We start from the raw sequence: 57105 nt of genomic DNA on the forward strand, positions 1-57105 counted from the left end.
CCCGACTTCCCGGTGGAAAGTCGCCCCTCGACCCCGGTCGCACCACCCACCCAGGCCACTGACCCGAGCGGTTCGTCCGCTGGTGGACTTCTGCGACTGTGCTGCACCGATCCGTAGGTGTCAAGCCACGCTCTGACCTGCGTAAACAGCACATCTGCCCAGGTCCGAGCGGTGCGCTTTCGGTGAAGTCGATCGAGAAAGTGTCCGGCCGACCGGCGTGTCAGCCTTCCCACACCGTTCGGCCACGCACGACTGTACGCCGACAGTGTGGTGGATCAGTCCCGGCGGCGACGTCAGGCAGACCGTCGACGAGGTCGCCGGGAACATCCCACACGGCGAACGACGCCAGCATGCCAGGAGCGAGGACGCCAGCGTCGTCGACTCTCGCAGCTCGCCATCCACCCCGCGTGGCCGCGGCCAGCGCTTCGCGCGTGTTGAGCCGGTGCTCGGGCGCGTGATGGCCGGTCGCCGCGCGCACCGCCTGCCAGCCGCTCATGGGCGTGACCGGCGAGTCGGAACCGAACGCCAGCAAGATGCCGGCGTCGGCCATCGGCCCGAACGGGTTGAGCCCGCCGGCGCGTTCCGGCGTGAGCCGCTGCGCGTACATGCCGTCAGGCCCACCCCAGAGCTCGTCGAAGCTCGGCTGCACGCTCGCCGCGATCCCCAGCCGGGCCAGCTCGGGCACCAAGTCGGGGGCGAGCATCTCCACATGCTCGAGCCGGTGCCGGCATGCCCTGACCTCAGCCAGGCCGCAGTGCCGAGCGGCGGCAGCGACAGCGGCCACGGCCATGGCGACCGCCTCGTCGCCGATGCAGTGGAACCCGGCCTGCAGGCCTGCCCTGGTGCACGCCACGACGTGCGCCGTGGCGTCGTCCAGACCGACGTAGAGCATGCCCCGCTCGCCCGGCGCATCGGCGTAGCCGTCGGACAGCCGAGCGCTGCGTGAGCCGAGCGAGCCGTCCAGGTTGAGGTCTCCGCCCGCGCCGACAGCGCCCAGCTGGCGGGCACGCTCCACCTGGTGCAACTCGCCCCAGTAGCCGATGACGTCCGGGAGATCGGGCTCGGCGCCGAGCGCCAGGACGGCGGCGAAGTCGTCGGCGTCGCTGATGTGGGGGGCGCCCATCTCATGAACAGCCCCGATGCCCAGCTTCGCCGCGCTCAGCAGCGCCTCGCGCCGCAAGGTCCGCACGCGTTCGGGGTCCAGTGCGGCCCGGGCCGCCCCTCGTGCCCGGTGGTGTGCGTCGCGGCGGACGAGGCCGTCGTCGTAGCCGTCGGCTACCGCGATCCCGGGGTCGGCGTCCAGCAGGGCTGACGACACCGCCGCGGTGTGCACGTCGACCCGCGCGAGATAGACCGGCGCCCCGCCGCCGGCGCGGTCGAGTTCGGCCCGGGCGGGTGGGCGTGGTTCCGGCCAGGCGCCCTCGTCCCAGCCGAAACCCATGATCACTTCGCCTGGGCGCTGCCGGGCCCGGCGGGCCACGGCATCGAGCACGTCGCTCCGGCTGGTCGCCGACGTCAGATCGACACCGTCCATCGCCAGGCCCGTCTCGGTCAGGTGAACGTGCGCATCGACGAAGGCCGGAGTGACCAGCGCACCGCCGAGGTCGACGATGTCGGCGCCGGCCGCGGCACTCGGGTGGTCGGCCCCGACCCAGGCGATCCGGTCGCCCACCACGAGCATCGCCGTGGCCGCGGGCTCGGTCGGGCTGTGGACGCGAGCGTTGCGGTAGAGCGTTGCCATGCCCGGGATTGTGCCTGACGACCGTCCGCGGAACGGCCGGGGCGAGCCCTACGATCGATGGTGATGCCGAACTCGCCGCGAACGTCCGGGCCTGCTCGCGCGACCTTGTCGGCGCGCGAGCTGGGCCGCGCCACGCTGGAGCGCCAGTTCCTGCTGCGCCGCCGCGACGTGAACGCCCTGACAGCGATCGAGCATCTCGTGGGCCTGGAGGCGCAGGCGCCGTCGTCTGCCTACTATCAGCTGTGGTCGCGCCTGGCCGGATTCACCCCCGACGAGCTCGCCGGCCTCTTGCTCGACCGCAAGGTCGTCCGCATCGTCGTGATGCGCGGGACCATCCACCTGGTGTCGGCGGCGGACTGTGCCACGCTTCGCCCGCTGACGCAGGTCATCATGGATCGCGACCTGCGTACCAACATGCTGCATGCCAAGCCGTTGGCCGACGTCGACCTCGACCGGCTCGTCGAGGTCGCCCGGCCGCTTCTGGAGCAGGAGCCGCGAACCAACGCCGAGCTCGGCACGTTGCTGGCCGAACACTGGCCCACTTGCGGCCCCGGTCACCTGGCGCACGCCGCTCGTGATCTCCTCCCCCTGGTCCAGGTACCACCGAGAGGCGTGTGGGGACAGCGCGGGCAGCCCCGCCTCACCACGGCCGAGTCGTGGCTGGGTCGCGGCCTCGACCCACAGCCAGCACCGGCCACGATGGTGCTGCGCTACCTCGGCGCCTTCGGCCCGGCCAGCGTGGCCGACATGCAGACCTGGTCGGGCCTGACGCGCCTGCGTGAGGTCGTCGAACCGCTGCGGGCGAGCCTTCGCTCGTTTGACGACGACAACGGCACGCAGCTGTTCGACCTGCCCGACGCCGAGCTCCCGGCCCCGGACGTCCCGGCGCCACCGCGTTTCCTCCCGGATTTCGACAACGTGCTGCGCTCCCACGCCGACCGCACCCGGATCATCTCCGACGTCGACCGCAAACGCATGAACACCCGCAACGGTGTGACCCCGAATGCACTGCTGGTCGACGGCACGGTGGCCGGCATGTGGCGGATCATCCGCGCCCGCGGCACCGCCACCGTGGCGATCACGCCGTTTCGCCGGCTCGACTCCGCCGCACGCGATGCGGTGGCCGACGAAGCAGAGCGGCTGCTGGCCTTCGCCGCCGCCGATGCGTCCAGCCACGACGTCCAGTTCGGCGTCTCCGTCGACGGCTGAGGCCGCCGCGCCGTCAACCGGTGAACCTGGCGAACGAGAACGCCGACAGGTTCAGCCGCGGCACACCGCCGATGGCCAGCGCCGCTGTGGCCTCACCGACAGCAGCGGAGTGCTTGAACCCGTGCCCCGAGCATGCTGCTGCGACGACGACGTGCTCGCGCCCGGGATGCCGGTCGACGACGAAGCCGAAGTCCGGGGTCACGGTGTACAGGCAGGTGATACCGCGCAGCACGGTGTCGGTCACGCCCAGGACGCGGCCGCGGACGAACCTCTCGTAGGCCGCGGCGTGCTCGGCCGGGTCGACGGTACGGCGGACGGTGCCCGGCGCGGTGGGTGTGTCGTAGCGCTCGGTACCGATCTTCACGCCGCCGGCCGGACCGTGGATGGCGGGAAAGCCGTAGAACACGTCGTCGACGCCGGGCCCGGTCTGCCGGATGAAGATCGGGCACCGGTCCGGCTCGAACGCGGTGCCTGGACGTTGCGGTTCGAACCAGGACTGCACCTGGCGATACACGGTGAACAGTCGTGCCAGCTCGGGCTCGATCAGTTCCGGCAGCCAGGCGCCGGGCGCCAGGATCACCACGTCCGCGCCGTAGCGCTCGCGCTCGGTACGGACCTCGGCGCCGGCGGGTGTGTCGACGACGGACAGCACGCGTTCGTCCCGCCGCAGCGTCGCACCGCGGCGCTCGGCGAGTTCCAGCTGGGCACGAACGGCGTCGTCGGCCAGGACATAGCCGGCGCCCGGCTCGAAGAAGCCGACGTCGTCGACGCCGACCCGGAACTGGGGGAACTCCCGGCGCAGCTCGTCGGCGTCGAGGAGCCGATGGTCGATGCCGTGTGCGACGGCCACGTCGATGGTGGACCGCAGGAAGTCGTCGGCACCGTGCATGGAGGCCGTGACCGAGGCGGGGCGCACCAGCAACCCACCCGTGCGGTGCAGCACCGCGGTGGACGTCTCGTGCTCCAGCTCGTGCCACAGCTCGTGGCTGCGCCGGACGAACGGCACGTAGACCTCGCCCTCGCCGACCGCCTCGCGCGTGATGCGGGTGTCGCCATGGGTCGAGCCGTACGGGTGCGGGGGCGCGTACCGGTCGATGCCGAGCACGCTCGTCCCCATCGCGGTCAGGTGATGGACAGCGGCGCTACCCACCGCCCCGAGGCCGACGACGAGCACGTCGTAGTGCTTCATCCGGGCGATGGTACGCGCGGCGGACGCCGGAGCGATCAGGACGTGACGATCAACGTCCACATCCGGCCCAGTGCCTGACGATCACCGGGATCACTTGCCTGATACCGTAAGATTTACGTAGTAGGCCGCGCCCACAGGAAGAACTTCCCGCCACGCCTTCACCAGACGTCCAGCGCCCAGGCCAAGGAGCTCATCACCATGGCTGAACAGCTCAGCATCCCGGCAGACGAAGTCCACGCCGTCCTCGCCAAGCACCTGCTCACCGACGGCTTCAAGCTCGTCCTCGACCCCATCGCCAGCCGGGGAAGCTGGCTGGTCGACGCTCGCGACGGCACGCGCTACCTCGACATGTACACGTTCTTCGCCTCCTCTCCCCTGGGCTGCAACCCACCGGGGATCGTCGACGATCCCGCCTTCATGGAGTTGCTCGCCCAGGTCGCGGCGAACAAGCCGGCCAACTCCGACGTCTACACCGCGCACCTGGCCGAGTTCAGCGAGACCTTCTCCCGCGTGCTCGGTGACCCCGAGCTGCCGCACCTGTTCTTCGTCGAAGGTGGCGCGCTCGCGGTCGAGAACGCGCTGAAGGCCGCCTTCGACTGGAAGAGCCGGCACAACGAGGCGAACGGGCGTGACGCTGGGCTCGGCACCCGGGTTCTCCATCTCACCAGGGCATTCCACGGCCGCAGCGGCTACACGATGTCGCTGACCAACACCGATCCGGGCAAGACCGCCCGGTATCCGAAGTTCGACTGGCCGCGGGTCGACGTACCGGCGATCCGGTTCCCGCTCGCCGATCACCTGGACGAGGTGGCGGTTGCCGAAGAGCGCGCGCTGGCCCAAGCCCGGCAGGCCTTCGCCGACCACCCGCACGACATCGCCGCGTTCATCGCCGAGCCGATCCAGGGCGAAGGCGGCGACAACCACATGCGCGCGGAGTTCCTCCAGGCGATGCAGCGCCTGGCGCACGAACACGACGCGTTGTTCATCGTCGACGAAGTGCAGACCGGCGCCGGGACCACCGGGTCGGCCTGGGCGTATCAACAGCTCGGCCTGTCGCCGGACATCGTCGCGTTCTCGAAGAAGGTCCAGGTGGGCGGCATCATGGCCGGCCGGCGCCTCGACGAGGTGCCGGACAACGTCTTCGCGGTCTCCGGGCGTATCAACTCCACCTGGGGCGGTGGTCTCGTCGACATGGTCCGCTCCCGCCGTATTCTCGAGATCATCGAGGCCGAGGGCCTCATCGACGCGGCGAAGGCGAAGGGCGAGCGGTTCGTGGCGGGCCTGCACGCCGTGGCGGCCGAGGCCGCGGCCGTCACCAATGTCCGCGGCCGGGGCCTGATGGTCGCCGCCGACCTGCCCGACCAGGCCACCCGCAACGCCGTACTGGCCGACCTGCGCGACACCGAGCACGTCATCGCCTTGCCCAGCGGCGAGCACGCGATCCGCTTCCGTCCCGCCCTCTCGGTGTCAGATGATGAGATCGACCAGGCCGTCGCGGCGTTCGGCCGCGCCGTAGCTCGCCAGACGTCATGAGAACCGAGGAGTAGTCACCGTGTCCCGTCTCGTCACCTCCGTAGTCGACGGCAAGCCCCTGGACTCCGGTACGTCGCCTCGGCTGCCGTCGCTGAACCCGGCCAACCTCGACGATGTGGTCGCCGAGATCGATCTTGCGCCGGCGCGCGTGTTCGTCAGCGCCGCCGTGGTCGCCTCCAACGCCCAACAGGCCTGGGCCGACGTGCCCGCCCCGGTCCGTGGCCGGGCCATCGCCCACATCGGGCGCGTGGTCGAGCAGAACGCCGAAGCTCTGGCGCGACTCGTCGTGCGCGAGATCGGCAAGCCCTACACCGAGGCGCTCGGTGAAGTCCGCGAGATCGTGGACACCTGCGACTTCTTCCTCGGCGAGGGCCGGCGCCTGTACGGGCAGACCGTGCCGAGCGAGATGCCCGACAAGCAGCTGTTCACCTTCCGCAACCCCGTCGGCACCGTCGCGGTCATCACCGCCGGCAACTTCCCCGTCGCGGTTCCGTCGTGGTACATCGTCCCGGCCCTGCTGGCCGGCAACACCGTCGTCTGGAAGCCGGCGGAGTACTCCGCGGCCATCTCGCAGGCCTTCCACGAGCTGTTCGTGCGCGGGGGCGGGCTGCCCGACGGCGTGTTCAACATCGTTCATGCCGACGGCGCCACCACGTACGCCGGCCTCGAGCAGGCGCTCGAGCAGGGTTACGTCGACAAGGTCGGATTCACCGGTTCGCCGGAGGTCGGCCGCGAGATCGGCGCGCTGACCGGACGCCATCTGCAGACCGCCTGTCTGGAGCTGGGCGGCAAGAACCCGCTGGTCGTCATGCCCAGCGCCGACCTCGACCTCGCCGTCGAAGGTGCGCTGTTCTCCGGATTCGGCACGGCCGGGCAGCGGTGTACGTCGCTGGGGACGGCCATCGTGCACGAGTCGATCCACGACGAGTTCCTGCGCCGCTTCACCGCAGCCGTCGACGCCGCCGTGGTCGGCGACCCGAGCGGTGACGTGCTCATGGGGCCGCTGCTGGATGCGAAGTTCGCCGAGCGGTACGAGAAGTACCTCGGTTGGATCCAGCCGCAGCACACGGTCCACGGCCCCACCGGGCGGATCACCGCAGCCAACCCACGCCCCGGCTTCGCCGGCGACCCGTCGAACGGCCTGTACTACCACCCCGTGATCGTCGACGGCGTCCGCCCCGGCGACGAGCTGTTCGACAACGAGACGTTCGGCCCCATCGTCGGCGTCACGACGTGCACCAGCCTCGACGACGCCATCGAACTGGCCAATGCGCCCGGATACGGGTTGTCGTGCTCCATCTACACCAACGACCCCGCCGAGGTGTTCGCCTACCGGCGCGGCATCGGCGCCGGCATGGTCAGCGTCAACAACTCCACCTCCGGCGCCGAGGCGCACCTGCCGTTCGGCGGCAACGGCAAGTCCGGCAACGGCTCGCGGCAGTCCGGCATCTGGGTGCTCGACCAGTTCACCCGGTGGCAGTCGATGAACTGGGACTACTCCGGCAAGTTGCAGAAAGCCCAGATGGACGTCGCCGAGCTGGTCCCCGACACCGAGTTCCGCCTCGACGGCTGAGGACGCTTGACACCGTGACCCCCTCGACCAACCCGGTGGCAGCTCTGCAGGACGCTCTCCTCGGCGCGGTGGCCGAGCTCGACACCGGGCCGGCCGAGGCGGGGCCGGCGGTGGCAGCGACCGGTCCTGCAACGCTGTGGCGGATCTTCGACGCGCAGGTGACCAGCCGGCACCTCGATGTCGTCGCCCGGGAGCTGCAGGCCGAGGGCCGCGGCTTCTACACCATCGGGTCGGCCGGCCACGAGAGCAACGCCGTGGTCGCCGAGGCGCTGCGCGCCACCGACCCGGCGTTGCTGCACTATCGCTCCGGCGGGTTCTACGTGGCTCGCGCGGGCCAGGTGGACGGGTCGACCCCGATCCGCGACATCGTCCAGAGCCTGATCGGCTCCGCCAACGAGCCGATCGCCGGAGGTCGGCACAAGGTGTTCGGCCACGCGGCCCTGTCGATCATCCCGCAGACGTCCACGATCGCCTCGCACCTGCCGCGGGCCGTGGGCCTGGCGCTCGCCTTGCACCGCGCGCGCCGCCTGGGCGTCGAGCCGCCGTGGCCGGACGACTCCGTCGTGGTCTGCTCGTTCGGCGACGCCTCGGCGAACCACTCGACGGCCACGGGTGCCATCAACACCGCGCTCAACACGGCCTATCGCGGGCTGCCGATGCCGCTACTGCTGGTCTGCGAAGACAACGGCACCGGGATCTCCGTGCCCACGCCGACCGGCTGGATCCGGGCGGCCTACGGCTCGCGACCGGGGCTGACCTACATCGCCGTGGACGGCTCCGACACCGTCGCAGCGCTCGAGGCCGCCACCGAAGCGGCCCGGCTGGTGCGCGAACGTCGCCGCCCGGTCTTTCTGCACCTGCGCACCGTGCGCTACCTCGGCCATGCCGGCAGCGACGCCGAGATCACCTATCGCAGCCACACCGAGATCGTCGCGGACTACCAGCGCGATCCGGTCCTGGGGACCGCCCGAGCATTGGTCGGCGCCGGCGCGGCCACGGGTGCTGACCTCACCGCCCGCTACCACCAGATTCGGGCCAGGGTCGATGCCGTCGTGGCCGAGGTCGCCGAGTCGCCTCAGCTGGGTTCGGCGGCCGAGATCGTCGCGCCGTTGTCGCCACGCACGCCGGAGCTGGTCGCCGACGCCGCGAAGCGGCTACGCAAGCCCGACGGTGAAGCAGCGCCGGCCACCTTGGCGGAGTCGATCAACACCACGCTCGCCGCGGCGCTGGACAACGACCACCGGGTCGTGGTCTTCGGCGAGGACGTCGGGCGCAAGGGCGGCGTGTACGGCGTCACCCGCGGCCTGTCACGACGGTTCGGCCAGGCCAGAGTGTTCGACACGCTGCTCGACGAGCAGTCGATCCTGGGCTTCGGCCTCGGCGCCGGCCTGGCCGGCCTGCTCCCGGTCCCGGAGATCCAGTACCTGGCCTACCTGCACAACGCTGAAGACCAGCTGCGCGGTGAGGCCGCCTCGCTGTCGTTCTTCTCCCGGGGGCAGTACCGCAACCCGTTGGTCGTGCGTATCGCCGGCCTGGCCTATCAGCGTGGCTTCGGCGGGCACTTCCACAACGACAACGCCGTCGCGGTCCTGCGTGACATCCCCGGTCTGGTGGTCGCCTGCCCGGCCCGGGGCGACGACGCCGCGGCCATGCTGCGCACCTGTCTGGCCGCGGCGTCGGTCGACGGGACCGTCTGCGTCTTTCTCGAACCGATCGCGCTGTACCACACGCGAGACCTGTTCGCCGACGGCGACGGCGGCTGGCTTGCCGCCGACGCCGGCGAGCACGTGCCCATCGGTCGCGCTCGGGTCCACGGCGAAGGCCGCGATCTCACCATCGTCACCTTCGCCAACGGCGTGCGGATGAGCCTGCGGGTCGCTCGCCGGCTGGCCCAGCGTGGCATCGCCGTCCGCGTGCTCGATCTGCGCTGGCTGGCGCCACTGCCGGTCGACGACATCGTCCGTGCGGCCGAGGCCACCGGGCGGGTGCTGGTCGTGGACGAGACACGCCATGCCGCTGGGGTCGGCGAAGGCGTCCTGAGCGCGCTCGTGGAGTCCGGCTACGCCGGGTCCGCCGCTCGCGTCAGCGCGCACGACAGCTTCGTGCCGCTGGGTACGGCTGCCAACCACGTCCTGCTGAGTGAGCACGACATCGAGACGGCCGCCGTCGAACTGGCCGAAAAGGAGTGACATGACCGGCACCGCGCCGCTTGATCTGTTGAGCACCGAGCACCTCCTCGACGACGAGGAACGAGCCATCCGCGACACCGTGCGCAAGTTCGTCGACGATCGCGTGCGCCCGAACGTCGCCGAGTGGTACGAGCAGGGCATCGACGACGACACCGTGCGCGAGACCGCGCGCGAGGCCGGCAAGCTCGGCCTGCTCGGCATGCACCTCGAGGGTTACGGGTGCGCAGGCACGAACGCCACCTCCTACGGCCTGGCCTGTATGGAGCTGGAAGCCGGCGACTCCGGGGTGCGCAGCCTGGTTTCCGTGCAAGGTTCACTGGCGATGTTCGCCATCCACGCCTTCGGCTCGGAAGAGCAGAAGCAGCGCTGGCTGCCCGGCATGGCAGCCGGCGAGCTGATCGGCTGTTTCGGCCTCACCGAGGCCGACTTCGGCTCCAACCCCGCCGGCATGCGGACCCGCGCCCGCCGCGACGGCGACGACTGGGTGCTCGACGGCACCAAGATGTGGATCACCAACGGCTCGGTCGCCGATGTCGCCGTGGTGTGGGCCAAGACCGACGACGGCGTACGCGGCTTCCTGGTTCCGGCGGGTACGCCCGGGTTCAGCGCGCCGAAGATCACCCGGAAGCTGTCGCTGCGCGCCTCGATCACCAGCGAGCTGGTCCTGGAGAACGTCCGTCTGCCCGCCGATGCCGTCCTGCCCGAGGTGTCGAGCCTGCGCGGGCCGTTGTCCTGCCTGAACGAGGCGCGTTTCGGCATCGTCTTCGGTGCGCTCGGCGCGGCGCGCGACTGCCTGCAGACCGCGCTGGACTACGCCGCCAGCCGTGAGGTCTTCGATCGCTCGCTGTCGTCGTATCAGATCACCCAGACCAAGCTCGCGGACATGACGCTCGAGCTGCAGAAGGGGTATCTGCTCGCGTTGCATCTGGGGCGGCTGAAGGACGCCGGCGAGCTTCAACCGCGACAGATCAGCTTCGGCAAGCTGAACAACGTCCGCGAGGCCCTGGCCATCGCCCGTGAATGCCGCACGATTCTCGGCGCCAGCGGGATCACCTTGGAGTACTCGCCGCTGCGCCACGCCAACAATCTGGAGTCCGTCCTGACGTACGAGGGGACCTCCGAGGTACATCAGCTCGTCATCGGTCAGGCCCTGACCGGCGAGTCGGCCTTCACCTGAGGACGAGTCCACCGCCGGTCAGTGGGTAGTGAACCCGGTAGGCGTCGTCGTACCGGTGGAGCGTGGTGACATGAGCGACGAGCATCGTCCGTCCGCAGGCGAGCAGCCTGGTGAGCACCGAGCCGGCCGAACCGATCACCATGACCCGACCGCCGGCATCGGGGGCGCCTCGCCGGCTCGAAGTGCCCTGACGCTGCGTCTCCTGCTCGCGCTCTTCGGCTTGCTCGTGTGCGGTATCGCGGCCGTGTGGCTGGCCGCGGCCGACGCCCCGGTCGTCCTGGTCGTCGTGCTCGCCCTGTTGGCCGTGATCGCCCTGATCGACATCGTCGTGGTGGTGCGGCGCAAGGCCCGGGGCGAGCCGAGCTGACACCGTCGAGCAGCTGGCCGCCCCGGGCTTGCCTGGCCTCAGCCCGATACGCCCAGCGCGCGCCCCTCGGCGGCGTGCACCAGGGCACGGTGGGCGTCGAAGACCTCGTCGTTCGACGCGAGGCTGGCCCCCGGCACGGTCGGGGACACGAACGTCGGCAACTCCACGCCTCGGTCGGCGAGGACGCTGGCCGTGCGGGTGATGATCTCGTGGCTCACGGTCGCTGCCACCACGGTCGAAGCGCCGCCCACCGGCCTGCTCCAGCCCTCGATGTCGACGATGGCGTCTTGGACCGGCACGCCGGTGTCGACGACGAGATCGCACACCTCGCCCAGCCGCCGGCCGCTGGAGTGCTCAGCGGGTCGGGACAGGTTCTCCGCTGAGGTCACGGCCACCGTGGTCAGGCCGCGCTCGCGCGCATACATGGCCGCCTCGATTCCGGCGGAGTTGCGACCGCCATGCGAGTACACGACCAGTAGGTCACCGGGGTTCAGCGGCTCGTGGTCGAGGAACTTGTCGATGTAACCCTCCGTGCGTTCCAGCCACAGCAGCTCTCGGACGCCTCCGGAGCCGAGCACGTCATGCCACATCAGCCTCGGGTCGGTGAGCGGGTGGATACCGGCGAAGCTCCCGTAGCGAGGAAACGCCTCGATGGTCGGGATCACCGAGTGTCCACTGCCGAACAAGTGGATCAACCCGCCGGACTGCAACGCGTCCGCGGCTCGATGGGCCACGTCGTCGAGGACCTGGTTCTGGCTCTCGGCGAGCTTGTCGAGCAGTTCGATCAGCGCGCGGGTGTAGCGGGCCGTCGTGTTCATGAACGTTTCCCTTTCGTTTTCACTGATTCCGCAGGCCGAGCCGAAGCCGGTAGCGGTCGCCACGCATGACGCTGTGGCAGTACTCGAAGACACCCCTGGCGTCGGAGGTGACCCGGCTGACGTAGAAGGCATGGGTGCCGACCTTCACCTCGAGGAGCTCGGCGTCCTCGGCAAGCACACCGCCGACGGTGAAGGTCTCGACCGCCTCGACCGGGGTCACGCCGTACCGCGTTCGCAGCAGTTCGTACAGCGAACCCGTGCCGAGATCGATCTCGTCCAGGCCGGGGAATCTGGCCAGCGACAACACGCTGGTCTGTACGCCCACCGGGCGGCCACCGCCGGTGCGCAATCGCCTGATCTCGACGACGGGATCGTCTGGGCCCAGTCCCATCTCCGGTGGCACCCCCGCCCGCGCGGCCGTGGTCGGCGCCATGCTGACCACCAGGCTGCCGGCTTCGAGGCCGATGGCGGCCATCTCGACGGTGAACGACGTCACGCCGCGCGCTCCCGCGGTGAGGCTCTGGTCGCGGACGAACGTGCCGCGGCCACGCTCTCGGACCAGGACACCGCGGTCGACCATCCGGGCCAGGGCCTGGCGGATCGTCACCCGGCTGACCCCGTAGGCCTCGCACAGCTCGCCTTCCGTGGGCACCCTCTCACCGGCCTGCCACTCGCCGGCGTCGACACGTTCTTGCAGGCTCTGTTCGACCTGCATGTACAGGGGCACACCGGATGCTGGGTCGAGTGCCGTCGAGTACGGAATCGCGGTCATGCCCACACCTCCTGGCCGCGGCGGGCAGCTTCGAGCGCTCCGGCGACCCCCGCCGAAGCGCCGAGCTCGGCCGGAACCACCCGGATGCCACGTCCATCAGGGGAGCTCCAGCGGCGGCGTTCGTCGTTCATCACCGGTCCGATCACGTCGAACGCAGCGACCACGCCTCCGGCCATGACGACTACTTCGGGGTCCAGGGCGCTGCACAGCCCGGCGAGGCCGCGGCCGAGCCGGCGGGCGTAGGTCTCGACGATCTGCTGCGCTCCGCGCTCACCGCGCCGTGCCCGTTCGACCACGTCCTCCCCGCCGATGTCGCCGGCGAGTGCATCAAGAGCGGAACCCGAAGCGACCTGTTCGAACGGACCGTGCACCGCGTCGGGCTCGGCCTCCGCAGCGTCGAGCCATCCCCACGAGCCGGCACTGCCGTGGGCACCGCGCCACAACCGGCCACCGAGCATCATCGCTCCACCGATGCCCGTGCCGACCGTGACCATGATCGCCGAGTCGGCATCGCGCGCCGCGCCGGTCCGGGCTTCTGCCAGCAGGCTCAATTGAGCGTCGTTCGCAACCGTCACCTCCGCGGCCAGCCGGGCGCTCAGATCGGCACCGACATCACGGCCGTCCAACCACGGCAACGCGGGAACGAACCCGGCCCGCGAACCATGACAGGTGCCGGGAATGCCCAGGCCGACGGCGTCGACGGCAACTGGCGCGGCTCGTGCCTGCAGCGCGATCGTCTCGATCAGCTCGGCGTACGACCCCGGCGCGGCGGTCGTGACCAACGGCTCGCGGTCACCGTCGGGACGCTCGACGAGCAGCCGGAGCCGGGTCCCGCCCAGGTCCACCCCGAGCAGGCATCGTCCTGCGGCGACCTCGCTCTCGCCACTCATCCCTTCACCCCCGTCCGGGCGATCCCGGCGACGAACACCCGCTGGGTGAGCAGGAACAACACGATGGTCGGGATGCTGGCGACGGCTGCCCCGGCCATGACGACGTTCTGGTACTGCACGCTCGTGCTGTACGACAGCAACTGGCTGAGCATGAGCACGACCGGGAACTTCTCGGTGGTCTGCAGAATGGACAGCGGCCACAAGAAGTTGTTCCAGTAGAAGACGAAGGCGAAGATCGACAACGTCACCACGGCAGGCATGACCAACGGCGCGACGACGGTGCGCACGATGCGTGCCTCGCCCGCCCCGTCGAGGCGGGCGGCGTCGATCAGCTCGTCGGGCACGTCCGCGATGAACTGACGCATCAAGAAGATGCCGAACCCGTTGGCCAGCCACGGAAGCATCACGCCCAGATAGCTGTCGGACAGGCCCAACTGTGACACCAGCCAGTACAGCGGCACGAGCATGACGACCGGCGGCAGGAACATCGTGCCGACGAGGACCCAGAACAGGGTGTCGCGGCCCTTGAAGCGATATTTCGCGAAGGCGTAACCGGCCAGCACACTGGTGACGACCACGGACAGGGTGGCGACACCGGCCACCAGGAAGCTGTTGCCGAACGCCCGTCCGAACGGAAGGATCTCGAACACCGTGCGGTAGGCGTCCAGGCTCGGCTGCTCCGGCCACCAGCTCGGCGGTGTCTGCATCAATTCCTGCGGGCTCTTGACGCTGGACAGCAGCATCCACGCCAGCGGGAAGACCGGGACCAGGAGGACGAGCGCCAGGAGCAGTCGCAGCCCGGACCGGGCGATCATCTTTCGCCATGCGTTGGTCATCGCCGCCTCCGCATCGCGGCCATGATCGCCGCCACTACGGCGATCATCACGATGAACAGCGAGAACGCCATCGCGCTGGCCTGCCCGGCCAGGCCGTACTGGAATGCGGCGCGTTGGATCGAGAAGGACACGATGTCCGTGCTGCCCGCCGGTCCGCCCTGGGTCAGGATGTAGATCGGGTCGAACACCTGCACGGCGTTGACCACCGCCACCAGCACGATGAACGTCATCGTGCGTCCCAGCATCGGCAACGTGATCGACACCGTCTGGCGCCAGAACCCCGCGCCGTCGACGCGCGCCACCTCGTAGAGGTCACCGGGGATCTGGGTCAGGCCCGCGACGACGAGCACGGTGTAGTACCCGACCATCTGCCAGACGTGAAAGATCACCAGGCTGATCAGTGCGGTGCTGGGCGAGCTCAGCCAGCCGACGCCGGAGATCCCGAACCAGCCGAGAATCTGGTCGAACGGGCCGTAGGTCGGGGCGTACAGCGCGCCCCAGACCATTGCGATCGCCACCGTCGGGATCACGTAGGTGGCGAACAACGCGGTACGGACCGCACCCTTGCCGCCCACCCGGGGGAAGTACAGCAACAGGCCGAGCAACACCGCCAGCGGTACCGTCAACGCGACGACGAGCAGGACGTAGACGATGGTGTTGCGCATCGAGCCGCGGAAGGCCGGATCGCCGATGAGGTCGGCGTAGTTTCCCAGCCCCCGCCACGTCATGTCGCCGATCGGAGTGAGCATCGACCACTCGTGCAGGCTGATCCACAAGGTCAGCAGGATCGGCACGAGCATGAACGCCGTCATGATCAGCACCGCGGGCGACACGAAGATCGCCGCCCACTTGCGGTCGCTGGGGCCACCGAGCTTCGCGGTGGCCACGGGCGCTGCCGGTGCGGCCTGTCGGGTGATCGTCATCGTCGGGCGACTCACTCACCGGACTTGTCGAGGATGGCCTGGGCCTCCGACTGGGCCTGTCCCATGGCCGTCTCCGGGTCGCTGGAGCCGAAGATCACGTTCTCGAGTTGCTGCTGGACCGACACCGTCAGCTCTTCACCGCCCAGGACGATCGGGAACGGCGTGGCGGCCGGCAACTGGTCGACGTAGGCGGACAGGAACGGGTCGGAGAGATCGTCGGCGTGCGCGTCGAGGTCACCGGTACGGCTGGGCAGGATGCCCATGGACATCAGGATGTCGCCCATCGCCGACGATCCGTCTTCACCGCTGGACTCCCCGTTCAGCCAGCTCAGGAACTTCCAGGCTGCTTCCTGCTGGGCAGGCTGTGCCTGCTCGTTGACGACGGTGAGCCAGGAGTACGACACGCCGGTCGGCTCGCTGCCCGATGGCCCGACCGGGATCGGTGCGACCCCCACGTCGTCGAAGCGGTCCCCCATCGCCTCGCTCAAGGAGCCCTTCCACCAGTTCGCCATGATGATCATGGCAGTCTTGCCGTTGACGAAGTTGTCGAGGTACGGCCCGGTCGTGTTCGCGTTGGCCGTACTCATCTCCGGCACCGTCGAACCGTCGGCCACCAGGTCGGCGTACAACTGCGTGGTCTCCAGAACCGGACCGGCCTCCAGCTGCGCGGTGTTTCCGTCGAGCAACTGCCCGCCATTGGATGCAACGAGCGACAGCCACGGGTGGACGCTGCCCGCCGGCCAGCTGGTGATCACACCGAAGCCCTGCTGTCCCTTCTCGGGGTCGGTCAGCTGCTCGGCCGTGTCGCGAAGCTCGTCCCAGGTGGTGGGCGGCGCGTCGATACCGGCCTCGTCGAACAACGCCTTGTTGTAGTTGAGGGCGTAGAGGTTGACCTCGTTCGGGAAGCCGCGGACGGCGTCGTCGACGGTGATGACGTCGACGAGATTCTCCGGCCAGCCTGAGGTCACCTCGTCGGCGACCGCGTCCGGCGCCGGGGCGGCCAGACCGTCGCGGACGAGCTCGGGCAGCCACAGGTCGTACACGCTGGCCATGGTCGGCCCGTTCGGCGAGGAGCCCTGAGTACGCAAGGTGCTGAGCAGATTCGCGAACGGCACCGCCCGGACCTCGACGCTGATGTCCGGGTTCTCCTCTTCAAACGCCTCGACCGCCTCGTTCAGCATGGTGACCTGGTCCGGCCCCCAGTGCGTCAGGAACGAGATCTGGACGTTCCCGTCTTCCCCGGATTCCGCGCCGTCGGATCCACAGGCGGCCAACATCGTCAACGCAGCCAGGGCGGAGACCATCCATCGCCCTCGGTTCAGTCCGACCATGGTCGTTCTCCCAGCGTGCGGTCGCGGATTAGGTATGACGTTGGAATGTTATAACAACTTCGAAGCGACGCCTCTCCTGGCTTGGTGACAAGTCGATAACGAATGTCCCGCGAAGGGATTGGACTCGGCGGAGTGGAGGCCGTCTAGGTCATCGGCCGATTCTCGTACGGCGTGGACAACACGATGGTGGTCCGGGTGGACACGTTGGCCGACGACCGGATCCGGGCCAGCAACTGTTCGAGATCGACCGGCTTGGCGACGCGGACCTTGAGGATGTAGTTCTCATCCCCTGCCACCGAGTAGCACGCTTCGATCTCCGGGATGCCGGCCAGCCGGTCCGGCGTGTCATCGGGTTCGCTCGGGTCGATCGGCTTGATGGAGATGAACGCCGTCAGCGACAAGCCCAGCGCTTCGTGGTCGACGACGGCGGCATATCCCTGGATGACGCCGCGCTCCTCGAGCCGGCGCACACGCTGGTGCACAGCGGACGTGGACAGGCCGGTCGCCTTGCCGAGATCGGTGTAGCTCATCCGGCCGTCCTGCTCCAGCAGCGCCACGATCTTCCTGTCGATCTCTTCCACGCAGCTCACTCTATGGTGCGCCGGGCCCGTCGTAGTACAACCAGCGCCGTCCGCCCCGCCCGCGCCGTTTTTCGTGCCCTCGGCTCACTGACCGGCGATCCCGGTCAGCAAGGTGTCCACCAGCGTCGTCGCCGTCTCGACGCGATCAGCGCCGTCGTCCTCGGCGAACGCCGCCAGCAAAGCCCGTTGCAGGCACGCGCCGAACAACAACGCCGCGACCGCTTCGGGGACGACGTGCGCGCCGATGCGCCCGGCCGCTTGCTCCGCCCGCAGATACTGCGCCAACACCTGGTTCGGCACGCCGGGCCCGCCCCCACCACGCCGCAGCCCGGCCACGTGCTCGTCGAGTCGGTGGCGTTCGGCGAACAGCCCGGCCGTCATCGGCAAGGAGTCCTCGTAGAACGCCAGGGCGGCCGTCGTCACGTCGACCAGGTTGTCGCGCACGCTCCCCTGCCCGATTCGGCTGTGGAGCTGTTCCAGCGTGGCCACGAGGCTGGGCATGCGTTCGCGCAGCACACCCTTGAACAGGTCGGCCTTGTCGCTGAAGTGCTTGTACAGCGTCGCCTCGGAATACCCGGCCTCGCGCGCGATCTGTCTGGTCGTCGCCCGGGCCACACCTTCGGTGCGCATGATCCGCGCGGCTGCGTCGAGGATCCGGTCTCGCGTCGTCAACGTCGCCCCTTCTTGACAGGTGAGTGAACGTTTACCAGACTAGCGGTTAGTAAACACTTACTCACCCTGACCACCAAAGGAACTTCCATGCGCATCGTCGTACTCGGCGCCACCGGTCGTACCGGCCGACACGTCGTCGAACAGGCCATCGACCGGGGTCACACCGTCACTGCCGTGGTGCGCGACCCCACGAAACTCCGTGTCGCCGGTTCCGAGCCGCTCGACGTCGTCACCGCCGACGTCATGGACCCCGCCCACCTCGCACCCGTCCTCGAGAGCCACGACGCCGTCGTGTCGGCGCTGGGACCCAACGGCAACGGACCCACCACGACCTGCACCGACAGCGCTCGGTCGATCACCGCCGCGATGTCGAAGAGCGGACTCACGCGCCTGGTCGTGACCAGTGCCGCCGGCATCTCCACCGACGGCGACCCGCTGTTCGTCCGCTGGGTGGTCAAGCCGATCCTCAACCGGATCCTGCGCCACCCGTTCAACGACATGCGCGAACTCGAACGCATCGTCGTCAACAGCGGCCTCGACTGGACCATCGTGCGCCCGCCCCAGCTGACCGACCGCCCGTACACCGGGCGCTTCCGCGTCAACGAAAGCGGCTCGGTCCGGGGCGGCTACCGGATGCCGCGCGCCGATCTGGCGCATGCGCTCTTGGACGCCGCCGCCGACCCGAACACGGTCACCGCGACCTTGTCGGTGGCGACCTAGACACTGTCGTCATCGACTGGACGCAGCCGACGCACCTGCACCGACAACCCGGGGAGCTTCATCGCCATGAACGACGTTCAACACCTGCGCTCGGCTCTGGCCGGCCGCGCATTCGGCCCGCACGACGACGGCTACGAGTCACTGCGCCGCCCGTGGAACCTGTCCATCGACCAACAGCCGGCCCTCGTGGTGATGGCTGAGTCCACCGCCGACGTCCAGGCTGCCGTCCGCGTCGCCGCAGGCGCTGGCCTGCCCCTGGCTGTGCAGTCCTCCGGGCACGGTGCGGTACATCCGTGCGACGGCGGCATCGTCGTCAACGTCTCCAGGATGACCGACCTCCAGGTCGACCCCGGCGCCCAGCTCGCCCGGCTGGGCGCCGGGCAGCGGTGGCGCTCGGTTCTGGAGGCCACCGATCCGTACGGTTTGATCGGTCTGTCGGGTACCGCACACGGCGTGGGCGTCGTGGGGTACACCCTCGGCGGCGGGCTCGGTATCACCATGCGAACCTTCGGCTTCGCCGCCGACAGCCTGCTGGGAGCCGACCTCGTGACCGCCGACGGTGAGTTGGTGCGAGCCGACGACGCCCAGAATCCGGATCTGTTCTGGGCACTCAAGGGCGGCGGCGGCAACTTCGGCGTGGTCACCTCAGTCGACCTCCGGTTGTATCCGGTGCCCCAGGTCGTCAACGGCATGATGGCCTACCCCGGTGCACGTGCAGCTGAGGTAGTCAGCGCCTGGGCCCAGTGGACGCAGCACGTCCCTGACGACGTCACGTCGATCGTCATGCTGGTCACCATTCCCTCCGTGCCCGAGGTGCCCGAGCCGATGCGCGGGCAACATCTGGTCATGGTGCTGGCCACGGTCGTGGGCGCCGACACCGCCGCGCTCGACCAACTTCGTTCCCAGCTCGGTGCGCCACTCATCGACACGTTCGCCCCGTCGGGCTACCTTCGCGCGGCGATGTCCGGCATGGAGCCCGAAGACCCGTCCACATCCGCCGGGCGCAGCGCGCTGCTCACCAGCCTGTCCGAGCCCACGATCGCGCAGCTCACCGCTGCCGGCGGTCCGAACTCCCCCATCTCGGCGCTCGAGATCCGCCACCTCGGTGGCGCTGCAGCCCGCGCGCCGCGAGACTCCAGCGCGATCCCGCATCGCGATGCGCCCTACCTCGTGGCGATGCACGCCGCTCCGGCGGATGAAGCGCAGGCCGCCACGACCGTTGATCTGATGGACGAGGCGCTGGCCGGCATCGCCGACGACACTCGTGTCGGCATGTTCCTGAACTTCCTGCATCACGGCTCGACCACGGACGAGGTACGCGCCGCCTACGACCCCGCCACCTACACCCGGCTCACCGAGGTCAAGCGCGATTACGATCCCGGCAACCTGTTCAGGTACAACCACAACATTCCGCCGGCGACCTGACCGATCAGCGACTAGCGGACAGGAAGGACCTGCAACTCCCTCGGCCTGTGGTTGAGAAGTTCCACACCGGCCTCGGTGACGACGACGATGTCCTCGATCCGGGCCCCGTGCCGTCCCGGCACGTAGAACCCGGGCTCGATCGAGAACGCCATGCCGGGTTCGACCGGTTCGGCGCTGCCGGGCATGATGTACGGCTCTTCATGGGTCTCGACGCCGATGCCGTGGCCGGTGCGGTGGATGAAGTACTCGCCGAGCCCGGCGTCGGTCAAGGCGTCTCGGGCCGCTGCGTCGATCGCCCCCGACGTCACCCCCGGCGCGACTCGGCGCACCGCGGCTTGCTGTGCACGCTGCAGGACGGCGTAGGCGTCCTGGAACTCAGCCGAGGGTTCGCCGACGGCGTAGGTGCGGGTCTCGTCGGAGCAGTACCCGGCCTCGATCGTGCCGCCGATGTCGACCACCACCGCGTCGCCGGCCTCGATGACCCGCTCACCGCTGTCGTGATGGGGACTGGCCGAGTTCGGGCCCGACGCGACGATCACGAAGTCGACCTGCCGATGACCCTCGGCAACGATGGCGGCGGCGATGTCACGGGCCACCTCGGCCTCCGTGCGACCGGCGCGCAGCCACTCGCCCATCCGGGCATGCACCCGGTCGATGGCCGCTCCCGCGGCTCGCAGTGCGTCGATCTCCGCGCCGGACTTGCGCACCCGCAGCCGGGACAGCACCGGGCCGGCCAGTGTCTGCTCGGCGGCCGGCATCGCCGCGCGAAGCCGCAGGACCTTCTCCGCCCACATCTCGTCGTCCAGGCCGACCCGGCGGACACCCCGTAGTTGTGCGGCCACCACGTCGACCGGATCGTCGGTCTCCGGCCACGCTGTGACAGTCAACCCCTCCGGTACCGACGCGCGCGCGGCAGGCTCCTCCAACGCAGGCACCACCAGGCTGACCGGGCCGTGGGACGGGACGATCAAGCACGTCAGCCGCTCGAGTGGAAGGGCGTCGTATCCGGTCAGATACCGCAGCGCAGCGCCCGGGGTGATGAGCAAGGCGTCGATGCCGGCCTCGCCGGCCGCTGTTCGGGCGCGGTCCAGGCGGTCATGGTGGTCCTGGGTCATGGGTGTATTTCTACCGTCAACTGCCCCCGGCCGATCCTGCCGCCGCCGACGCGGCCACCGCGGCGATGACGACGGTGTTGACCTCCTGCACGGCCTTGCGTACCGCCTCGGCCGCCCAGTCGCTCTCCGAGATCTCTTTGGCCCGGCGTTTCGTCGCCTTCTTGTGGTCGGTGGGTACCACCTTGGTGACACCGTCGATGGCCACCAGCAGCGCGATCAATGCAGCCGTGCGGTCGTCCGGGCGAGTGCCGGAAACCAAGGCCGACCGCAGGCTCTCGCGCACCTGGTTCTTGTGAACCGCGTTGGCCGAAGGCCACCGGGTGCTGGGGAACAGGCCGAGAATCTTGCGCTTGTCGCGCCGCAGGTGCCCGGAATCGGCCAGTCTCTCGAGCAGTCGTTCACGCAGGTCTTTCCGCAGCGACCCGAGTACGCCCTTCGGCTTTTGCCCCGTCCGGTGAGCGAGTCGCTTCAGCCCGGTGTCGAGCACGTCGTCACCGGTCGGCGTCTCGTCGCGGACCATGATCCGCCCAGCTCGGACCGCCTCGCCGCGTTCGGCTATGCCGACCTTGCCGAGCATCGACAGCTCGACCAGAACGGCGCCGGCCAGCGCATAGCCGACCTTGGTGCCGTCGAAAGACGCTCGCCCGGATTCGTCGTCATAGAACAACAGCAACAGATCCTCGGCTATCAGCATGACCCTGACGCTACCCGCGCACGAACATGGTCGCGCATGTGTTCCGCCATCGTGAGCGCCGCATTAAAGTCGTGTCCATGCCACGTGACGGGGTGCGTGCAAGTCGGCAACCACCTCGGCGTAGTGCCTGGGCCGTGGCCGTCGGTGTCGTCGGCGAACTCCTCCTCACCGCTGGCGCCGTGGTTCTGCTGTTCGTGGTCTACATGCTCTGGGGAACCGGGCTGCAGACGGCACAGGCCCAGGACGACCTCGGCCGCGAGCTGGAACAGCGCTGGGCCGGACTCGACGACCCCTCCGACCCATCAGGCCCGGACGAGATCGCCGAAGGCGAGGCCTATGGCATCCTGCGCATTCCACGTTTCGGTGACGACTACGAGAAGATCATCGTCCAGGGTGTCGAGCCGGAACATCTCGCGGACGGCCCTGGCCACTACCCGGACACCGCCGACCCGGGCGAACTCGGTAACGTCGGCTTGGCCGCGCACCGGGCCGGACACGGCGAGCCGTTCGCGCAGTTCCCTGAGCTGCATGTCGGCGATCGGATCGAGGTCGAGATGGCTGATGGCGTCTACGTCTACGAGCTCGATGACGCCCCCGACGGCGACGACGACGGCAACAAGATCAACATCAACGACACCTGGGTGGTCGACCCCGTTCCTGGGCAGCCGCCCGGAACCCGACCCACCGAGCGGCGCATCACCTTGACCACGTGCTGGCCCCGGTGGGGCGCCTCGCATCGGATGTACGCGACCGGCGTGCTGATCAGTGCTCCGGATTCTTGAATGCGCCGCTGTCACCGCTCGCGTCTAAGCTGCGTGCATGGCTAGGGACCACAAGCTTCTCCTGCTGGACACGGCGTCGCTGTACTTCCGGGCTTTCTACGGAGTTCCGGAGTCGATCACCGCGCCGGACGGCACCCCGGTGAACGCCGTACGCGGCTTGCTCGACTTCATCGCCCGGCTGGTGACCGACCGCTCCCCCGACCGGTTGGTCGCGTGCCTCGATGCCGACTGGCGCCCTGCCTTCCGGGTGGAGCTGCTGCCGACCTACAAACAACACCGGGTCGCTGATCCCGCGACCAATGCCGAACAGATCCCGCCCGCGCTCGAAGCGCAGGTGCCGGTCATCCTCGAGGTCCTGGACGCGTTGGGCCTCGCGCACGTCGGGGTTCCGGGTTTCGAGGCCGACGACGTCATCGGCACGTTGGCGACCCGTGACACCGGCCCGGTCGACATCGTCACCGGTGACCGCGATCTGTTCCAACTGGTTGACGACGCGCGCGGAGTACGGATCCTCTACACCGCCCGAGGGGTCGGCAAGCACGAGATCGTCGACGAGTCCGTCGTGGCGAGCAAGTACGCCATCCCCGGCCGGGCGTACGCCGATTTCGCCACGCTGCGCGGCGACCCGAGCGACGGCCTGCCCGGCGTCTCCGGTGTCGGTGACAAGACGGCCGCCACGCTCATCACGCGCTTCGGCGACGTGCCGGGCCTGCTCGCCGCGCTCGACGATCCCGCGGCCGACCTGTCGCCGACGCTGCGGCGCAAGCTGGCCGACGCCCGCGACTACCTCGCCGTCGCGCCGGCGGTCGTCGCGGTGCGCACCGACGTGCCGCTGCCTGACTACGACGACGCGTTGCCCAGCGAGCCCGCCGACCCGGAAGCGCTGGTCGCCCTGGGCGAACGGTGGGGCATCGACTCCTCGCTCAACCGCGTGCTCCATGCCCTGCGGGGCCGTTCGGTATCAGCGTGATGACAGAGAGGAGCCCGCGATGCAGTGGAGTCTCGAGGTCGTGATCGTTCCGGTCAGCGACGTGAACCGCGCCAAGGCCTTCTACGCCGACCAGTTGGGGTTCGTCGTCGACCACGACACCCCGATCGCCGAGGGCACCCGGATCGTCCAACTGACACCACCGGGATCGGGCTGCTCCATCGTCATCGGCGAAGGTGATGCCGTCCCCGCGATGGAACCCGGTTCGCTCAAGGGCCTGCAGCTCGTCGTGCCGGACATCAACGCCGCGCGTGCCACGCTGCTCGAGCGCGGCGTGAACGTCAGCGACGTCCAGGTCCTCGGCGCCAACCCGCAGCCCATGCCCGATCCTCTCGACAACGTCGGCTTCGTGTTCTTCAACGACCCCGACGGCAATGCCTGGGCCGTCCAGCAGATCTCGTCACGTGGGCACGACGGCCGGCCCTGAGCTGGACGTCAGCGGCGTCGGCTGCGCGCCGGTCGGGAACCGGCAGTGCCTGTCCTGTCATCAACGCCGGCCCGATCGCTCGCAGCAGCTCACCGGCCGTGATCGCGGGCGTGTTGGACGCGATCGCCACAGCTCGCTCGCCGTCGGGAACCCACGCGATGACGACCTCGTGCCCGATATCGCCGCCCCCACCTGTACTGGTCAGAAACGGCTGACCGTAGTCCGATGCCGGGTGGGCGACCCAGCCGGGAGTCTCGGACGCGTCGTTGATCAAGGTAGTGCCGTTGATCAGGTCTACGGCGTCCGGCGCGATGATCTGTCCGGTGAACAACGCGTGTGTCCATGCCGCGAGATCCGGCATCGTCATCAGCGAGGTCGCCGTTGCCCTGCAGAGCCCAGTGCGGTCCTGCGAAGTCGCCCATGGCGCTGGTCGCTCCCGCCCGGTGGTAGCCGATCGCGCGCGGCCCGGCCGCGGCCGGTCGGCCATCCCAGAAGCCACCGGCGACATCACCGTCGGGCAATCGGAGGATCCGCGCCGTGAGGTACTCACGGAAGCTGGTCTGGGCCGCTTCCTCGACCACGGCCGCCAGCAGGGTGTAGCCGGAGTTCGAGTACAGGTGATCGGTGCCCGGCGTGAAGGCCGGCCGCATGGTGTTGATCGCGGCGATCGCCTGGCTACGGCTCAGCGGCTCGTGGTCCGCACCATGTGAACCGCTCAGCCCGCTGGTGTGCAACAGAAGCTGCTTGATCGTGGCGTCCGCTGCCGCACCACGTAACCCGGGCACGACATCTCCCGCGCGGTCGGTCAAGGCCACGCGCCCGTCGTCGACCAGGCCGGCGACCGCTGCGGCGGTGAATGCCTTGGACACCGACCCGATGCTGTACACGGTGTCTGGTGTGTTGGGCATGCCGTCGGATCGATCCGCCTCGCCGAAGCCGGCACGACAGTCGAACTCGCCGGCGGTCGAGACGGCGATGGATCCGCTGAACCCCGCGTCCTCCCACGCGCTGAGCGCTTCGATGAGCTCGGTTGGACACTCGGGCGCGCGCTCGCCATCACTCAGGTCGCCGTCGCCCGCACATGCCGCGAGGAACACCAAGGTCGCAGCGGCAACACCAACACGTCGTCTCATGAGCAACGAACGTAGGCACGGGCGTGTTAACCGGTTGTGAACGGTGACGCCGACGCCAGGATGGCCGCTTCGGTCTCGGCGCTCAAGCCGACCGGTGAGCGGTCGTCACGCTGCGGCGCCGCGCCGTCGACCTCGCGCAGCCATGCCCACGTGTCGGCCACGGTCTCCTCGATGGGGCGCGGCTGTAGCCCGGTCTGGTACGCCTTGGTGACGTCGCCGGTGTGCAGGCCGAGTTCGGAGTACGGATGGCCCGGCGGGATCCACACCGGGAGGTCGTTCCACGGCTCCACGCCATGGGCGAGGACCTGCTCCGGCCGCACCCAGACCAGCTCGGCGACGTGACCCGTCACGTCGACACAGCTCGACAACAGCTGCTGCATCGTCGCGTGTCCCTGAGCGCTCACGACGTTGAACGCGCCGCCGATACGTCGTTGAGCGCAATCGAGCAGCCAGCTGGCCAGGTCACGGGCGTCGATGTACTGCAGCGGCAATTCCGGCGGCCCGGGCGCCAGCATGGGGCCACCGCGACTGGCACGCAACAGCCACCAGGGCAACCGGCCGACGTCTTCGTACGGTCCGATCACCAGGCCGGCCCGCGCGCACAAGGCCTGGTCGCCGAACGCGGCCTGCGCCGCCAGTTCTCCCCCCGCCTTCATCTCGGCGTAGGAGCCGTCCTCGGCGTCAGGTGACGAGGCCACGACCGGGGCGGTCTCGTCCGCGCCGACGGCCAGCGGCGGGCGGTACACCGAGCGGCTGGACACGTAGCCGTAGTGGCCGACTCGACCGGACAACGCTGCCGCGCTGTCGCGGACCGCTCGTGGGATCCCGGACCAGGTGTCGACCACCGCGTCCCATTCCCGTGTGCGCAGGGGCGTCAGGCTGTCCGGGTCGAGCCGGTCGCCACGGAGGCACTCGACCCGCGGGTGAGCGTTGCGGGACTGGCCGCGATTGAACGTCGTCACCTCCCAGCCGCGCTCGACTGCGGCATCGACGACCGCGCGGCCGAGGAAGGCGGACCCACCGAGCACCAGAAGACGCATCGTCACATCTTCTCATCACTGGGGCTGGTGAGTTCCCCAGGCACTCGCCGCAAACCGCGATGAACAGGGTAGTTTTACAAGACTAGTTTTACGTGACTACATTACGCCCATGGCGAAGCGACGCACAGACGCATCCCGCCGGCCGGTCAGCAACCTGCTTGGTCTGGCGGTCCTGTCGTACCTCACCCAGCGCCCGATGCACGCCTACGAGCTGCAACGCCAACTGAAGGAGAATGACGCCGCCGGCACATTCAGGTTGAGCTATGGGGCGCTCTACAGCGTCGTGCGCCAACTGCTCCGCGAAGGCTTCATCGCCGTGGCCGGCTCCGGTCGTACCGGGAACCAGCCCGAGCACACGATTTACGAGCTGACCTCGGCCGGAGAGGCTGAGATGCGCTCCTGGCTGCGTGAGCTGCTCGCCACGCCCCGGCACGAATATCCCGCCTTTGCCGCTGCGTTGTCACTGGTGATCGTCCTTCCCCCGGCCGAGGTCACCGAGCTGCTGCGTACGCGGCTCGACCGCATCGAGCACAACGCCGACGACATCGAGCGCCGCAAGGACGACGTCGTCGGCGCCGGCGTGCATCCGGTCTTCCTCGTCGAGGACGACTACCGGGTCGCGCTGCTTCGCGCTGAAGCCCGATTCATCCGCGAGCTGATCGAGCGCATCAACAATCCCGACGCCGGCTGGTTCAGGACCTGGGACCACTACCACTCCGGTACCGCGTCCCCACCCGAAGGAGAGCAGTCATGAGCGCACCACGCAGTGCGGTGGTCGTGGGCGGCGGCATCGCCGGATCAGCTACGGCGATCGCCCTGACCAAGGCCGGTATCGCGACGACCGTACTGGAAGCTCGCTCGACCGCGGCCGATCTCGACGGCGTCATGCTCACTGTGGCCACCAACGGCATCAACGCCCTACGCGCCATCGACGCCGACCATTGCGTCACCGGGCTCGGATTCCCCACGCCCACGATCACGTTGCGCACCCACACCGGCAAGCGCCTGGGCGACACCTTCACCGGCGGCCTCCTACCGGACGGCACGCAGAGTCAAACGGTGCGCCGGGCCGATCTCAGTGCCGCGCTGCGCGACGAGGCACGCCGACGTGGCGTCACCATCCGTGAGGACAGCCGGGTGGAACGCGTCGCTGAGCACCCCCACGGCGTGCGAGCCGTCCTGGCCGACGGCGCCGTCGTCGAGTCCGACATCCTGATCGGCGCCGACGGCGTCCACTCGACCGTGCGCTCGTACATCGACCCGGAGGCCCCGCGGCCGGCCTACGCCGGCCTGCTGACCACCGGCGGCTACGCCTCGGCCGTCGAGGTCGATGCCAACCCGGGTGGCTACGAGATGATCTTCGGCCGGCGCGCCTTCTTCGGCTACGCCGTCGCCCCCGACGGTGAGATCTGGTGGTTCGTCAACCTGCCCGAACCGAAGGAGCCACCGCGCACGCAGCTGCGCGCCGTACCCGCCCAACGCTGGCGCGAGACGTTCCAGAGGGTGTATGCCGACGACGCCGGGCCTGCTCTGGACCTCGTCGCGGCGACCCCGGACTTTGCCCCGATGACGTCGATCCACACGATGGCGCACCTGCCACGGTGGCACACCGACCGGATGATCGTCGTCGGCGACGCTGCGCATGCTCCGTCACCGACCTCGGGCCAGGGAGCATCGCTGTCGATCGAGGACGCCGTCGTCCTGGCCACCGCCCTGCGCGACGCGCGCACGCCCGCAGAGGCGTTCGCCGGCTTCGAGTCCGTCCGCAGGCCCCGGGTCGAGAAGATCATCAAGGCGGCTGCACGCATCAACAACACCAAAGCCCCAGGGCCGGTCGGCAGGCTGCTGCGTGACCTCATGTTGCCGACGATCCTGCGCCTGACCGCCGACACCAAGAGCGCCCGCGAGACGTACGAATACCGCGTGGAGTGGGCCGGCCCAGGCGCCTCAGCATTGGGGAGCCGGACCGAGCTCAGCTGAGCGTCGCGTAGGCCACGACCCCGCGCCGCAGCGATCCCGACGCGAGCCGCGCCGTCTCGCGCAGCGGAGTGCCCGCCGCGGCGACGGCGATCTGGTCGAGCAGGTCGAGCAACTGGCGCACCGCACGTACGAAGTCGCCGGCGGCCAGATCGGCTTCGTCCAGGACCACCTCGAGCCGGTGCCCGCTCGCCCACCGCCAGGCGGCTTGCGAGAAGCCCACATCGGGCTCACGCAGGAAGTCCAGCCCGTGCTGGGACTCCAAATGATCGAGGTCGTTCCACAGCCTCGTCATGCTCGCGAGGACGTCGCGTACCCGGCCGTTCTGCACGTGCGCGACGACGCCCTCGTCGGGCTGGCGGGACTCGAACGTCAAGGCCGCGACGCAGGCGGCCAGCTCGGCGGGGTCGAGATCGTTCCACATGCCGGTGCGCAGGCATTCGGCGGCCACCAGGTCGAGCTCCCCGTAGAGCCGGGCCAGGCGCCGCCCAGGCCCGGTGACCTCGTCGCCGTCGAGGTAGCCCAGGTCGTCCAGGACCGCGCAGACTCGGTCGAACTGCCGCGCCACGGTATTGGTCCGCGACTCCACCCGCCGCGAGAGCTGGTGGTTCTCGCGCTGAAGCCGGAACCAGCGCTCCGCCCAGCGAGCGTGCTCCTCACGGTCCGGGCAGCCGTGACACGGGTGGGCCCGCAGCTCCCGCCGCAGCCGGTGCAGCTCGGGATCGTCGGCAGCGGCCGATCGCGGCCGTCGCGGCCGGTGACCACGACCGGAGTGGTCGGCCGGGATCTTGGACCGCAACGCCGCGGCGAGATCGCGCCGCGAGGCCGGCACCTTCGGATTGAACGAACGCGGGATCCGCATCGAGGTCAGCGGCTCCACCGCGGACGGGAAGTCGATCAGGGAGAGTTTGCGGACCTGACGACCCTCGGTGAGCACGGTGGGCCGCGGACCGTCGCCTTCGCTGCCGCCGCCCGACATGCCTGGATCGAGCACCACGGCGTAGCCGGCGAACTTCCCCCGCGGAACCCGGATGACGTCGCCCGCGCGGAGCTTTTCCAGTGCCGCAACAGCCGCGGCCCGCCGTTGTGCGGTGCCTTCGCGGGCCAGCGCGGTCTCGCGGTCCTTGATCGCGTGCCGAAGCCGCCAGTATTCCTCGAAGTCGCCCAGGTGACAGGTCATGGCCTCGCGGTAGCCGTCGAGGCCTTCCTGGTTGCGGCGCAACTGCCGCGCCAGGCCCACCACGGCGCGGTCGGCCTGGAACTGCGCGAACGACGACTCCAGGATCTCGCGCGCGGCGTTGCGCCCCACGCGGTCCACGAGATTGACCGCCATGTTGTACGACGGGCGGAACGACGAGCGCAGCGGAAACGTCCGGGTGGAGGCGAGCCCGGCCACGGCCGTCGGGTCGAACCCCGGCTGCCACAGGACCACCGCGTGGCCTTCGACGTCGATGCCACGACGTCCCGCCCGCCCGGTCAGCTGCGTGTACTCACCGGGCGTGATGTCGGCGTGGGTTTCGCCGTTCCATTTCACCAGCCGCTCGATGACCACCGAACGCGCCGGCATGTTGATGCCCAGCGCCAACGTCTCGGTAGCGAACACCACGCGGATCAGGCCACGAACGAACAACTCCTCGACGACCTCTTTGAACGTGGGCAGCATGCCCGCGTGGTGGGCAGCCACCCCGCGCTCCAGGCCGTCGGCCCATTCGTAGTAGCCCAGCACGCGCAGGTCGTCGTCCGGGATGTCCGCGCAGCGGCGCTCGATCACCGCGCGGATCTCGTCACGCTCGTCGGCCGAGGTCAGCCGGATACCGGCACTCAGGCACTGCTGTACGGCCATCTCGCATCCCGCCCGGCTGAACACGAAGACGATGGCCGGGAGCAGATCAGCAGCCTCGAGCCGGTTGACCACCTCGACCCGGCCAGGCGTGTAGACCCCTCGCGGGCGCCGGTTCCCGTAGCCGCGACCCTGGCGGCCACCGTTGCGTCCCACCCGGTGGTCATCTCTGGCCAGCCGGGTCAGCTGTGGGTTCACCACCCGCTTGGCGTCGGCGCCGGAGCCGGACTGGGCAAACAGGTCGAGCAGCCGCGGCCCGACCATGACGTGCTGCCACAACGGCACCGGGCGCTGCTCCTCGACCACGACGTCGGTGTCGCCGCGCACCGTGGTCAGCCACTCGCCGAACTCTTCGGCGTTGGACACCGTCGCCGACAGGGAGATCACGCTCACCGAGTCGGGCAGGTTGATGATGACTTCTTCCCACACCGCTCCGCGGAACCGGTCGGCCAGGTAGTGGACCTCGTCCATCACCACGTAGGACAGCCCGTCCAGCGTGTGCGAACCGGCATAGATCATGTTCCGCAGCACCTCGGTCGTCATCACGACTACCGGTGCCTCGCCGTTGACGGTGTTGTCGCCGGTGAGCAGGCCCACCGACTCCTCACCGTGGCGCGCGACCAGATCGTGGTACTTCTGGTTCGACAGCGCCTTGATCGGCGTGGTGTAGAAGCATTTGCGGCCCTCCTCGAGGGCCAAGTACACGGCGAACTCGCCGACCAGAGTCTTGCCGGCGCCGGTAGGGGCAGCCACCAAGACGCCACGGCCTGCTTCGACGCTGCGGCACGCTCGAACTTGGAAGTCGTCGAACTTGAAGCCGTACTGAGACCGGAACCGGTGCAAATGCGGTTCACGCTGGCGCTGCCTCGCGGCCGCGTAACGCTCCGCGGGCGAACTCATGCCCCTACGTTAACCCGATGCGGGGACGTACACCCGCTGGGCGCGACCGACGAGATCGAATGTGCGGGGCAGCGGCCCGAGACGTTCGCCGTCGACATAGGCCGTGACGTCGGCCGCATCGAGTTTGACTCGCCGGGCCCGGTGCACCGAGACGAACGGGTACGTCAGGTGTTTACCTTGGCGCACCCGCGGAAACGCCCGGAGCAACGTCGCCTTGCTGACCGGCGATACGACCAGCACGTCGAACACCCCGTTGTCGGGTTCCGCACCCGGTGTGATCCGCATGCCCCCGCCGTAGGACGGCAGGTTGCCGACTGCCACCAGCATCGCCTCGGTGTCGAGAACCTGGTCGTCCAGCTCGATGTGGTACGAGATGGGTTTGAAGACGCCCAGCTCGGCGATCGTGGCGACGTCGTAGCGCCGCGGACCTTTCGGCCAGCGCATTCGGTTGACGCGATCGTTGACACGGGCGTCGAACCCGGCGGCGACGACGCCGGCGAACCACTGGCCGTCGGTCCGGCCCAGATCGATCTCGCGCTCGGCACCGGCGACGATGACATCGGCGGCGGCGACCGGATCTTTCAGCGGCAACCCCAGCGATCGAGCGAGGTCATTACCGGTCCCGGCCGGAATGACGCCGAGGACGGTCTCGGCGCCACCCACGGCTTGCAGCCCCAGGTGCACCATGCCGTCGCCGCCGACCACGACCAGCGAGCGGGCGCCGGACTCCACGCTCTCCAGCGCCAGGTCACCGGCCTCACGGACGTCGCGACCGGTCAGGACCCGCACCGGCAGGCCCGCCTCGGCCAGACGCGCCGCGGCCCGGCGCCCGGCCCGTGCTCCCCGCCCTCGACCGGACGTCGGGTTCACCAGCAGCGCGATCTCGTCGGTCATGACCTCAGCCGTCGTCGTCGATTCGGCCCAGGCGGTCGAGCTCGTCGTCCGGGGTCGCCTCGTCGTCGGCCAGCTCGGATCCGAGCACGCGGCGGCGCCGGCGATCGAGCACCCGGCACACCAAGACCGCGACTTCGAACAGCAGCCACATCGGCGTCGCCAACACCATCAGCGAGAGCGGATCACCCGTCGGTGTCGCGATGGCGCCGAAGCAGAAGATGCCGACGATCACCCACCGGCGCGCCGAGGACAGCGTCTCGTGCCGGAGGACGCCGACCACGTTGAGCAGCACCACGAAGATGGGCAGCAGGAAGCCGATGCCGAAGACGAGAACGATGCGGATGACGAAGCTGAGGTAACTGCTGAAGTCGACGATGTTGCTGACGTCGTCGGTGGGCGTGAAGTTCAAGAGGAACTGCATGGCCCGCGGCATGATCCACATCGCGAGCAGAACGCCGAGGGCGAACATCGGCACCGCCGCGCCCACGACGGCCGCCGCCCACCGCTTCTCGTTGCGGTACAGCGCCGGAGTGACGAAACCCCAGATCTGGTAGATCCAGACCGGTGCGCCGAACACGAGGCCGGTCAACATGGCGATCTGCAGCGGAACGACCAGCGGATCGGTCATGTTGCGGAAGTTCATCTCCGCCTGCGCGTCGGTGGCCGCCGCGGCATCCTGGAACGGATCGGTCAGGAAGCTGATGATCTGGTCGCGAAAGACGAACCCGACAATGCCGAAGGCGACGACCGCTAGCGCGGATTTGAGCACGCGCGAGCGCAACTCGCGCAGGTGCTCACTCAGAGTCATCCGGCCTTCGGGATCGCGCTCCGGCTTCGAGCCCTTGCCCCGACGGCCTATCACTGTGGCCACGTCAGTGCGACGTCAAGCAGCTCAGGCGTCGTGCTTGGACTGCTCGTTCACCGGCGCGCTCTGTTCCGGCTGTGCCGTGGCCGGCGGCTCGACGGCTCGCTGGGTTTGCGCCGGACCCGAGTCGTTGCGCTCGCCGGCGGAGTCCGCCGACTTGTCATCGTCGCCGCTCACCAGGCCCTGTGTCTCAGCCTTGAAGATCTTCAACGACCGTCCGAGGCCCCGGGCGGCCTCCGGCAACCTCTTCGCCCCGAACAGCACCAGCACGATCGCGAGGACGATGATCAGCTGCCAAGGTCCGATGTTACCCATGGTCGACCTCTTCCTGACGGGTGACGTCCCGTCGATGCTATCCAGACTACGTCGTGGGCCGGTCTGTGCCGTCCGCCCGGCGCGCAGGCACGCCCGGTGGATCCGACGATACAGATCCTACGGCGGTGTCAAGCTCGCGGAGAAGATCGTTCATCTCCCCCGCCAGCACCGTGGTCTTGCGCACGACGGCGACCCCGGCCGCGACGACGACCACGATGGCCACCGCGAACAGGAACCCGAGCGCTACGAAGAGCCAGATCGCCAAGCTGGACATTGCCGCAGACTCTACTGCAGTCCGTAAGCGGCCAGGGCCTCGCGCGCCGAAGCGGTGACCTCCGCAGACAGGTCCGGTGGGTCGACGATGCGCCCGGAGTCGCCGAGGCGCAGCGCAAGGCGGCGTACCCACTGTCGATCGCGCGCTCGTAGGCGCAGCCGGAGCCCGCCGTCGGCCAGCTCCTCGGCGCTCTCGTGGGGGTAATAATCGGCCACCCAACGTCCGGCGGTCGTGAGCTCGATTGTCACCAATTCGTCATCTGGCGACGGCTGGAACAGTCCGGCGTCGAGGTCGCGCGGGCGCACGTCGGTGGGAATCTGCGCCGGTGTGTCGAGTAGGTGGATGCCGAGAACGCGGTCGAGGCGGAACAGTCGCACGGCCCCGGCGCGGTGGCACCATCCTTCCAGGTAGAGCCGCCCGTCGACGACGACCAGGCGCATCGGGTCGACGTCGCGTTCGGTGGCCTCGTCGCGCGCCGGGACCCAGTACGACAGGTGCAGCCGGCGCTGGTCGTCCAGGGCGGCGCGCACGGTGGCCGCGACCTCGGCCACAGCATCGCCGTCAACCTTGACCTGCACCGATGCCGCCTGCTCGGCCATCTCGCCGGCAGCGTCCTCGAGCTTGGCCACGGCCCGCTCGATGGCGCCGCGGTCGAACGAGCCGGGCACCGAGGCGAGCGTACGCAGCGCGACGATCAGCGCCACCGCCTCGTCGGTGCGCAGCCGCAGCGGCCGCGCCAGGTAGTCGGCGTTGGCGACATTGATGACGCCTTCGCCTTCCACGGCCTCCATGTCGACCTCGATGTAGTCACCCATCTGCAGGCCCGGCAGGCCGGAGAACCACAGAACCTGCAAGTCGCGGATGACTTGACGTTCGCTGACCCCGAACAGCCGGGCGACCTCGGACACCGGGGTGCTGGGGTGGGAACGCAGGTACGGCAGCATCGACAGCAGCCGTGCGACCTGCGCGGGCGCGCTGTCGGAGCGCCGCGGACGGCGTCGCTGCGGTGTCGTCATGCCGACGCCTTCACGATGGCCTGCAGGCGCTGCACCACCGCGTCGCGCAACTCCGGCGGATCGAGCACGACCACGTCGGCCGCATGCACGACGAGTTCCTCGGCCAGGTCCTCGGGGCTGGAATAAGTCACGGTGACCTCGTCCCAGCCGGGCTCGTCGCCGGCTTCGACCAACGCCGCCCGCCGCCGCAGCGCGTGCCCAGTGCCGGTCCGGACGCGTAGGCGCGCGCGGGAACGCTGGGCCTGTTCCGGCGGCGCCAGGTTGGCGGCCGCCTCGCGCACGACCTCCAACGGAGGTACCTCGAAGCCGCCGGCGGGGCCGTCGGGTTGAACGTTGTCGACGATGCGCGACAGGCGGAACATGCGCGGCGCCTGGCGATCGACGTCGTACCCCACGACGTACCAGCGCCCGTGCCACGACAACACGCTCCACGGCTGGAGGTGGCGCAACAGCGGCTGGGTGCCGGCGCTCTTGCGGTGCCGGAACCGCACGGCGCGCCGATCGCGCACGGCCTCCCACAGCGGCCAGAACGCCGGTTCCTCGCCGCCCACCCGAGGCTCGACGGCGCTGATCGAGCGAGTGTCGGCCTCGATGCCGGCAGCCTGCAGCTTCAGCACCGCCGCGCTCGATGCCGCCGACAGGAAGGTGTGTTGCCACATCCGCGCCGCCAGGCCCACGACAGCGGCCTCGTCCGGCTCGAGCCGGATCTCCGGCAGCTCGAACTCCTGGCGATGGATGCGATAGCCCGGCTCTTCGTCGCCGAAGGGATCGAACGAGCCGGTCTCGATGGGAATGCCGACCTCGCGCAGCTCTTCCTTGTCGCGCTCGAACATGCGCTCGAACGCCTCGTCGCTCTGCCCGCCGTATCCCCCGACCACCTGGCGGATGCGGCTTTTCGGCACATACCCGCGCGCAACGAGCAGGCAGATGACCAGATTCATCAGCCGCTCGCTCTTCGCCGCCTGCGACATGCTCACAACCCCAATCCCCTGACACCGCGAGATTAGCGGGTCGCTAGTCTCAGCGCGTGATTCGGTGGCGCAACGGCGTGGTGACCAATGTGAAGACCTCCTGGCCCGGTGCGGCGGAGCTGGCCGTGGACGTGGCCGGAGTGGAGATACGGGCGCTGGCCTACGTCGATCTGGTCGGGCTGCCTCAGCCTGGTGACCGCGTGGTACTCAACACGACGGCGCTGGACATGGGGCTGGGCACCGGTGGCTACGCCCATGTCGTGGCGATCCCCGACCGGCTGCCCGCGGACCCGCCGCCAGCGCCGGGGCACCTGGTCAAGGCGCGCTACACGCCCCTGCAGACCACCGTTCTCGGCGTCGACGAGCAGGACTCCCAGTGGCATGCGACGCTGCGCGATGCTGACGACCTGGACGGTATGCCCGTCGTCGTCGCCGACCTGCACTCCGCGCTGCCGGCCATCCTCGCCGGAGTATGGAGCACCGAGGACGCGCAGGCTCCGCTGCGTTCCGACGACCGCCCGGCCGGTCCGGTGCGGGTGGTCTACGTCATGACCGACGGCGGCGCGCTGCCACTACGGTTCAGCCGCACCGTGGCCGAGCTGAGCAGTGCCGGGCTCCTGACGGCGACCGTGACGGTCGGACAGGCCTTCGGCGGTGACATCGAGGCGGTCACCCTCCACACGGGCCTCCTGGCCGCCAGGCACGTGCTCCAGGCGGACGTCGCCATCGTCACCCAGGGCCCGGGAAACCTCGGTACCGGTACGCGCTGGGGTTTCTCCGGCGTCGCGTGCGGAGAAGCGATCAACGCCGCTGTCGTGCTGGGCGGGCGGCCCGTGGGGTCGTTGCGGATCAGCTCGGCCGACCCACGTGGCCGCCACCACGGCGTGTCTCATCACAGCCTCACCGCTTACGGCAAAGTCGCGCTGGCCCCCGCTGACATCGTCGTGCCCGACCTGCCCGGCGAGTTCGGCCAGAAGGTCCACACCCAGGCGCAGCGCCTGGCCGGGCGGCACCACGTGGTCACCGCACCGGTGGCCGGCTTGGAGGAGGAACTACGCCGCGTTCCCGTGCGGCTGTCGACGATGGGGCGCGGGCTCGACGATGATCCGGAGTACTTCGTCGCCGCCGCCGCGGCCGGCGCGCACGCCGCCGCCCTCCTGCGCCACGACGGTTGACCGAACGCCGGCTGCGCGCGCCCCGCGGCCGAGACCTCAGCTGACCGCCAGCAGGTCGACGACGAAGATCAGGGTTCGGCCGGACAGCCGATGCCCGCTGCCCGCGGGGCCGTACGCCTGATGGGCCGGCACCACGAGCTTGCGCCGCCCACCCACACGCATTCCGGGGATCCCCCGCTGCCAACCTTCGATGACGCTGTCCAGCGGTAGCTCCGTCGGCTTACCGCGGTTCCACGACGCGTCGAACTCCTCACCGGACTCGAAGTCGACCCCGGCATAGTGCACCAGGACCGTCGCGCCGGGCGGCGCCTCCGCGCCGGAACCGACCACGACGTCGGTGATCTCGAGCTCGTCCGGAGGCGCATCCCCCGGAAAGTCGATCTCCGGGCGTTCCATGTCAGAACGTGCCGATCACGTCGATGACCAGCACGAGCGCGGTGCCACCGGACTCACCCTGGGTGGGGTTGTCCGCCGCGGCGATCCGCGTGACGACCCGGGTGCCCACGGTCTGGTCCTGCAACGCCTCAGCGAGGCCCGGGATACCGGTCAGCTGCTGCGGCGCCAGCACGATCGGCGTCTGGTTCTCATCCCACGAGCTGATGGCGTCCGCCCCGTCGGGGTAGGACGCCTGCACCATGTTGACGACGATGTTCGTGCCCAGCTCTTTCCCGTCGCCGTTGATCACGACGGTCGAGTCGGACTGCTCCGGCGGCTCGGCGTCGGCCAGGTCGATCGTCGGCGCAGCGCCGTCGTTGGACTCGACGCTCGGCATGCCCTCGGGCAGGTCCTGCACCGGCTCCCCCGACGCCGTCGCCGTCGCGCCGATCGTGTCGACGATGTCGACGACGAACACCAGCGTGTCGTTCTGCAGGTCGTGTCCGTCGGAAGCGCCGTAGCCCTGGTCGGGCGGGATGGACAGCAGCACCCGCGAGCCCACCTTCTGACCGGCCAGGCCTTCCTTCCACCCCGGAATGACCGCATCGAGCGAGAAGCCCGCGGCCTCGCCGCGATCGTAGGAGTTGTCGAAGACGTACGGCTCCGCATCGCCCGACGAAGCGGGGTCGTCCGTGGACTCCTCGGAATCTTGCGGGGACGCTCCGCCTCCGGCGGCGCCGTCCTCAGTACCTTCAGTACTTTCAGTACCTTCGGCGCCCTGGTCCGCGGGCTCCTCCGGCGCCCGAGGCTCCCACGTCTGGCCCAGGTAGTCGGCCACCACGACGTCGGTCGGAGCCACTTCGGCGCCGTCGCCCTCGGAGAGAACCTCGACCGCGAGTTCCGCGGGCGGCGCGTCGTCCGGGATGGACAGCTCCGGCTTCTCGCCGACGTCCCCGGAGACCTCGACACCGATGTCAGAGGAGACGACGGCACCGTCGGAGTCGGAGTCAGAGTCCGAGCCGCAGGCCGTCAGGGCGAGCGCGGACGTCGCTAGCACGGCCACGAGGGCCTGTCTGGTGCGCACTGTGGACAAGTCCTTCGATCAGATTGATGTTCAGAGCTGACGTTTTCGCAAGCGGTTACTTTAAGACAGCGACCTGAGAACTGCCTGAGCGCCCCAGTCGTCCGCGGCCCGCAGCATCTCACATACCGTCGATCAACCGTGCCACCCGCTCGTCGACCGACCGGAACGGGTCTTTACACAGTACCGTGCGCTGGGCCTGATCATTGAGCTTCAGGTGCACCCAGTCGACGGTGAAATCGCGGCGGCGTTCCTGCGCACGCTTGATGAACTCACCGCGGAGTTTCGCCCTGGTCGTCTGCGGCGGGACCGACTTCGCCTCGAACGTGTCGAGGTCACGAGACACCCTCGACACCCCGCCGCGTCGTTCGAGCAGGTAATACAGCCCTCGGCCCCGGTGGATGTCGTGGTAGGCCAAGTCGAGCTGGGCGATGCGCGGATGAGTCAGGGTCATGTTGTGCCGGGCCCGGTAGCGCTCGATCATCCGGTACTTCGTGACCCAGTCGATCTCTCGTTCGACCAGGGACAGATCCCCGGAGTCGACGGCCTTGATGGTGCGCTCCCAGAGGTCGAGCACCCGGCGCACCGTCGGCGTGGCGATCTCGCGCCGCTCGACGAAATCGCGAGCCTTGGTGAAGTACTCCTCCTGGATCTCCAGCGCCGAGGCTTCCCGGCCGCCGGCCAGGCGAACCTTGCGCCGGCCGGTGATGTCGTGGCTGATCTCGCGAATGGCCCGGATCGGGTTCTCCAGCGTCAGATCGCGCAACCCGACACCGGCCTCGATCATGCGCAGCACCAGATCGGTGGCGCCGACCTTCAGGAGGGTCGTGCACTCGTTCATGTTGGAGTCGCCGACGATGACGTGCAGACGGCGGTAGCGCTCGGCATCGGCATGCGGCTCGTCGCGCGTGTTGATGATGGGCCGGCTGCGGGTGGTGGCGCTGGAGACGCCTTCCCAGATGTGCTCGGCACGCTGGCTGACGGCGTAGACCGCGCCGCGAGGCGTCTGCAGCACCTTGCCGGCTCCGCACACGATCTGGCGGGTGACCAGGAACGGAATGAGGACGTCGGCCAGCCGGGAGAACTCGCCGTGCCGCCCGACGAGGTAGTTCTCGTGGCAGCCGTAGGAGTTGCCCGCGGAGTCGGTGTTGTTCTTGAACAGGTAGACGTCGCCGGCGATGCCTTCTTCGGCCAGCCGCTTCTCCGCGTCTACCAACAAGCCTTCGAGCACGCGTTCGCCGGCCTTGTCGTGAGTCACGAGGTCGACGACGTTGTCGCACTCCGGCGTGGCGTACTCGGGGTGGCTGCCCACGTCGAGGTACAGCCGGGCGCCGTTGGACAGAAAGACGTTGCTGCTACGTCCCCAGGTGACGACCCGCCGGAACAGGTAACGCGCCACCTCGTCCGGAGACAGCCGTCGCTGGCCGCGGAACGTACACGTGACACCGTATTCGTTCTCGAGCCCGAAGATGCGACGGTCCATGACTCGACCTTAGCCGCCCGGCTCGTCAGTCTCCGCCCCAACTTGGCCACGGTCGAGCAACGAGTCGAGTGCAGACGAGGGGATCCGGCGGAACGCGCGCCGAGCGCGGCCCCGATCGAGCACGGCCACTTCGAGCGATGCGGTGGGCAGTTGGCGCGGTTCGTTGTCGTTGTCGCGCCCGAGCGCGTCGACGGCCAGGCGCAGCGTGCCCTCCAACGAGGCACCGCCGGGCGTCATGTGCTGCCCCACGTACTTGCCGACTTGCTCGGCGGCTCCACCCATGACGGCGAAGCCGTTCTCGGCAGCCACCGAACCGTCGTAGGTGATGCGATAGATCTGATCTTCGGCCATCGTCGTCCCCAGCTCGGCCACGACGAGCTCGACCTCGTACGGCTTGGGCTCTTGGGTGAAGATGGTGCCAAGCGTCTGCGCATAGACGCTGGCCAAGGCACGTCCCGACACGTCGACCCGGTCGAAGGAGTAACCGCGCAGATCGGCCAGGCGGACACCGGCCTGGCGAAGGTTCTCGAACTCGTTGTACTTGCCCACCGCGGCGAACGCGATCCGGTCGTAGATCTCACTGATCTTGTGCAGCGACGGCGACGGGCTCTCTGCAGCGAACAGAATCCCGTCCGTGTACTGGATGACGACCACGGACCGGCCGCGCGCGATGCCCTTGCGGGCGTAGTCCGCCCGGTCCTTCATGATCTGCTCGGGCGAGACGTATCCGAACTGCATCGACACCGGTCTTCCTCTCGGGGGTACGGGGGGCTCAGCTCAGTGGGGCGCGGGGGCCGTCGGGCCGCTCGTTGCGGCCGGCCACGACCCCTTGCACGACCTCGGCGACAGCGGACTCGGGCTGTCGCCGGAAGCCGTTCTCGTCCACCACCGCGACGATCGGATAGATGTGTCGTTGCATGTCGGGTCCGCCGGTGGCTGAGTCGTCATCGGCGGCGTCGAACAGCGCCTGGACGGCGACGGTGGTGGCACCGTCGACGTCGAGGTCGCTGTGGTGCAGCTTCTTCAGGGCGCCGCGAGCGAACACCGAGCCCGAGCCGACGCCGAAGAACGCGTGTTCCTCGTAGCGTCCGCCGGTGGGCTCGTACGAGAAGATCCGCCCGGCCTGTTGGCCGTGGTCGTACCCCGCGAACAGAGGCACGACCACCAGGCCTTGCATCGCCATGCCCAGGTTGCCGCGAATCATGTGGGACAGGCGGTTCGCCTTGCCCTCCAGCGACAGGACCGTGCCTTCGATCTTCTCGTAGTGTTCGAGCTCGAGCTGGAACAACCGGACGATTTCGGCTCCGATGCCGGCCGAGCCCGAGATCCCGACCGCGGAGAACTCGTCGGCCTGAAAGACCTTCTCGATGTCGCGTTGCGCGATCATGTTGCCCATGGTGGCCCGTCGATCGCCTGCCATGACGACCCCGCCCTGGAACGTCGCGGCCACGATCGTGGTGCCGTGGGGCGACAGACTCGACAGGTCGGTGCCGGCATTGTTCAACACGCGATTACCCGGCAACAGCTCAGGCGCGTGCTGCCGAAGGAAGTCGGTGAACGACGACGTCCCTGGGGCCAGGAACGCCGCCGGCAGGCTGCCCAAACGGGTCACGTCCACTTACTCTCCACCCTTCTGCACGAACGAGCGCACGAAGTCTTCAGCGTTTTCTTCCAGCACGTCGTCGATCTCGTCAAGGATGGAGTCGACGTCGTCCTCGATCTTGTCCTGCCGCTCCTTGAGCTCTTCGCTCGACTCCGCGGCAGTGGTCTCCTGGACCTCGGCATCTTCGTTCTTCCGGGGCTGCTTGTGCTGCTGCCCGCCAGTGGTCTCTCGCGCCATCGCCAACCTCCGTGCTGGTCGCCTTGACTCGACCCTATCCACTTCCGCGTCGATATCGTGCCGCCCGGGCCCACTCGTGGACACCTGGATACGTTGGTTACGCCGAGAGCGAAGTACCGGGTCCGGCAGGTGGGCGGTCCGGCCCAGGGCACGGCCTGGTGATCACCGCGTCGTCAACGCGCTGACCAGGTCATCTGCAGTATCGCATCGATCGACCAGCTCGCCGACGTGGGCCTTGGTGCCGCGCGTGGGGTCGAGCGTGGGGACACGCTGCAGCGCCTCGCGCCCAGGTAGATCGAAGATGACCGAATCCCACGACGCCGCGGCGATGGCATCGCTGTATTTGTCCAGACAGCGGCCGCGGAAGTACGCCCGGGTGTCTTCCGGCGGGTCGTGCACCGCCGCGTCGACCGCTTCGTCGTCGACCAACCGCCGGATCCGTCCCTTGTCCACCAGCCGCTGGTACAGCCCGCGCTCCGGCCGGATGTCAGCGTACTGCAAGTCGATCAGGTGCAGCTTGGGGTGCGACCAGTCCATGCTGTCGCGCTGGCGGTAGGAGTTCAACAACGCCAGCTTGGCCACCCAGTCCAGCCGGTCGGCCAAGGACATCGGGTCGGTGGCCAGCGCGGCCAGCGTCGACTCCCACAGGTCGAGGATCGCCACGGTCTCGGCGTCGGCGTCACCGCCGTAGCGGTCTTCGACGAACTTGCGGGCCTGCTCGGCGTACTCGGTCTGCACCTGGACGGCGGTCAGCCGTCGACCGTCAGCCAGTTCGACCTCGTGCCGCAGCGAGGGGTCGTGTGACACGTTGTGCAACGCCGCGACCGGGCGGGTGATCGTCAGGTCGCCGCTGAGGAACCCGTCCTCGATCATCGCCAGTACCAAGGCGGTGGTGCCGAGCTTGAGGTAGGTGGAGATCTCGGACAGGTTGGCGTCGCCGATGATGACGTGCAACCGGCGGTAACGCTCCGGGTCGGCGTGCGGTTCGTCCCTGGTGTTGATGATCGGCCGCTTCAGCGTCGTCTCGAGCCCGACCTCGACTTCGAAGTAGTCGGCGCGTTGCGAGATCTGGAAGCCTTCGCCGCTACCGTCCTGGCCGATGCCGACTCGCCCGGCGCCGCATATGACCTGCCGCGACACGAAGAACGGAATGAGATGGCGCACGATGTCGGCGAACGGCGTGGAGCGCTCCATGAAGTAATTCTCGTGGCAGCCGTAGGACGCGCCCTTGTTGTCGACGTTGTTCTTGTACAGCTGGATCGGCGCCGCGCCCGGCATGCTGCCCGCCCACCGGGCCGCCGCGGCCATGATGCGCTCGCCGGCCTTGTCCCACACCACCGCATCACGCGGCGAGGTCACCTCGGGTGAGGAGTACTCCGGGTGCGCGTGGTCGACGTACAGCCGCGCCCCGTTGGTCAGGATGAGGTTCGCCAGCCCGATCTCTTCGTCGGTGAGCTGACTGGGGTCGGCGCCTGCGCGCGAGATCTCGAAACCCCGCGCGTCTCGCAGCGGGTTCTCCTCCTCGAAGTCCCACCGTGCCCGCCGCGCGCGGGCGCGCTGGGCGGCGTAGGCATTGACGACCTGCGACGAGGCCAACATCGAGTTGGCCGCAGGGTTGCTGGGCACCGAGATGCCGTACTCGGTCTCGATTCCCATGATGCGCCGGACACTCATGTCACGAGCCTACGTGGCTCCGGCGAAACCGTCGCCGTCCGAGGCCGTCCGGTGTCGGAGCTCGCCGTCAGCTCATCGGGGCGGGATCGGGGTACTGCACGCCGAGGCTTCGCAGCGCCTCGTCGAGGATCCGCATGACGTCGATCGTGTCGGACAACGGCATCTGCGCGCACTCCGTGCGGCCTTCGCGCACCGCCTGAGCCACCGCACGCAGCATCGGCACGTAGCCACGGCCTTCGCGGTCGGCGTCGTGCAGTTCGGGCTCCTCGACCCCGCGGGCCGGTGTGTGGACGTAGCGGATCAGGGCCGGTGAATGGAACCGCGGTGGGATCTCGATGCGGCCCTCGGTCCCCAGAATCACCGCGCCGCCGGGCACGGGAGACACCAGCGACGCTTCCAGATGCGCTCTGGCGCCGCCCGGCCAGGACAGCATCAGGCCGGCCTCCGCGTCGACGCCGCGAGCAGTCAGCGACCCGGTGACTCGGACCTCGGCCGGGGTACCCAGCAGCATCTGAGCGAAGGCGACCGGGTAGACGCCGACATCAAGCAGCGCGCCGCCGCCCAGCGCCGGATCCCACAACCGGTGGTGCGGGTCGTCCGGACCGATCATGCCCAGCTCGGCGCTGACCGAGCGCACCTCGCCGATTCGGCCGTCGGCGACCAGCTCGCGCACCTTGACGATCAACGGGTTGAACCGCGTCCACATCGCTTCCATGCAGAACACGCCGCGCTCGCGGGCGAGAGCGACGAGCTTCTCGGTATCGGCCAGCGTGGTGGTGAACGACTTCTCACACAGCACGGCCTTGCCCGCCTCGAGCGCCGATCGCACGATGGCCGAATGCTGGGCGTGGGGCGTGGCCACGTACACGACGTCGACGGCGTCGTCGTCGATCAGCGCGTCGACGTCGTCGTACGCCTGATCGATGCCGAACTCCTTGGCGAACGCCTCGGCCCGGGCACGTTCTCGCGAGCTGACCGCCGCCACCCGGCTGTTCTCGAGCAACTGGAGATCGCCGGTGACGCTGTGGGCGATGTTTCCGGTGGCGACGACGCCCCACCCGATGCTTCGTTGGGAATTCATCCCGCGCACCCTACCGGTGGACGAGGCGCCCACCGGTAGGGCGTCCGGGCGCGTCGCGCGACAGCCGGGCGATCTACAGGTACTGCCCGGTGTTGGCGACGGTGTCGATGGAGCGGCCCGCCTCGCTGCCCTGCTTGCCCGAGACCAGGGTTCGGATGAACACGATGCGCTCGCCCTTCTTGCCGGAGATGCGCGCCCAGTCGTCGGGGTTGGTGGTGTTGGGCAGGTCCTCGTTCTCCTTGAACTCGTCGAAGCACGCGGTCAGCAAGTGCTGGACCCGGATGCCCTTGGTGCCGGTCTCGAGCAGGTCCTTGATCGCCATCTTCTTCGCCCGGTCGACGATGTTCTGGATCATCGCGCCGGAGTTGAAATCGCGGAAGTACAACACTTCCTTGTCGCCATTGGCGTACGTGACCTCGAGGAAGCGATTCTCGTCGCTCTCGGCGTACATCCGCTCGACCGACCTTTGGATCATCGCGGCCGTCGTGGCCTCCGGGTCGCCGCCGTGTTCGGCGACGTCGTCGGGGTGCAGCGGCAGGTCGGCGGTGAGGTACTTGCTGAAGATGTCGCGGGCGGCTTCGGCGTCCGGCCGCTCGATCTTGATCTTCACGTCCAGCCGCCCGGGCCGCAAGATCGCGGGGTCGATCATGTCTTCACGGTTGGACGCGCCGATGACGATGACGTTCTCGAGGCCTTCCACGCCGTCGATCTCGGACAGCAATTGCGGCACGATCGTGTTCTCGACGTCGGAGGACACGCCGGAGCCGCGGGTGCGGAACAGCGAGTCCATCTCGTCGAAGAACACGATGACCGGGGTGCCTTCGCTGGCCTTCTCGCGAGCACGCTGGAAGACCAGCCGGATGTGCCGCTCGGTCTCGCCGACGTACTTGTTCAGCAGCTCCGGACCCTTGATGTTGAGGAAGTACGACTTGTGCTCCGAGAGCCCCTTGGTCTGCGCGATCTGCTTGGCCAGGGAGTTGGCGACGGCCTTGGCGATGAGCGTCTTGCCGCATCCGGGCGGGCCGTAGAGCAGCACCCCTTTCGGGGGCCGCAACTGGTGCTCATGGAACAGGTTGGCGTGCAGGAACGGCATCTCGACGGCGTCGCGGATCTGGTCGATCTGGCGCGCCAGTCCACCGATGTCGGCGTAGTCGATGTCGGGGACCTCTTCGAGGATCAACTCCTCGACCTCGGACTTCGGGATGCGCTCGTAGACGAAGCCGGCCCTCGGTTCGAGCAGGACGGAGTCGCCGACCCGCAGCCCGGTGTCCTGCAGCGGCGAAGCGATCCGGACGACGCGCTCGTCATCGGTGTGGCCGATGACCAGGGCCCGTTCGCCGTCGGCGAGAAGCTCCTTGACCATGACGACCTCGCCGACCCGCTCGTATTCCAAGGCGCGTACGACGTTGAGCGCTTCGTTGAGCATGACCTCCTGGCCTGGGCGCAGCTCGTCGGTCTCGACGTCGGGGCTGACGGCGACGCGCAGCTTCCGCCCGCCGGTGAACACGTCGACCGTGCCGTCGTCGTGTTTGACCAGGAAGGTTCCGAACCCGGACGGAGGCTGAGCGAGGCGGTCGATCTCCTCTTTGAGCGCCACGATCTGGTCGCGGGCCTCGCGAAGTGTGGCGGCCAGCCGCTCGTTCTGCGCGTTGACCGACGCCAGGCGCGCCTCGAGGAAGGCCACCTCACCAGCCATGTCGGACGGCTCACGGCCCGAGCCTCGGCGCCCGTGTTCGAAGCCATCGTCGTACGAAGCCATCTCGCACCTCCTCGGAAGGGGGTCGTCTATAGCCAGACCCTACAGTCGCAAGCCTCGTTCGCCACGCACGTGATCAACGATTGGCCAGAAGGTGACTTTCGTCGCGGGACTAACGTGTCGAATCGCCCTCGCCGTTCTGGGCCGCCGGCGCCGGGCGTCGCCGTCGAGCCGGCGGCGCGACGCCGGGAGCCATCCGGCGCGCGGTCATCAAGAACCCGGTGTGTCCGATCATCCGGTGGTCCGGGCGCACGGCCAAACCCTCCACGTGCCACGTTCGCATCATCGTCTCCCACGCGGCCGGCTCGGTGAACCAACCGCTGTCGCGCACGGTCTCGACGGTGCGCGACAGCTGCGTGGTCGTCGCTACGTAACAGCAAAGCACGCCACCGGGCACCATCACACCCGCGACGGCCTCGATGCACTCCCACGGAGCGAGCATGTCGAGGACCACCCGGTCCACGTGGTCGTCAGTGATGGATTCAACCAGGTCGCCGACCGTCACCTGCCAGGGCGAATGGTCCTCGCCCAGATACCGTTTCACGTTCTGCCGCGCGATGTCGGCGAAGTCGGCCCGCCGCTCGTACGAATGCACGAAACCGTCGGGACCCACCGCGCGCAACAAGGACATCGTCAACGCCCCGGAACCGACTCCGGCCTCGAGGACCCGGGCCCCCGGGAAGATGTCAGCCATCCCGATGATCTGTGCCGCGTCCTTCGGATACACGACCGTGGCCCCGCGCGGCATCGACAACACGTAGTCGGTCAGCAGCGGCCGAAGGGCCAAGAAGGTGGTGCCGCCGGTCGACGTGACGACCGATCCTTCGGGCTGGCCGATGAGTTCGTCGTGGTCGAACGACCCCTTGTGGGTGTGGAACCGTTTGCCGGCTTCCAGGGTGATCGTGTGGTGGCGCCCCTTGGGGTCGGTCAGTTGGACCAGCTCACCCGGCTGAAACGGACGGACGGTTTCGGGCATGGTTCGGGGCTCGGATTCCGGCGAGGACATGGCGCGCAGACTATCCGGACTCCGGTGGCCGGACTCGTGCAGCCGGGCTCATTTGGCGGCCAAGGCCGCATCGACGTCCGACGTGACCAGCACGCCGTACACGCGCTCGTGCTCGTCCACGACGAGGTACTCGGTGGCCGGTGTGGCACGCATGGCTCGCAACAGTTCGTCGCCGGCGACGCCGAGGCGCAGCACCAGACCCGGCTCGAGCGAGCGCGACGACTGACCGATGTTCACCCACGGCCGGCGCTCCTCGGGGATCGCCGCGATCGCCGCCTCGTTGACCACCCCGGTGGGCCGGTTCGCGCTGTCGACCACCACCAACGACGTGACCTTGGCCCGCCGGGCCTGGTTGAGCGCTTCGGAGACGGGCACGTCGTGCGCGACCGGAGCGGCCGGGCGGGCCAGGCGCTGCACGTCGAGACCCGGCAGGCGTGCTCTCATCCGGCCGACGGCCAGGGCCCGGGTGGCTCCGGACCACAGCAGCATCGCCACCAGCGCCGCCCACACCAGTGCGAAGACACCAGGATCGCCGCCGGTCAACACGAACGGCACGATCAGCACCAGGACCGCGAGGACTTGTCCGGACCGTGCCGCCACGATGGTGCCGCGGTTCTCGTCGCCGCTGAAGCGCCACACGACCGCGCGGAGCATGTGCCCACCGTCGAGCGGGAGCGCGGGCAGCAGATTGAACACCCCGACGACGAGGTTGGCCGCTGCCAGCTCGTACAGGAGGAACTCGACGACGTCGCCGGTGACGGGGACGGTGCCCGCATACGCGGCGGCGCCGAGGAGCAGCGACAGCGCCGGGCCCGCGGCCGAGACCACCAGATCACGGCCGGGGGTGGGCGATTCGCGCTCGATCTCGGTGTATCCACCCAGGAAATGCAGCGTGATGCCCCGGACCGGAAGCCCGAACGCCCGGGCGGTGAGCGCGTGGCTGACCTCGTGCAAGAAGACAGAGAAGTACAGCAGGACCGCGAAGGCGAACGCGACCACGTAACCACCGGTTCCGAGGTCGGGCAGGTACCGCGCGACGAGTGGCTCGAAACCGATCGTGATGACCGCGGCCACGATGAACCACGTCGGGCTGACGCGGACCGGTATGCCCGCTACCCTGCCGAGCTTGAGGCTCTGGCTGTCTCCGAATGCCACGACACAAGGCTACGGGCACCGGCTCGGGCGCGGTGGGCCGCTTGTGTCGGTGCCGTGTTCTAGGCTCGCCGCATGACGGCGCGCACCACCATCGACTCCGAGTCCGGATCTCGCGGAACCGACGATGCCAATCCCGGCGCATTGCCCGGCGCGTTCACGCTCTCGCCGTCGCGGGCAGCCGACTTCATGACCTGCCCGCTGCTCTATCGGTTCCGCACCATCGACCGGCTGCCCGAACCGCCCAGCCCGGAGGCCACCCGCGGCACCATCGTCCACGCCGTCCTCGAGCGGTTGTTCGAACTCCCCGCCGAGCAGCGCACCCCCGAGCACGCCGCGACGATGATCCGCCCGGAGTGGGATCGCCTCCTCGAAGCCGAACCCGCGGTCGGCGAGCTGTTCAGCGACGACGCCGACGGCTCAGCGATGGCGACCTGGTTACGCAGCGCCGAAGACCTCGTGCTCCGCTATTTCACTCTCGAGAATCCGCAGGTCCTCGAGCCGGCCGAGCGCGAGCTCTACGTCGAGACCACGCTCGACTCCGGACTACGGCTACGCGGCTACGTCGATCGTCTCGACCGTGCCGCCGCCACCGGCGAGCTGCGCGTGGTCGACTACAAGACCGGCCGGGCCCCTCGCGAGGGGTTCGAACAGCGGGCGATGTTCCAGATGCGCTTCTACGCCCTGGTGTTGTGGCGCCTGTACGGGCAGGTGCCACGGCTGCTCCAACTGATCTACCTCGGCAGCTCCGAGATCCTGCGTTACGAGCCCGACGAAGCCGACCTCCGGGCCACCGAGCGCAAGCTCGCCGCGCTGTGGCAGGCGATCCGGCGCGCCACGGACAACCGCGACTGGCGGCCCAGCCCGAGCCGGTTGTGCGACTGGTGCAATCACCAGGCCCTGTGTCCCGCCTACGGTGGCACGCCTCCGCCGTTGCCCGAGGCCACAGCGGACACCGCGGCCGACGAGGCACCGTCGCCGCGTACCTCGCCTGTCGACGCCTGAGCTGACTGACCGCGTCGAGCTGCGTCCTCCTGACGGTGGAGACGCCGCCTCGCCGAGACGGACGAGCCGCGTCCCACGATCGGACCCCTACCGTGGACGTGTGACTTCTCGACCTGCCCGGCCGCCTCGGGTTTCGCCGTGGCTGCTGGACGTGGTGTTGACCGGCGGGTTGTTCGTCGCCGGGGTCATCTTGCTGTTCGCCTATGTCGATCCGCTGGGCACCGAGTACCAGGACGGTGACGCCTGGGGCGTGGTCCTCGTCGCCGCCGTGACGCTGCCGCTGATCTTGCGCCGCCGGCTGCCGTTGGCCGTCGGGCTGATGACGGCCGGGGCGATGCTGGCGTTCACGATCTGGGACTACGCCGTGCCGACGGCCGTCGTGGTCATCGTCGTGGCCATCTACTCCGCCGGCGTCTATGCGAGCCTGCCGCGTTCGCTCGTGGTCACCGCGGCCCACATCGGGTCCACGATCGCCTACGTCGTCGCGTCGTCGAACCGGCATCCCGGGCATCCGGATCTCGACGTCCCGAACGCCATGGTCAACGTCCTGGTGCTGGTCGGGGCGTGGGGGGTGGGCCGCGCCGTGGGTAACCGGCGCCGCTACACCGCCGAGCTCGAGGACCGGGCACGCCGACTGGAACGCGCCGGCGAGGCCGAAGTACGGGCCGCGATCGCCGAAGAACGCTCCCGCATCGCCCGAGAGCTGCACGACGTCGTGGCCCACCACGTGTCCGTGATGACCGTGCAGGCCGCCGGTGCGCGCAGGTCGATGGACCGCGATCCGCAGCGCAGCGTCGAGGCACTGCTGTCGGTCGAGGAGACCGGGCGCGCGGCGCTGGCCGAGATGCGTCGTGTGGTGGGCGTACTGCGCGGGCCCGGCGATGCCGAGCGCAGCGACGAGGCCGAACTCAGCCCACAGCCCGGCCTGAATGACCTCGCCGGCCTGGCCGAGCAGATGCGTGCCGCCGGGTTGCCGGTGGACGTCACGATCGACGGCGAGCGTGAACCGATCCCGCTGGGCGTGGACCTCACCGCCTATCGCGTGATCCAGGAGGCGCTGACCAACACGATCAAGCACGCCGGACCGTCCACCGCCCAGGTGCATGTCAGTTACCATTCCGCGGAGCTGCGGGTGACGGTCGCCGACAACGGCCATGGGATCGCCAGCGTCCTCGACGGGCGCAGGCAGGGACACGGGCTGCTGGGGATGCGCGAACGCGTGGCTCTTTATGGTGGCTCTGTCGCGGTGGGCCCGCGTCGCGGCGGCGGCTTCGAGGTTCGGGTCCGGATTCCCTACGACAACTCGGTGGTGTGACATGACGAGCAAGCCGGTGCGGGTCCTGCTGGTCGACGACCAGCCACTGCTGCGAACCGGCTTCCGCATGATCCTCGAGGCCGAAACCGACATCGCCGTGGTCGGCGAGTCCGGCGACGGCGAAGCCGCCGTCGCCGACACCAGGGCCCTACAGCCCGACGTCGTGCTGATGGACATCCGGATGCCCAGGATGGACGGGGTCCAGGCCACCCGCGCGATCACCGGCTCGGCCCGGACGGAGGCGCCGCGGGTGCTGGTGCTCACCACGTTCGATCTGGACGAGTACGTCGTCGAGGCCCTGCGCGCCGGCGCCAGTGGCTTCCTGCTCAAGGACGTACCGGCCGACGACCTCGTCACCGCGATCCGCACGGTCGCCCGCGGGGACGCGGTCGTCGCGCCGAGTATCACGCGTCGCCTGCTCGACATGTTCGCCACCCGGCTGCCGGCCAGCGACTCCCCCACGCCGTCCAGCCTGGATCATCTCACCGACCGCGAACGCGAAGTCCTGATGCTCGTGGCGCGGGGGTACTCCAACGCCGAAATCGCCGCGGAGTTGATCGTGTCCGAGACGACGGTCAAGACCCACGTCGGCAACGTGCTGAGCAAGCTGAGCCTGCGCGACCGGGTCCAGGCCGCCGTCTATGCCTACGAGAGCGGACTGGTCCAGCCCGGAACGCTGTGAGCCCCGGTCTCCTCCGCCCGCGCACGGCTGAGGATCTCTAGCCCGACTACTGCCGACCCGCCTCGCGCTCGGCAACGACCTCCGCACGCGCTGCGAGGGCCTCGGCGACCGATGATTTGCCAGCCGCAGAGATGCCGGTCAACAGATAGATGCCACGCGGTGTCATGGCCGTCATCCTCCCGGATGAGTTCACGTAGCCGGTCATCCCCCGGGCGGAGTTGCCGTACCGCTCTGGGCACGGACCCCATACCCGGGTCACGAGCCTTAACGTTGTTCTTGACCGAGGAAGTCGACCGAGGAGCAGTTCGGTGAACGATCTCGAGGCGCCCCCTGCGGCGGCCCGCGCCGTCGATCTGGCCAAGGTGTACGGAACCGGTGACACCCAGGTGGTCGCGCTGGGCGGGGTGACGGTGGAGTTCGCCGCGGGCCGGTACACCGCCATCATGGGGCCGTCGGGCTCAGGCAAGTCCACGCTCATGCACTGCATGGCGGCCCTCGACTCAGCCACGGCCGGACAGGTGTACGTGGGCGACACCGAACTGACACAGCTGGGCGACAAGCAGCTCACCCGGCTTCGCCGCGACAAGATCGGTTTCGTCTTTCAGGCCTACAACCTGGTGCCGACGCTGAACGCACGCGAGAACATCACCCTTCCGCTCGACATCGCCGGGCGCGACCTCGACCAGTCCTGGTTCGACACCGTCATCTCCACCGTCGGCCTCGGCGACCGGCTCGACCACAAGCCCAACGAGCTGTCCGGGGGCCAGCAGCAGCGAGTGGCCTGCGCACGTGCCCTGGTGAGCAAGCCGGAGATCATCTTCGCCGACGAGCCCACCGGAAACCTCGACTCCAGGTCGGGCATCGAGGTGCTGTCGTTCCTGCGCCGCTCGGTGCGCGAGTTCGGCCAGACCATCGTGATGGTGACCCACGACCCCGCAGCGGCGGCCTACGCCGATCGGGTGCTGTTCCTCAGTGACGGCGTCATCGTGGACGAGATGATGGAGCCGACCGCCGAGCGCGTCCTGGAGAGAATGAAGGGCTTCGACGGCCTTCAGCAGGTGCCGGAGGCCGGCTGACCATGATCCGCGCCACTCTCAAGAGTCTGGCCGCGCGCAAGCTGCGCCTGGCGATGAGCGCCTTCGCGATCGTGCTCGGTGTCGCCTTCGTCGTCGGCTCGTACGTGTTCACCGACACGATCGACAAGACCTTCGAGGACATCTTCGGCGGCCTGAGCTCCGACGTCGTCGTGCGTCCCGAGCTGCCGGTCGAGGCGGACTTCGTCAGTGGGTTCAATCCCGGCACCACCACGACCATTCCGGCCGAGCTCGTGGACCGCATCGCCGAGCTGCCCGGCGTCGAACGCGCCGACGGCGAAATCGAGAACCAGAGCATGTTCGTCCTCGACACCGACGGTGAACCGGTCACCAGCCAAGGGGCGCCCGGCATCGCGGTGAACTGGCACGACGGCCCCTCCGCCGACGGCTCGCAAGTGCTGGAGCTCATCGACGGACGTGTTCCCGAGGGCGAAGGCGAGGTGGCGCTCGACGATCGCACCTTCGACGAGGCCGGCTACGCCATCGGCGACACCGTCCGGTTCGTCTCGACTGGAGACACGCCGCAGGTCAGTGCCGAACTGGTCGGGGTCATGCGGTTCGGTGAGTCCGGCAGCCTCGCCGGCGCCAGCCTGTCGGTGTTCGACACCCAGACCGCGCAGGAGCTCTTCCTCGACGGGGAGAACGCCTACACGCGCGTCGCGGTCACCACCACCGACGATGCCGACACCGAGCAGGTTCGAGACGAGATCGCCGGCATCCTGCCGGACGGATTCGAGTCGATCACCGGGGCCGAGGTGGACGAAGAGACCGCGACCGCCATCGAGGAGGGGCTGTCGTTCTTCAACACGTTCCTGCTGGTCTTCGCCGCCATCGCGTTGTTCGTCGGCGTCTTCTTGATTCTCAACACCTTCTCGATCCTGGTCGCGCAGCGCTCCCAGGAGATGGCGCTGCTGCGAGCACTCGGGGCTGAGCGCCGACAGGTCACCCGCTCGGTGCTGGTCGAGGCGTTCATCGTCGGCATCGTCGGCTCGACCGTCGGGTTGGCGCTCGGCATCGGCGTGGCCCAACTGCTCAAGGTCGTCTTCGGCGCGTTCGGCCTCGAGCTCGGCGAGGGCCTGGTGGTGCAGGCGCGCACGGTGCTCGTCGGGTACGTCGTCGGCGTCCTCGTGACGATGATCGCGGCGTTCGTGCCGGCGCGCCGTGCCGCCCGCGTTCCGCCCGTGGCGGCCATGCGCGACGACGTCGTGCTGCCGGAGTCGTCGCGGCACACCCGCACCGGTTTCGGCTCGGCGCTCGTCCTCGTCGGCGCGGCTGCCATGCTGATCGGCCTGTTCGCCGACGTCGGCAGGGCCGCACTGATCGTCGGCGTCGGTATCCTCGCGGTCTTCGTCGGCGTGGCGATGCTCGCGCCCATCATCTCGGTACCGGTGATCCGGGTCCTGGCCGGCTGGTATCCGTCGGTTTTCGGCACCGTCGGGCGCCTGGCCCGCGAGAACGCACTGCGCAATCCGCGGCGCACGGCCGCGACCGCCTCGGCGCTCATGATCGGTATGGCCCTCGTCGCGGCGATCTCCATCATCGGTGCTTCTGCCAACGAGTCGGTCGACCGTGCGCTCGACGACGGCGTGCGCGCGGAGTTGGTCGTCTCCAACGCCGTCGGGCAGCCGTTCTCGCCGGCCATTGCCACGGCGGCGGCCCAGGTCGACGGCGTGGCGCAGACCGTGTCGGTGCGCGCTGCCCCCGGTCTGGTCAACGGTGAGACGACGTACCTGCAGGCCTTCGACCCCGAGGCGTTCGATCAGGCGGCGAAGCTCGACATCGTCTCCGGCAGCGGCGACATCGACGACGGCGGCGTTCTCGTGAGCGAGGAGACCGCCGAGGCCGAAGGCTTGGGCGTGGGCGACTCCGTCCAACTCACGTTGCCCTCATTGGACGAGCCGGTCGAGATCGTCGGCGTCTACGCCGAGAGCCCGCTGTTGTTCGGCGGCTACATCACCAGCCAGCGCACCTTGGAGAACGGCGGCGTGCCGCCCGTCGACTCCCTGGTGTACATCGTGCTCGAGGACGGCGCCGACGTCTCGGCCGTGCAGGACGAGTTGAACGAGGTGACCGCCGACATTCCGACCGTGACGGTTCAGGACCAGCAGGAGTACAAGCAACAATCCCGTGATCAGGTGAACCAACTGCTGTTCCTGGTCTACGCGCTGCTGGGTCTCGCGGTCCTGATCGCCGTGCTGGGCATCGTGAACACGCTCGCGCTGTCGGTCATGGAACGCACCCGTGAGGTGGGCCTGCTGCGTGCCGTCGGGATGAGCCGCCGGCAGCTGCGGACCACGGTACGGCTGGAGTCAGTGGCCATCGCCGTGCTCGGCGCCGTCCTCGGTATCGCGCTGGGTCTCGTGTTCGGGGTGGCGCTTCAGCAAGCCGTGGCCGACGAAGGCCTGGACATCCTCGCCGTGCCGGGTGGCCGGCTCGCGGTCTTCGTCGTTCTCGCCGCCGTGGTCGGGGTCCTCGCCGCCGTCTGGCCCGCCCGGCGTGCGGCGAAGCTGGACATCCTGCGCGCGATCACCACGGAGTGAGCTCAGGACGCGTCGGGCTCGACCACCGCGGAGGCCCGGGGCTGGATCCGCCCGGCGTCGATGTCCTCGGCCCAGTGGCAGGCCACTCGATGCGACGGCGGTCGGGTGGCCACTGACCGCAACTGGGGACGCTCGTCGTCGCAGCGGGTCTCCTGCCGGAACGGGCACCGCGTGTGGAACCTGCACCCGGGCGGCGGTGCCGCCGGCGACGGCAGGTCGCCGGCGAGCAGGATCCGTTGCCGGGTGTCTTCGACCTCCGGATCGGGAATCGGCACCGCCGACATCAGCGCCCTGGTGTACGGGTGCAGCGGCGCTGCGTACAGCTCGTCCGAGGCGGCTTGCTCGACCAGGCCGCCGAGGTACATGACGGCCACGACGTCGGCGATGTGACGCACCACGGCGAGGTCGTGGGCGATGACGAGATAGGTCAGCCCGAGGCGGTCCTGCAGCTCTTCCAGCAGGTTCACGACCTGGGCCTGGATGGAGACGTCGAGCGCGGACACCGGCTCGTCGGCGACGATCAGCTGTGGCTCGAGCGCGATCGCCCGAGCGATGCCGATGCGCTGGCGTTGCCCGCCGGAGAATTCGTGCGGGTATCGCGACAGCGCCGTCGCGGGCAACCCGACGAGGTCGAGTAGCTCACGTGCCCGAGCCCGGTGATCGCCTTCGATCCGGTGCGCCCGCAGTGGCTCGGTGAGCACCGACTCGACGTCCTGTCGCGGATCGAGGCTGGCCATCGGGTCCTGGAAGACCATCTGCATCTGTCGGCGCATCCGGCGCATCTGCTCGTCGTCGAGCGCGAGCAGATCGGTACCGTCGAAATGGACCGATCCGCCGGTGGGCTCCACCAGCCGGAGCAGGGCCCGGCCGAACGTGGACTTCCCGCAGCCGGACTCCCCGACCAGGCCGACGGTCGAACCACGCGGAATGGTGAGGTCGACGCCATCGACCGCCTTCACCGCACCGACCTGGCGCTCGACCAGGATGCCCCGACGGATCGGGAAATGCACCTGCAGGTCGTCGACCGTCAGCAAGGCGTCGGTCGGGTCGATGCTGCGCCGCCGCCTGCCCTGTTCGGCCGGGGCTTCGGTCATGCCGGCACCTCCTCGGCCGTGGGCAGCGGGTTCACACAGCGCAGAGTGCGCCCGCCGATCGCTTCCAATGGCGGTGGCGCCCCGGTGCAGGCGTCGATGCGGTTCGGGCACCGGGGCGCGAAGGCGCACCCGTCGGGCCACGACAACACGTCGGTCGGCGAGCCCGGGATCGGCTGCAGCGGAGCACCACGCGGTGCGTCCAGCCTGGGCACCGACGCCAGCAGCCCTCCGGTGTAGGGATGGCGCGGTTCGGCGAACAGCTCACGCCGGCCGGCCGACTCGACCACCCGGCCGGCGTACATGACGTGCACGGTGTCACACAGGCCGGCTACGACGCCCAGATCGTGGGTGATCATGATCAATGCCGCGCCGGTGTCCTGGACGAGGTCTTTGAGCAGCTCCAGGATCTGCGCCTGGATGGTGACGTCCAAAGCCGTGGTCGGCTCGTCGGCGATCAGCACGCGCGGGCGGCAAGCCAGCGCCATCGCGATCAGGGCGCGCTGGCGCATCCCGCCGGACAACTGGTGTGGATACTCCTTGAGCCGGCGGCCCGGGTCCGGGATGCCGACGCGGTCGAGCAGTTCGGCGGCGGCCTTGCGCGCGGCCTCGCCGGTCATGTCCTGGTGTCGTTCGAACACCTCGGTGACCTGTACCCCGATGGGCACCACCGGATTCAGTGACGTCATCGGGTCTTGGAACACCATGGCCATGTCGCGCCCGCGGATGTCGCGCATCCGGTCTCGGGGCAACGTCAGCAAGTCGTCACCGTCGAAGTAGACGTGGCCCTCGACGCTAACGCTGCGCCGCGGCAGCAGGCCCATCACCGCCAGCGACGTCACGCTCTTGCCGCTGCCGGACTCCCCCACCAGGCCGAGCGTCTGCCCGGGGCTCACCTGGAACGACACACCGTCCACCGCGCGCGTGTCCGGGCCGCCGCGGCGCGTGAACGTCACCGTGAGATCTCGGACGTCGAGCAACGGCCCGGTTGCGGAATTCGTCACGGTCACCGCCGGTACTTGGGGTCGAGGGCTTCGCGCAGGCGCTCGCCCACCAGCGTGAACCCGAGCGCCGCGATCACGATGGCCAGCCCTGGGAACAGGGCCAGGTGCGGTGCGCTGGCGAGGTAGAGCTGGGTGCTGGCCAACATCCGGCCCCATTCGGGCACCGAGGGGTCGGCGCCGCCGAGGCCGAGGAACGACAGCGCCGCCGCCTCGATGATGGCCGTGGCCAACGTGAGCGTGGCCTGCACGATAACCGGTGACATCGAGTTGGGCAGGACGTGCGACAGCACGATGGACCGGTGCCGCACACCCAGCGACCTGGCGGCGAGCACATAGTCACTCTCGCGCTGCGACAGCATCTGTCCGCGTAGCAGCCGAGCGAAGATCGGCACGTTGATGACCGCGATCGCGATCATCACCGAGGTCAGGCTCTGGCCGAGCACGGCGGCGATCGCGATCGCCATCAGCAGCCCCGGGATGGAGAGCATGACGTCGACGATGCGCATCACGACGGTGTCGACCCATCGGCCGAACGCGCCGGCCAGCATACCCAGCACCAGCCCGCCGGCCATAC

Annotated in this window: 54 protein-coding genes (1 of these 54 only partly in view); 19 read left to right on the forward strand and 35 right to left on the reverse strand. The window is 69.0% G+C overall.

Annotated features, from left to right (window positions below):
- Window positions 1–220: 220 nt before the first annotated feature.
- A complete protein-coding gene (locus M6444_RS05700; RefSeq protein ID WP_298323997.1) occupies window positions 221–1741 on the reverse strand; it encodes an amidohydrolase family protein in 1521 nt (506 codons plus the stop codon).
- Window positions 1742–1804: 63 nt separating this feature from the next.
- On the opposite strand from M6444_RS05700, the gene M6444_RS05705 reads away from it, so the two are divergent.
- Window positions 1805–2950 (forward strand): winged helix DNA-binding domain-containing protein, encoded by a 1146-nt coding sequence (locus M6444_RS05705; RefSeq protein ID WP_298324000.1) that lies wholly within the window; start codon window positions 1805–1807, stop codon window positions 2948–2950.
- Between the two features lie 13 nt (window positions 2951–2963).
- Here M6444_RS05705 and solA read toward each other — a convergent pair whose 3' ends face one another.
- A complete protein-coding gene (gene solA / locus M6444_RS05710) occupies window positions 2964–4139 on the reverse strand; it encodes an N-methyl-L-tryptophan oxidase (protein ID WP_298324003.1) in 1176 nt (391 codons plus the stop codon).
- Window positions 4140–4337: 198 nt separating this feature from the next.
- Between solA and lat the strand changes: the two genes are divergently transcribed.
- The 5 genes from lat (at window position 4338) to M6444_RS05735 (ending at window position 10978) form a co-directional block, all read left to right on the forward strand.
- On the forward strand, window positions 4338–5672 hold the full coding sequence (gene lat / locus M6444_RS05715; RefSeq protein ID WP_298324005.1) for an L-lysine 6-transaminase: 1335 nt from the start codon (window positions 4338–4340) through the stop codon (window positions 5670–5672).
- A gap of 19 nt (window positions 5673–5691) precedes the next feature.
- Complete coding sequence (locus M6444_RS05720) at window positions 5692–7245, forward strand: aldehyde dehydrogenase family protein (protein WP_298324008.1); 1554 nt, start codon at window positions 5692–5694, stop codon at window positions 7243–7245.
- A 110-nt stretch (window positions 7246–7355) separates the two neighbouring features.
- Window positions 7356–9434, forward strand: coding sequence for a thiamine pyrophosphate-dependent enzyme (locus M6444_RS05725; RefSeq protein WP_363326254.1), 2079 nt, complete (start codon window positions 7356–7358; stop codon window positions 9432–9434).
- Between the two features lies 1 nt (window position 9435).
- Window positions 9436–10611, forward strand: coding sequence for an acyl-CoA dehydrogenase family protein (locus M6444_RS05730; protein ID WP_298324014.1), 1176 nt, complete (start codon window positions 9436–9438; stop codon window positions 10609–10611).
- Between the two features lie 70 nt (window positions 10612–10681).
- Entirely contained in the window at window positions 10682–10978 is a 297-nt protein-coding gene (locus tag M6444_RS05735) for a DUF6343 family protein (RefSeq protein ID WP_298324016.1), read from the forward strand.
- Window positions 10979–11016: 38 nt separating this feature from the next.
- Here the strand turns inward: M6444_RS05735 and M6444_RS05740 are convergent, their stop codons facing one another.
- The 8 genes from M6444_RS05740 to M6444_RS05775 form a co-directional block, all read right to left on the reverse strand.
- Complete coding sequence (locus M6444_RS05740; RefSeq protein WP_298324018.1) at window positions 11017–11796, reverse strand: SIS domain-containing protein; 780 nt, start codon at window positions 11794–11796, stop codon at window positions 11017–11019.
- Between the two features lie 19 nt (window positions 11797–11815).
- Window positions 11816–12568, reverse strand: coding sequence for a GntR family transcriptional regulator (locus M6444_RS05745; RefSeq protein ID WP_298324020.1), 753 nt, complete (start codon window positions 12566–12568; stop codon window positions 11816–11818).
- Window positions 12565–13458, reverse strand: a complete 894-nt coding sequence (locus tag M6444_RS05750) for an ROK family protein (RefSeq protein WP_298324023.1) — start codon at window positions 13456–13458, stop codon at window positions 12565–12567. Before M6444_RS05750 ends, M6444_RS05745 begins: the two co-directional genes overlap by 4 nt.
- The gene (locus tag M6444_RS05755; RefSeq protein ID WP_298324026.1) at window positions 13455–14294 is read right to left on the reverse strand and encodes a carbohydrate ABC transporter permease; all 840 of its coding nucleotides are present in this window, start codon (window positions 14292–14294) and stop codon (window positions 13455–13457) included. Before M6444_RS05755 ends, M6444_RS05750 begins: the two co-directional genes overlap by 4 nt.
- Window positions 14291–15217, reverse strand: a complete 927-nt coding sequence (locus M6444_RS05760) for a sugar ABC transporter permease (RefSeq protein WP_298324029.1) — start codon at window positions 15215–15217, stop codon at window positions 14291–14293. The genes M6444_RS05755 and M6444_RS05760 overlap by 4 nt, the downstream gene beginning before the upstream one ends.
- Window positions 15218–15228: 11 nt before the next feature.
- Window positions 15229–16548: an extracellular solute-binding protein gene (locus M6444_RS05765; RefSeq protein WP_298324031.1), complete on the reverse strand. Its 1320-nt coding sequence runs from the start codon at window positions 16546–16548 to the stop codon at window positions 15229–15231.
- Between the two features lie 143 nt (window positions 16549–16691).
- Window positions 16692–17129 (reverse strand): Lrp/AsnC family transcriptional regulator, encoded by a 438-nt coding sequence (locus M6444_RS05770; protein WP_298324033.1) that lies wholly within the window; start codon window positions 17127–17129, stop codon window positions 16692–16694.
- An 84-nt stretch (window positions 17130–17213) separates the two neighbouring features.
- The gene (locus tag M6444_RS05775) at window positions 17214–17801 is read right to left on the reverse strand and encodes a TetR/AcrR family transcriptional regulator (RefSeq protein WP_298324036.1); all 588 of its coding nucleotides are present in this window, start codon (window positions 17799–17801) and stop codon (window positions 17214–17216) included.
- A gap of 87 nt (window positions 17802–17888) precedes the next feature.
- Here M6444_RS05775 and M6444_RS05780 point away from each other — a divergent pair, with 87 nt between their 5' ends.
- Entirely contained in the window at window positions 17889–18521 is a 633-nt protein-coding gene (locus M6444_RS05780) for an NAD(P)H-binding protein (protein WP_298324039.1), read from the forward strand.
- Between the two features lie 66 nt (window positions 18522–18587).
- Window positions 18588–19946 (forward strand): FAD-binding oxidoreductase, encoded by a 1359-nt coding sequence (locus M6444_RS05785; RefSeq protein WP_298324041.1) that lies wholly within the window; start codon window positions 18588–18590, stop codon window positions 19944–19946.
- Window positions 19947–19957: 11 nt separating this feature from the next.
- On the opposite strand, the gene M6444_RS05790 is transcribed toward M6444_RS05785, so the two are convergent.
- Together M6444_RS05790 and M6444_RS05795 are read right to left on the reverse strand one after the other, a co-directional pair.
- Window positions 19958–21061 (reverse strand): Xaa-Pro peptidase family protein, encoded by a 1104-nt coding sequence (locus M6444_RS05790; protein ID WP_298324044.1) that lies wholly within the window; start codon window positions 21059–21061, stop codon window positions 19958–19960.
- Window positions 21062–21077: 16 nt separating this feature from the next.
- Window positions 21078–21755: a GPP34 family phosphoprotein gene (locus M6444_RS05795; RefSeq protein WP_298324047.1), complete on the reverse strand. Its 678-nt coding sequence runs from the start codon at window positions 21753–21755 to the stop codon at window positions 21078–21080.
- A gap of 134 nt (window positions 21756–21889) precedes the next feature.
- Between M6444_RS05795 and M6444_RS05800 the strand changes: the two genes are divergently transcribed.
- From M6444_RS05800 to M6444_RS05810, 3 genes are read left to right on the forward strand one after another with little or no spacing between them, the layout of a single operon-like run.
- Window positions 21890–22537, forward strand: a complete 648-nt coding sequence (locus tag M6444_RS05800) for a class E sortase (RefSeq protein WP_298324049.1) — start codon at window positions 21890–21892, stop codon at window positions 22535–22537.
- Window positions 22538–22574: 37 nt separating this feature from the next.
- Window positions 22575–23507: a 5'-3' exonuclease gene (locus tag M6444_RS05805; protein ID WP_298324052.1), complete on the forward strand. Its 933-nt coding sequence runs from the start codon at window positions 22575–22577 to the stop codon at window positions 23505–23507.
- 19 nt (window positions 23508–23526) lie between these two features.
- Entirely contained in the window at window positions 23527–23952 is a 426-nt protein-coding gene (locus M6444_RS05810) for a VOC family protein (protein ID WP_298324055.1), read from the forward strand.
- A gap of 89 nt (window positions 23953–24041) precedes the next feature.
- On the opposite strand, the gene M6444_RS05815 is transcribed toward M6444_RS05810, so the two are convergent.
- Both M6444_RS05815 and M6444_RS05820 read right to left on the reverse strand, forming a co-directional pair.
- Window positions 24042–25085 carry a serine hydrolase domain-containing protein gene (locus M6444_RS05815; protein ID WP_298324058.1) on the reverse strand — a complete coding sequence of 348 codons (1044 nt, stop codon included), beginning with the start codon at window positions 25083–25085 and terminating at the stop codon, window positions 24042–24044.
- A gap of 26 nt (window positions 25086–25111) precedes the next feature.
- Complete coding sequence (locus M6444_RS05820; RefSeq protein ID WP_298324060.1) at window positions 25112–26125, reverse strand: NAD-dependent epimerase/dehydratase family protein; 1014 nt, start codon at window positions 26123–26125, stop codon at window positions 25112–25114.
- Window positions 26126–26234: 109 nt separating this feature from the next.
- Between M6444_RS05820 and M6444_RS05825 the strand changes: the two genes are divergently transcribed.
- Window positions 26235–26879, forward strand: a complete 645-nt coding sequence (locus tag M6444_RS05825; protein ID WP_298324062.1) for a PadR family transcriptional regulator — start codon at window positions 26235–26237, stop codon at window positions 26877–26879.
- A complete protein-coding gene (locus M6444_RS05830) occupies window positions 26876–28105 on the forward strand; it encodes an NAD(P)/FAD-dependent oxidoreductase (RefSeq protein ID WP_298324065.1) in 1230 nt (409 codons plus the stop codon). Before M6444_RS05825 ends, M6444_RS05830 begins: the two co-directional genes overlap by 4 nt.
- Here M6444_RS05830 and M6444_RS05835 read toward each other — a convergent pair.
- The 7 genes from M6444_RS05835 to M6444_RS05865 all read right to left on the reverse strand — a co-directional run bounded on the left by M6444_RS05835 (window position 28098) and on the right by M6444_RS05865 (window position 35177).
- On the reverse strand, window positions 28098–30842 hold the full coding sequence (locus M6444_RS05835; RefSeq protein WP_298324068.1) for a DEAD/DEAH box helicase: 2745 nt from the start codon (window positions 30840–30842) through the stop codon (window positions 28098–28100). The two genes, M6444_RS05830 and M6444_RS05835, sit on opposite strands and share 8 nt — an antisense overlap.
- 9 nt (window positions 30843–30851) lie before the next feature.
- Window positions 30852–31736, reverse strand: coding sequence for a YegS/Rv2252/BmrU family lipid kinase (locus M6444_RS05840; RefSeq protein ID WP_298324071.1), 885 nt, complete (start codon window positions 31734–31736; stop codon window positions 30852–30854).
- A gap of 4 nt (window positions 31737–31740) precedes the next feature.
- Complete coding sequence (gene tatC / locus M6444_RS05845) at window positions 31741–32544, reverse strand: twin-arginine translocase subunit TatC (RefSeq protein WP_298324073.1); 804 nt, start codon at window positions 32542–32544, stop codon at window positions 31741–31743.
- Window positions 32545–32628: 84 nt separating this feature from the next.
- Window positions 32629–32916 carry a Sec-independent protein translocase subunit TatA gene (tatA, locus tag M6444_RS05850; RefSeq protein ID WP_298324076.1) on the reverse strand — a complete coding sequence of 96 codons (288 nt, stop codon included), beginning with the start codon at window positions 32914–32916 and terminating at the stop codon, window positions 32629–32631.
- Window positions 32917–32962: 46 nt separating this feature from the next.
- Complete coding sequence (locus M6444_RS05855; protein ID WP_298324079.1) at window positions 32963–33190, reverse strand: hypothetical protein; 228 nt, start codon at window positions 33188–33190, stop codon at window positions 32963–32965.
- Window positions 33191–33201: 11 nt separating this feature from the next.
- Window positions 33202–34206, reverse strand: coding sequence for a WYL domain-containing protein (locus tag M6444_RS05860; protein ID WP_298324082.1), 1005 nt, complete (start codon window positions 34204–34206; stop codon window positions 33202–33204).
- On the reverse strand, window positions 34203–35177 hold the full coding sequence (locus tag M6444_RS05865) for a WYL domain-containing protein (RefSeq protein WP_298324184.1): 975 nt from the start codon (window positions 35175–35177) through the stop codon (window positions 34203–34205). Before M6444_RS05865 ends, M6444_RS05860 begins: the two co-directional genes overlap by 4 nt.
- A 56-nt stretch (window positions 35178–35233) precedes the next feature.
- Here M6444_RS05865 and M6444_RS05870 point away from each other — a divergent pair, with 56 nt between their 5' ends.
- Window positions 35234–36352 carry a DUF3866 family protein gene (locus M6444_RS05870; protein WP_363326253.1) on the forward strand — a complete coding sequence of 373 codons (1119 nt, stop codon included), beginning with the start codon at window positions 35234–35236 and terminating at the stop codon, window positions 36350–36352.
- 36 nt (window positions 36353–36388) lie between these two features.
- On the opposite strand, the gene M6444_RS05875 is transcribed toward M6444_RS05870, so the two are convergent.
- The 11 genes from M6444_RS05875 to M6444_RS05925 form a co-directional block, all read right to left on the reverse strand.
- Window positions 36389–36748 (reverse strand): FKBP-type peptidyl-prolyl cis-trans isomerase, encoded by a 360-nt coding sequence (locus M6444_RS05875; protein ID WP_298324087.1) that lies wholly within the window; start codon window positions 36746–36748, stop codon window positions 36389–36391.
- Window position 36749: 1 nt separating this feature from the next.
- Window positions 36750–37811 (reverse strand): FKBP-type peptidyl-prolyl cis-trans isomerase, encoded by a 1062-nt coding sequence (locus M6444_RS05880; protein WP_298324090.1) that lies wholly within the window; start codon window positions 37809–37811, stop codon window positions 36750–36752.
- Between the two features lie 118 nt (window positions 37812–37929).
- Window positions 37930–39291 carry a Pup--protein ligase gene (gene pafA / locus M6444_RS05885; protein ID WP_298324092.1) on the reverse strand — a complete coding sequence of 454 codons (1362 nt, stop codon included), beginning with the start codon at window positions 39289–39291 and terminating at the stop codon, window positions 37930–37932.
- 9 nt (window positions 39292–39300) lie between these two features.
- A complete protein-coding gene (gene prcA, locus M6444_RS05890; protein WP_298324187.1) occupies window positions 39301–40029 on the reverse strand; it encodes a proteasome subunit alpha in 729 nt (242 codons plus the stop codon).
- 34 nt (window positions 40030–40063) lie between these two features.
- Window positions 40064–40909 (reverse strand): proteasome subunit beta, encoded by an 846-nt coding sequence (prcB, locus tag M6444_RS05895; protein WP_298324094.1) that lies wholly within the window; start codon window positions 40907–40909, stop codon window positions 40064–40066.
- Window positions 40910–41131, reverse strand: a complete 222-nt coding sequence (locus M6444_RS05900; protein ID WP_298324097.1) for a ubiquitin-like protein Pup — start codon at window positions 41129–41131, stop codon at window positions 40910–40912. It abuts the gene before it with no gap.
- Between the two features lie 162 nt (window positions 41132–41293).
- Window positions 41294–42805, reverse strand: coding sequence for a depupylase/deamidase Dop (gene dop, locus M6444_RS05905; protein ID WP_298324100.1), 1512 nt, complete (start codon window positions 42803–42805; stop codon window positions 41294–41296).
- Between the two features lie 67 nt (window positions 42806–42872).
- Window positions 42873–43886: a Gfo/Idh/MocA family oxidoreductase gene (locus tag M6444_RS05910; protein ID WP_298324102.1), complete on the reverse strand. Its 1014-nt coding sequence runs from the start codon at window positions 43884–43886 to the stop codon at window positions 42873–42875.
- A 73-nt stretch (window positions 43887–43959) separates the two neighbouring features.
- Window positions 43960–45645: a proteasome ATPase gene (gene arc / locus M6444_RS05915; protein WP_298324105.1), complete on the reverse strand. Its 1686-nt coding sequence runs from the start codon at window positions 45643–45645 to the stop codon at window positions 43960–43962.
- Window positions 45646–45754: 109 nt separating this feature from the next.
- Entirely contained in the window at window positions 45755–46648 is an 894-nt protein-coding gene (locus M6444_RS05920) for a tRNA (adenine-N1)-methyltransferase (protein ID WP_298324110.1), read from the reverse strand.
- A gap of 48 nt (window positions 46649–46696) precedes the next feature.
- Entirely contained in the window at window positions 46697–47803 is a 1107-nt protein-coding gene (locus tag M6444_RS05925) for a site-2 protease family protein (protein ID WP_298324112.1), read from the reverse strand.
- A gap of 72 nt (window positions 47804–47875) precedes the next feature.
- Here M6444_RS05925 and M6444_RS05930 point away from each other — a divergent pair, with 72 nt between their 5' ends.
- The 5 genes from M6444_RS05930 to M6444_RS05950 all read left to right on the forward strand — a co-directional run bounded on the left by M6444_RS05930 (window position 47876) and on the right by M6444_RS05950 (window position 54436).
- Window positions 47876–48805, forward strand: a complete 930-nt coding sequence (locus tag M6444_RS05930; protein ID WP_298324114.1) for a PD-(D/E)XK nuclease family protein — start codon at window positions 47876–47878, stop codon at window positions 48803–48805.
- 100 nt (window positions 48806–48905) lie between these two features.
- Window positions 48906–50120: a sensor histidine kinase gene (locus M6444_RS05935; RefSeq protein WP_298324116.1), complete on the forward strand. Its 1215-nt coding sequence runs from the start codon at window positions 48906–48908 to the stop codon at window positions 50118–50120.
- 1 nt (window position 50121) lies between these two features.
- The gene (locus M6444_RS05940) at window positions 50122–50802 is read left to right on the forward strand and encodes a response regulator transcription factor (protein WP_298324118.1); all 681 of its coding nucleotides are present in this window, start codon (window positions 50122–50124) and stop codon (window positions 50800–50802) included.
- Window positions 50803–51110: 308 nt separating this feature from the next.
- Entirely contained in the window at window positions 51111–51878 is a 768-nt protein-coding gene (locus tag M6444_RS05945) for an ABC transporter ATP-binding protein (RefSeq protein WP_298324120.1), read from the forward strand.
- Window positions 51879–51880: 2 nt separating this feature from the next.
- Window positions 51881–54436, forward strand: coding sequence for an FtsX-like permease family protein (locus tag M6444_RS05950; RefSeq protein ID WP_298324123.1), 2556 nt, complete (start codon window positions 51881–51883; stop codon window positions 54434–54436).
- A gap of 2 nt (window positions 54437–54438) precedes the next feature.
- Here the strand turns inward: M6444_RS05950 and M6444_RS05955 are convergent, their stop codons facing one another.
- The 3 genes in view from M6444_RS05955 to M6444_RS05965 are tightly spaced (at most 2 nt apart) and all read right to left on the reverse strand, a layout consistent with a single transcriptional unit that may run on beyond the window.
- Entirely contained in the window at window positions 54439–55530 is a 1092-nt protein-coding gene (locus M6444_RS05955; protein WP_298324126.1) for an ABC transporter ATP-binding protein, read from the reverse strand.
- Window positions 55527–56531, reverse strand: coding sequence for an ABC transporter ATP-binding protein (locus M6444_RS05960; protein ID WP_298324129.1), 1005 nt, complete (start codon window positions 56529–56531; stop codon window positions 55527–55529). The genes M6444_RS05955 and M6444_RS05960 overlap by 4 nt, the downstream gene beginning before the upstream one ends.
- Before the next feature lie 2 nt (window positions 56532–56533).
- Window positions 56534–57105, reverse strand: the 3' portion of a protein-coding gene (locus M6444_RS05965) for an ABC transporter permease (protein ID WP_298324133.1). Its footprint extends 343 nt past the window's final position; the window shows 572 of its 915 coding nt (coding positions 344–915); its start codon lies off the right edge, out of view; the stop codon is at window positions 56534–56536.

Source organism: Haloactinopolyspora sp., from assembly GCF_027324685.1.
Taxonomy (GTDB): domain Bacteria; phylum Actinomycetota; class Actinomycetes; order Jiangellales; family Jiangellaceae; genus Haloactinopolyspora.

Excerpts from the sequence above, each read along its gene's own strand:
- dop (WP_298324100.1), bottom strand. The coding sequence starts at position 42,805 with ATGAGTGTCCGGCGCATCATGGGAATCGAGACCGAGTACGGCATCTCG.
- M6444_RS05920 (WP_298324110.1), bottom strand. The coding sequence starts at position 46,648 with ATGTCCTCGCCGGAATCCGAGCCCCGAACCATGCCCGAAACCGTCCGT.
- M6444_RS05930 (WP_298324114.1), top strand. The coding sequence starts at position 47,876 with ATGACGGCGCGCACCACCATCGACTCCGAGTCCGGATCTCGCGGAACC.
- M6444_RS05795 (WP_298324047.1), bottom strand. The coding sequence starts at position 21,755 with ATGCTGATAGCCGAGGATCTGTTGCTGTTGTTCTATGACGACGAATCC.
- M6444_RS05705 (WP_298324000.1), top strand. The coding sequence starts at position 1,805 with ATGCCGAACTCGCCGCGAACGTCCGGGCCTGCTCGCGCGACCTTGTCG.
- M6444_RS05830 (WP_298324065.1), top strand. The coding sequence starts at position 26,876 with ATGAGCGCACCACGCAGTGCGGTGGTCGTGGGCGGCGGCATCGCCGGA.
- prcA (WP_298324187.1), bottom strand. The coding sequence starts at position 40,029 with ATGCAGTTCGGATACGTCTCGCCCGAGCAGATCATGAAGGACCGGGCG.
- M6444_RS05910 (WP_298324102.1), bottom strand. The coding sequence starts at position 43,886 with ATGAATTCCCAACGAAGCATCGGGTGGGGCGTCGTCGCCACCGGAAAC.
- M6444_RS05820 (WP_298324060.1), bottom strand. The coding sequence starts at position 26,125 with ATGCGTCTTCTGGTGCTCGGTGGGTCCGCCTTCCTCGGCCGCGCGGTC.
- M6444_RS05955 (WP_298324126.1), bottom strand. The coding sequence starts at position 55,530 with ATGACCGAAGCCCCGGCCGAACAGGGCAGGCGGCGGCGCAGCATCGAC.
- M6444_RS05760 (WP_298324029.1), bottom strand. The coding sequence starts at position 15,217 with ATGACGATCACCCGACAGGCCGCACCGGCAGCGCCCGTGGCCACCGCG.
- M6444_RS05875 (WP_298324087.1), bottom strand. The coding sequence starts at position 36,748 with ATGGAACGCCCGGAGATCGACTTTCCGGGGGATGCGCCTCCGGACGAG.
- M6444_RS05840 (WP_298324071.1), bottom strand. The coding sequence starts at position 31,736 with ATGACCGACGAGATCGCGCTGCTGGTGAACCCGACGTCCGGTCGAGGG.
- lat (WP_298324005.1), top strand. The coding sequence starts at position 4,338 with ATGGCTGAACAGCTCAGCATCCCGGCAGACGAAGTCCACGCCGTCCTC.
- M6444_RS05835 (WP_298324068.1), bottom strand. The coding sequence starts at position 30,842 with ATGAGTTCGCCCGCGGAGCGTTACGCGGCCGCGAGGCAGCGCCAGCGT.
- tatC (WP_298324073.1), bottom strand. The coding sequence starts at position 32,544 with ATGACTCTGAGTGAGCACCTGCGCGAGTTGCGCTCGCGCGTGCTCAAA.
- M6444_RS05750 (WP_298324023.1), bottom strand. The coding sequence starts at position 13,458 with ATGAGTGGCGAGAGCGAGGTCGCCGCAGGACGATGCCTGCTCGGGGTG.
- M6444_RS05950 (WP_298324123.1), top strand. The coding sequence starts at position 51,881 with ATGATCCGCGCCACTCTCAAGAGTCTGGCCGCGCGCAAGCTGCGCCTG.
- pafA (WP_298324092.1), bottom strand. The coding sequence starts at position 39,291 with ATGGACCGTCGCATCTTCGGGCTCGAGAACGAATACGGTGTCACGTGT.
- M6444_RS05755 (WP_298324026.1), bottom strand. The coding sequence starts at position 14,294 with ATGACCAACGCATGGCGAAAGATGATCGCCCGGTCCGGGCTGCGACTG.
- M6444_RS05765 (WP_298324031.1), bottom strand. The coding sequence starts at position 16,548 with ATGGTCGGACTGAACCGAGGGCGATGGATGGTCTCCGCCCTGGCTGCG.
- M6444_RS05855 (WP_298324079.1), bottom strand. The coding sequence starts at position 33,190 with ATGTCCAGCTTGGCGATCTGGCTCTTCGTAGCGCTCGGGTTCCTGTTC.
- M6444_RS05815 (WP_298324058.1), bottom strand. The coding sequence starts at position 25,085 with ATGAGACGACGTGTTGGTGTTGCCGCTGCGACCTTGGTGTTCCTCGCG.
- M6444_RS05860 (WP_298324082.1), bottom strand. The coding sequence starts at position 34,206 with ATGACGACACCGCAGCGACGCCGTCCGCGGCGCTCCGACAGCGCGCCC.
- M6444_RS05730 (WP_298324014.1), top strand. The coding sequence starts at position 9,436 with ATGACCGGCACCGCGCCGCTTGATCTGTTGAGCACCGAGCACCTCCTC.
- M6444_RS05940 (WP_298324118.1), top strand. The coding sequence starts at position 50,122 with ATGACGAGCAAGCCGGTGCGGGTCCTGCTGGTCGACGACCAGCCACTG.
- M6444_RS05780 (WP_298324039.1), top strand. The coding sequence starts at position 17,889 with ATGCGCATCGTCGTACTCGGCGCCACCGGTCGTACCGGCCGACACGTC.
- M6444_RS05805 (WP_298324052.1), top strand. The coding sequence starts at position 22,575 with ATGGCTAGGGACCACAAGCTTCTCCTGCTGGACACGGCGTCGCTGTAC.
- M6444_RS05810 (WP_298324055.1), top strand. The coding sequence starts at position 23,527 with ATGCAGTGGAGTCTCGAGGTCGTGATCGTTCCGGTCAGCGACGTGAAC.
- solA (WP_298324003.1), bottom strand. The coding sequence starts at position 4,139 with ATGAAGCACTACGACGTGCTCGTCGTCGGCCTCGGGGCGGTGGGTAGC.
- M6444_RS05785 (WP_298324041.1), top strand. The coding sequence starts at position 18,588 with ATGAACGACGTTCAACACCTGCGCTCGGCTCTGGCCGGCCGCGCATTC.
- M6444_RS05740 (WP_298324018.1), bottom strand. The coding sequence starts at position 11,796 with ATGAACACGACGGCCCGCTACACCCGCGCGCTGATCGAACTGCTCGAC.
- tatA (WP_298324076.1), bottom strand. The coding sequence starts at position 32,916 with ATGGGTAACATCGGACCTTGGCAGCTGATCATCGTCCTCGCGATCGTG.
- M6444_RS05735 (WP_298324016.1), top strand. The coding sequence starts at position 10,682 with ATGAGCGACGAGCATCGTCCGTCCGCAGGCGAGCAGCCTGGTGAGCAC.
- M6444_RS05745 (WP_298324020.1), bottom strand. The coding sequence starts at position 12,568 with ATGACCGCGATTCCGTACTCGACGGCACTCGACCCAGCATCCGGTGTG.
- M6444_RS05825 (WP_298324062.1), top strand. The coding sequence starts at position 26,235 with ATGGCGAAGCGACGCACAGACGCATCCCGCCGGCCGGTCAGCAACCTG.
- M6444_RS05790 (WP_298324044.1), bottom strand. The coding sequence starts at position 21,061 with ATGACCCAGGACCACCATGACCGCCTGGACCGCGCCCGAACAGCGGCC.
- arc (WP_298324105.1), bottom strand. The coding sequence starts at position 45,645 with ATGGCTTCGTACGACGATGGCTTCGAACACGGGCGCCGAGGCTCGGGC.
- M6444_RS05900 (WP_298324097.1), bottom strand. The coding sequence starts at position 41,131 with ATGGCGCGAGAGACCACTGGCGGGCAGCAGCACAAGCAGCCCCGGAAG.
- M6444_RS05700 (WP_298323997.1), bottom strand. The coding sequence starts at position 1,741 with ATGGCAACGCTCTACCGCAACGCTCGCGTCCACAGCCCGACCGAGCCC.
- M6444_RS05865 (WP_298324184.1), bottom strand. The coding sequence starts at position 35,177 with ATGTCGCAGGCGGCGAAGAGCGAGCGGCTGATGAATCTGGTCATCTGC.